The organism is Sphingomonas sp. (assembly GCF_041661825.1).
GTDB lineage: Bacteria > Pseudomonadota > Alphaproteobacteria > Sphingomonadales > Sphingomonadaceae > Sphingomonas.
Genome location: NZ_JBAZTU010000001.1, coordinates 1416712 through 1473924, shown reverse-complemented (window position 1 = coordinate 1473924; position 57213 = coordinate 1416712). Strand labels below are relative to the sequence as shown.

Annotated in this window: 50 protein-coding genes (2 of these 50 cut by a window edge); 30 read left to right on the top strand and 20 right to left on the bottom strand. The window is 67.2% G+C overall.

Features of this window, described 5'->3' with window-relative positions:
• The 3 genes from WC729_RS06745 to WC729_RS06735 form a co-directional block, all read right to left on the bottom strand.
• Positions 1-1186, bottom strand: partial view of an efflux RND transporter periplasmic adaptor subunit gene (locus WC729_RS06745; protein WP_372850821.1) — the 5' portion only. Its footprint begins 83 nt before the window's first position; 1186 of the gene's 1269 nt are visible here — the first part of the coding sequence; its start codon is at positions 1184-1186; the stop codon falls past the left edge of the window.
• A complete protein-coding gene (locus WC729_RS06740) occupies positions 1183-1599 on the bottom strand; it encodes a hypothetical protein (RefSeq protein WP_372850819.1) in 417 nt (138 codons plus the stop codon). The genes WC729_RS06745 and WC729_RS06740 overlap by 4 nt, the downstream gene beginning before the upstream one ends.
• A 312-nt stretch (positions 1600-1911) precedes the next feature.
• A complete protein-coding gene (locus tag WC729_RS06735; protein ID WP_372850817.1) occupies positions 1912-2526 on the bottom strand; it encodes a TetR/AcrR family transcriptional regulator in 615 nt (204 codons plus the stop codon).
• A gap of 286 nt (positions 2527-2812) precedes the next feature.
• Between WC729_RS06735 and WC729_RS06730 the strand changes: the two genes are divergently transcribed.
• Both WC729_RS06730 and WC729_RS06725 read left to right on the top strand, forming a co-directional pair.
• The gene (locus WC729_RS06730) at positions 2813-5074 is read left to right on the top strand and encodes a TonB-dependent hemoglobin/transferrin/lactoferrin family receptor (RefSeq protein WP_372850815.1); all 2262 of its coding nucleotides are present in this window, start codon (positions 2813-2815) and stop codon (positions 5072-5074) included.
• 122 nt (positions 5075-5196) lie between these two features.
• Entirely contained in the window at positions 5197-6177 is a 981-nt protein-coding gene (locus WC729_RS06725; protein ID WP_372850813.1) for a DUF6607 family protein, read from the top strand.
• Positions 6178-6317: 140 nt separating this feature from the next.
• Here the strand turns inward: WC729_RS06725 and WC729_RS06720 are convergent, their stop codons facing one another.
• Genes WC729_RS06720 through epsC form a run of 3 tightly spaced genes read right to left on the bottom strand, consistent with a single transcriptional unit; the run spans position 6318 to position 8503 of the window.
• Entirely contained in the window at positions 6318-6626 is a 309-nt protein-coding gene (locus WC729_RS06720) for a ribosomal protein L7/L12 (RefSeq protein WP_372850811.1), read from the bottom strand.
• A gap of 1 nt (position 6627) precedes the next feature.
• A complete protein-coding gene (locus WC729_RS06715) occupies positions 6628-7524 on the bottom strand; it encodes a TauD/TfdA dioxygenase family protein (RefSeq protein WP_372850809.1) in 897 nt (298 codons plus the stop codon).
• Between the two features lie 58 nt (positions 7525-7582).
• On the bottom strand, positions 7583-8503 hold the full coding sequence (gene epsC / locus WC729_RS06710) for a serine O-acetyltransferase EpsC (RefSeq protein WP_372850807.1): 921 nt from the start codon (positions 8501-8503) through the stop codon (positions 7583-7585).
• Between the two features lie 252 nt (positions 8504-8755).
• On the opposite strand from epsC, the gene WC729_RS06705 reads away from it, so the two are divergent.
• The 6 genes from WC729_RS06705 to WC729_RS06680 all read left to right on the top strand — a co-directional run bounded on the left by WC729_RS06705 (position 8756) and on the right by WC729_RS06680 (position 14829).
• Positions 8756-9520, top strand: coding sequence for an AcvB/VirJ family lysyl-phosphatidylglycerol hydrolase (locus WC729_RS06705; protein WP_372850805.1), 765 nt, complete (start codon positions 8756-8758; stop codon positions 9518-9520).
• Positions 9517-9918 carry a DUF2147 domain-containing protein gene (locus WC729_RS06700; RefSeq protein WP_372850803.1) on the top strand — a complete coding sequence of 134 codons (402 nt, stop codon included), beginning with the start codon at positions 9517-9519 and terminating at the stop codon, positions 9916-9918. Before WC729_RS06705 ends, WC729_RS06700 begins: the two co-directional genes overlap by 4 nt.
• Positions 9888-12476, top strand: coding sequence for a bifunctional lysylphosphatidylglycerol flippase/synthetase MprF (gene mprF, locus WC729_RS06695; protein ID WP_372850801.1), 2589 nt, complete (start codon positions 9888-9890; stop codon positions 12474-12476). Before WC729_RS06700 ends, mprF begins: the two co-directional genes overlap by 31 nt.
• Positions 12477-12644: 168 nt before the next feature.
• Complete coding sequence (gene groES, locus WC729_RS06690; protein ID WP_372850799.1) at positions 12645-12932, top strand: co-chaperone GroES; 288 nt, start codon at positions 12645-12647, stop codon at positions 12930-12932.
• Between the two features lie 64 nt (positions 12933-12996).
• Positions 12997-14589 carry a chaperonin GroEL gene (gene groL / locus WC729_RS06685; RefSeq protein ID WP_372850797.1) on the top strand — a complete coding sequence of 531 codons (1593 nt, stop codon included), beginning with the start codon at positions 12997-12999 and terminating at the stop codon, positions 14587-14589.
• 30 nt (positions 14590-14619) lie between these two features.
• Positions 14620-14829, top strand: a complete 210-nt coding sequence (locus tag WC729_RS06680; RefSeq protein ID WP_372850795.1) for a hypothetical protein — start codon at positions 14620-14622, stop codon at positions 14827-14829.
• Positions 14830-14864: 35 nt separating this feature from the next.
• On the opposite strand, the gene WC729_RS06675 is transcribed toward WC729_RS06680, so the two are convergent.
• From WC729_RS06675 to WC729_RS06660, 4 genes are read right to left on the bottom strand one after another with little or no spacing between them, the layout of a single operon-like run.
• Entirely contained in the window at positions 14865-15788 is a 924-nt protein-coding gene (locus WC729_RS06675; RefSeq protein ID WP_372850793.1) for an alpha/beta hydrolase family protein, read from the bottom strand.
• Positions 15785-16612: a sterol desaturase family protein gene (locus WC729_RS06670; RefSeq protein ID WP_372850791.1), complete on the bottom strand. Its 828-nt coding sequence runs from the start codon at positions 16610-16612 to the stop codon at positions 15785-15787. Before WC729_RS06670 ends, WC729_RS06675 begins: the two co-directional genes overlap by 4 nt.
• Entirely contained in the window at positions 16612-17055 is a 444-nt protein-coding gene (locus WC729_RS06665; protein WP_372850789.1) for an EF-hand domain-containing protein, read from the bottom strand. Before WC729_RS06665 ends, WC729_RS06670 begins: the two co-directional genes overlap by 1 nt.
• A gap of 57 nt (positions 17056-17112) precedes the next feature.
• On the bottom strand, positions 17113-17595 hold the full coding sequence (locus tag WC729_RS06660; RefSeq protein ID WP_372850787.1) for a hypothetical protein: 483 nt from the start codon (positions 17593-17595) through the stop codon (positions 17113-17115).
• A gap of 161 nt (positions 17596-17756) precedes the next feature.
• Here WC729_RS06660 and WC729_RS06655 point away from each other — a divergent pair, with 161 nt between their 5' ends.
• Positions 17757-18473, top strand: a complete 717-nt coding sequence (locus WC729_RS06655; protein WP_372850785.1) for a response regulator — start codon at positions 17757-17759, stop codon at positions 18471-18473.
• The gene (locus WC729_RS06650; protein WP_372850783.1) at positions 18470-19807 is read left to right on the top strand and encodes an ATP-binding protein; all 1338 of its coding nucleotides are present in this window, start codon (positions 18470-18472) and stop codon (positions 19805-19807) included. The genes WC729_RS06655 and WC729_RS06650 overlap by 4 nt, the downstream gene beginning before the upstream one ends.
• On the opposite strand, the gene WC729_RS06645 is transcribed toward WC729_RS06650, so the two are convergent.
• The 4 genes from WC729_RS06645 to WC729_RS06630 form a co-directional block, all read right to left on the bottom strand.
• Positions 19792-21564 carry a CHASE2 domain-containing protein gene (locus WC729_RS06645; RefSeq protein ID WP_372850781.1) on the bottom strand — a complete coding sequence of 591 codons (1773 nt, stop codon included), beginning with the start codon at positions 21562-21564 and terminating at the stop codon, positions 19792-19794. The two genes, WC729_RS06650 and WC729_RS06645, sit on opposite strands and share 16 nt — an antisense overlap.
• Entirely contained in the window at positions 21564-24914 is a 3351-nt protein-coding gene (locus tag WC729_RS06640; RefSeq protein ID WP_372850779.1) for a FecR domain-containing protein, read from the bottom strand. Before WC729_RS06640 ends, WC729_RS06645 begins: the two co-directional genes overlap by 1 nt.
• Before the next feature lie 136 nt (positions 24915-25050).
• Positions 25051-25272: a hypothetical protein gene (locus WC729_RS06635; RefSeq protein WP_372850777.1), complete on the bottom strand. Its 222-nt coding sequence runs from the start codon at positions 25270-25272 to the stop codon at positions 25051-25053.
• A gap of 11 nt (positions 25273-25283) precedes the next feature.
• Positions 25284-25739, bottom strand: a complete 456-nt coding sequence (locus WC729_RS06630) for a hypothetical protein (protein WP_372850775.1) — start codon at positions 25737-25739, stop codon at positions 25284-25286.
• 143 nt (positions 25740-25882) lie between these two features.
• On the opposite strand from WC729_RS06630, the gene WC729_RS06625 reads away from it, so the two are divergent.
• Together WC729_RS06625 and WC729_RS06620 are read left to right on the top strand one after the other, a co-directional pair.
• Complete coding sequence (locus tag WC729_RS06625; protein ID WP_372850773.1) at positions 25883-26977, top strand: sensor histidine kinase; 1095 nt, start codon at positions 25883-25885, stop codon at positions 26975-26977.
• A gap of 5 nt (positions 26978-26982) precedes the next feature.
• Positions 26983-27780, top strand: coding sequence for a LytR/AlgR family response regulator transcription factor (locus WC729_RS06620; protein WP_372850771.1), 798 nt, complete (start codon positions 26983-26985; stop codon positions 27778-27780).
• Between the two features lie 163 nt (positions 27781-27943).
• Here WC729_RS06620 and WC729_RS06615 read toward each other — a convergent pair whose 3' ends face one another.
• The gene (locus WC729_RS06615; protein WP_372850769.1) at positions 27944-28495 is read right to left on the bottom strand and encodes a hypothetical protein; all 552 of its coding nucleotides are present in this window, start codon (positions 28493-28495) and stop codon (positions 27944-27946) included.
• A 69-nt stretch (positions 28496-28564) separates the two neighbouring features.
• On the opposite strand from WC729_RS06615, the gene WC729_RS06610 reads away from it, so the two are divergent.
• The 9 genes from WC729_RS06610 to WC729_RS06570 all read left to right on the top strand — a co-directional run bounded on the left by WC729_RS06610 (position 28565) and on the right by WC729_RS06570 (position 45035).
• Positions 28565-29854 carry an SMP-30/gluconolactonase/LRE family protein gene (locus WC729_RS06610; RefSeq protein ID WP_372850767.1) on the top strand — a complete coding sequence of 430 codons (1290 nt, stop codon included), beginning with the start codon at positions 28565-28567 and terminating at the stop codon, positions 29852-29854.
• A 537-nt stretch (positions 29855-30391) separates the two neighbouring features.
• Positions 30392-33499 (top strand): TonB-dependent receptor domain-containing protein, encoded by a 3108-nt coding sequence (locus WC729_RS06605; protein ID WP_372850765.1) that lies wholly within the window; start codon positions 30392-30394, stop codon positions 33497-33499.
• Between the two features lie 246 nt (positions 33500-33745).
• The gene (locus tag WC729_RS06600) at positions 33746-35134 is read left to right on the top strand and encodes an SWIM zinc finger family protein (RefSeq protein WP_372850763.1); all 1389 of its coding nucleotides are present in this window, start codon (positions 33746-33748) and stop codon (positions 35132-35134) included.
• A complete protein-coding gene (locus WC729_RS06595) occupies positions 35127-36536 on the top strand; it encodes a DUF5691 domain-containing protein (protein WP_372850761.1) in 1410 nt (469 codons plus the stop codon). The genes WC729_RS06600 and WC729_RS06595 overlap by 8 nt, the downstream gene beginning before the upstream one ends.
• The gene (locus tag WC729_RS06590; RefSeq protein ID WP_372850759.1) at positions 36536-37615 is read left to right on the top strand and encodes an AAA family ATPase; all 1080 of its coding nucleotides are present in this window, start codon (positions 36536-36538) and stop codon (positions 37613-37615) included. Before WC729_RS06595 ends, WC729_RS06590 begins: the two co-directional genes overlap by 1 nt.
• 61 nt (positions 37616-37676) lie before the next feature.
• Positions 37677-39902, top strand: a complete 2226-nt coding sequence (locus tag WC729_RS06585; RefSeq protein WP_372850757.1) for a DUF5682 family protein — start codon at positions 37677-37679, stop codon at positions 39900-39902.
• Positions 39899-41065 carry a VWA domain-containing protein gene (locus tag WC729_RS06580; protein WP_372850755.1) on the top strand — a complete coding sequence of 389 codons (1167 nt, stop codon included), beginning with the start codon at positions 39899-39901 and terminating at the stop codon, positions 41063-41065. Before WC729_RS06585 ends, WC729_RS06580 begins: the two co-directional genes overlap by 4 nt.
• 457 nt (positions 41066-41522) lie before the next feature.
• Positions 41523-44495, top strand: coding sequence for a TonB-dependent receptor domain-containing protein (locus tag WC729_RS06575; protein WP_372850753.1), 2973 nt, complete (start codon positions 41523-41525; stop codon positions 44493-44495).
• 90 nt (positions 44496-44585) lie between these two features.
• Positions 44586-45035 (top strand): VOC family protein, encoded by a 450-nt coding sequence (locus WC729_RS06570; RefSeq protein ID WP_372850751.1) that lies wholly within the window; start codon positions 44586-44588, stop codon positions 45033-45035.
• Between the two features lie 142 nt (positions 45036-45177).
• Here the strand turns inward: WC729_RS06570 and WC729_RS06565 are convergent, their stop codons facing one another.
• The 5 genes from WC729_RS06565 to WC729_RS06545 all read right to left on the bottom strand — a co-directional run bounded on the left by WC729_RS06565 (position 45178) and on the right by WC729_RS06545 (position 48193).
• Positions 45178-45786, bottom strand: a complete 609-nt coding sequence (locus WC729_RS06565; RefSeq protein WP_372850749.1) for a class I SAM-dependent methyltransferase — start codon at positions 45784-45786, stop codon at positions 45178-45180.
• The gene (locus tag WC729_RS06560) at positions 45767-46576 is read right to left on the bottom strand and encodes a hypothetical protein (protein ID WP_372850747.1); all 810 of its coding nucleotides are present in this window, start codon (positions 46574-46576) and stop codon (positions 45767-45769) included. The genes WC729_RS06565 and WC729_RS06560 overlap by 20 nt, the downstream gene beginning before the upstream one ends.
• Before the next feature lie 9 nt (positions 46577-46585).
• Positions 46586-47254, bottom strand: coding sequence for an HIT family protein (locus tag WC729_RS06555; RefSeq protein WP_372850745.1), 669 nt, complete (start codon positions 47252-47254; stop codon positions 46586-46588).
• A gap of 20 nt (positions 47255-47274) precedes the next feature.
• On the bottom strand, positions 47275-47577 hold the full coding sequence (locus WC729_RS06550; RefSeq protein WP_372850743.1) for a nucleoside triphosphate pyrophosphohydrolase: 303 nt from the start codon (positions 47575-47577) through the stop codon (positions 47275-47277).
• A gap of 211 nt (positions 47578-47788) precedes the next feature.
• Positions 47789-48193 (bottom strand): winged helix-turn-helix transcriptional regulator, encoded by a 405-nt coding sequence (locus WC729_RS06545; RefSeq protein WP_372850741.1) that lies wholly within the window; start codon positions 48191-48193, stop codon positions 47789-47791.
• Positions 48194-48268: 75 nt separating this feature from the next.
• On the opposite strand from WC729_RS06545, the gene WC729_RS06540 reads away from it, so the two are divergent.
• From WC729_RS06540 to WC729_RS06500, 9 genes are all read left to right on the top strand, one after another.
• Positions 48269-48862 (top strand): NADPH-dependent FMN reductase, encoded by a 594-nt coding sequence (locus tag WC729_RS06540; protein ID WP_372850739.1) that lies wholly within the window; start codon positions 48269-48271, stop codon positions 48860-48862.
• A gap of 224 nt (positions 48863-49086) precedes the next feature.
• Positions 49087-49881, top strand: a complete 795-nt coding sequence (locus WC729_RS06535) for a class I SAM-dependent methyltransferase (protein WP_372850737.1) — start codon at positions 49087-49089, stop codon at positions 49879-49881.
• Positions 49882-50028: 147 nt separating this feature from the next.
• Complete coding sequence (locus tag WC729_RS06530) at positions 50029-50700, top strand: hypothetical protein (protein WP_372850735.1); 672 nt, start codon at positions 50029-50031, stop codon at positions 50698-50700.
• 72 nt (positions 50701-50772) lie between these two features.
• The gene (locus tag WC729_RS06525; RefSeq protein WP_372850733.1) at positions 50773-51159 is read left to right on the top strand and encodes a BlaI/MecI/CopY family transcriptional regulator; all 387 of its coding nucleotides are present in this window, start codon (positions 50773-50775) and stop codon (positions 51157-51159) included.
• Positions 51156-52835 (top strand): M56 family metallopeptidase, encoded by a 1680-nt coding sequence (locus WC729_RS06520; protein WP_372850731.1) that lies wholly within the window; start codon positions 51156-51158, stop codon positions 52833-52835. Before WC729_RS06525 ends, WC729_RS06520 begins: the two co-directional genes overlap by 4 nt.
• Before the next feature lie 119 nt (positions 52836-52954).
• Positions 52955-53389 carry an excisionase family DNA-binding protein gene (locus WC729_RS06515; RefSeq protein WP_372850729.1) on the top strand — a complete coding sequence of 145 codons (435 nt, stop codon included), beginning with the start codon at positions 52955-52957 and terminating at the stop codon, positions 53387-53389.
• Positions 53389-54792, top strand: coding sequence for a serine hydrolase (locus WC729_RS06510; protein WP_372850727.1), 1404 nt, complete (start codon positions 53389-53391; stop codon positions 54790-54792). The genes WC729_RS06515 and WC729_RS06510 overlap by 1 nt, the downstream gene beginning before the upstream one ends.
• Positions 54793-54911: 119 nt before the next feature.
• Positions 54912-56249: a glycerate kinase gene (locus WC729_RS06505; protein ID WP_372850725.1), complete on the top strand. Its 1338-nt coding sequence runs from the start codon at positions 54912-54914 to the stop codon at positions 56247-56249.
• Between the two features lie 15 nt (positions 56250-56264).
• Positions 56265-57213, top strand: partial view of an L-lactate permease gene (locus WC729_RS06500; protein ID WP_372850723.1) — the 5' portion only. The gene runs 743 nt beyond the window's last position; 949 of the gene's 1692 nt are visible here — the first part of the coding sequence; its start codon is at positions 56265-56267; its stop codon lies off the right edge, out of view.

Below are 57213 nucleotides of genomic sequence, written 5' to 3'. Positions count from 1 at the left end.
CCGCCTTGGGTGCGACCTTCGCGCCGGGCATCGCCATCTGGTTACCGGCGATGATCACCCGGTCGGTCGACTTCAGGCCCGACCGCACGATGCGCAGGCCGTCGACTACCGGACCCAGCTCGACCGGCTTGGCCGAGACCTGGTTCTGCGCGTCGACCGTCAGCACGATTTTCCGCGCCTGGTCGGTCTGGATCGCCGTGTCGGGCACGAGCAGGGCCTGGGCCTTGCCGCCGGCGGCGAGGCGCATATTGCCGAACATGCCGGGCGTCAGGAAATAGCCCGGGTTGGACAGTACCGCGCGGCCGCGGATCGTGCCGCTGCGCTGGTCCAGGCCATTGTCGGTGAAGTCCAGGCGGCCCTTCCAGCGATGCTCGGTCTCGTCCTGCAGCTGGATCTCGACTGCGGCCGGCTCGGCGCCGGGCTGACGGGCGCGCTGGGTCTTCAGGTACAGCGCCTCCGATCCGTCGAAGGTGAAGTAGATCGGGTCGAGCGCGTTGATCGTGGTCAGCACCGAGCCGTTGGTGCCTTCGCCGCCCGCGACCTGGTTGCCGGCATCGACCTTGCGGTCGGAGATGCGCCCGGCGATCGGCGCGCGGACCTGCGTGAACTCGACGTCGAGCGCACGAGCCCGGAGCCGGGCATCGGCCGCGGCGACGGCCGCCGACGCCGCCTGGACACGCGCGCGGAGCGAGTCGACTTCGCCCGCCGACACTGCCTCATCGGCGATCAGCCGTTGAGCGCGGCCGAGATCGGCCTGCGCCAGCGCCAGCGCGCTGCGGGCACTCGCTGCATTCGCGCGGGCCTCGGCCAGCGCTGCGTTGAACGGGCGGGGATCGATGGTGAAGAGCAACTGGCCCTTGCGCACGATCTCACCGTCGCGGAAGTGGATGCCGGTCACTTCGCCCGCCACGCGCGGACGGATCTCGACCGTGCGGCTCGGGGCGAAGCGGCCGACATAATCGTCCCATTCGCTGACGTCGCGCACCAGAGGTGCCGCGACCGTTACCGCCGGAGGGGGAGGGGCGGCGGCAACGGCCGGGGACTCACCGGCCAGCTTGGTGCCGGCCGCGGCGACGAGCGCCAGGGGGATAAGGACGATCGCCGCACGCCGCGTTCGCGACATGCGGTTGAAGCCGTCGACCAGCGGTCGCGCGGTCGTGCTTTCGATAGGGGTGATCATGTTCATGCGGCGATCCTTGGATTGGCGTAGATCTGGACGAGGCCGACACGGTCACCGGTGACGCTCGCCACCAGGGTCTCGGCCTGGGAAAGGGTGAAGCCGGCGTCGAGGAACCGGTCGATCTCGGCCTGGGCGATGGCATAGCCACGGCGCCAGGCATGGACGGCGAGCCGCCGCAGCGCTTCGAGCTTGCTGTCGGCCAGCCGCGAGCGGGTGCCGATGCCGAACAGGCCGCCGAGCGCGCGGGACACCCGGCCGGGCTCCTCCAGGCTGGACAGGCTGTCGCGGCGCGACACCGCGATCACGCTCCATTCGAGCGCCGAGAAGCGAGCGGTCTCGCCGTCCGGCGCGACCGACACCTCCATGGCGCGGCTGCGGACGGGGGCGGCGAACATATTGTCGATGTCGAGATAGGCCATGGCGATTCCCTTTGAATGATTGGCCACGGGACCCCGATCGCGAAGACGGCATGTCTTGCGGGCGGATGCGCTCGGGGCGTGAAAGGTCGGCAAAGGACAGCCTCACGCCGTCCGTTCGTCGATCCTCGAAAATGATGATGCGCGATTGGCCTCAGGCCGCTCGCAGGTGGTTCAGCAGTCCGACTTGGTCATGGGCGTTTCCCTCCGCCATGGCGAGCCGGTGAAGGACCCGCATTCAATACCAATCGGTATATAACGTTATGCTGCGGCGCGTCAAGCGCCTTTCATACCGGTGGGTACAATTAATTTCAATCAGCGAGTGGGCCAGACCGACAGGCTGGTTTCGACCAGCTGGCTCAGCTCCTGGCAGGTCGCGCCGGAACCCGCCTGGACCGAGAGTCCCTGCAGCAGCGCGGTGAGATAACGCACCAGCGCGACCGGCTCGATCGTCTCGGGCAGGTCGCCCTCTTCCTTAGCCCGCTCGAACCGCGCGATCATCGCGGCCTCGGACGAGGCACGGCGCTTGACCACCTCGGCCTTGATCGATTCGGCTTCGACGCCGCAGGCACTCATGCTGATCACGCCAAGGCACCCCTTGGGATCGCATGTGCTCATCTGGATTTCGAGCGCGCCGCGCAGCAGCTTCTCCGCCACCCCGCGCGCCGTCGGCGCGTCGAGCGCGTAGCGCATATAAGCAAGCTTTTCGCGCTCGTAGAGGTCGAGCGCCTTGTGGAACAGGGCTTCCTTGTTGCCGAACGCAGCGTAGAGACTCGGCTTGGTGATGCCCATCTCGGCCGTGAGTTCGGACATGGACGCGCCCTCATACCCGCGGCTCCAGAAGACCCGGAGAGCGGAGGCGAGCGCGCTTTCCACGCAGAATTCCCGGGGCCGTCCTTTGACTGCTGCCGGGGCGAGAATCTGTTCCATACCGATCGGTATATAGCGCGCTTTCCGTAAACGTCCAGTACCTCAAAAATCCTCCCCGGCACGAGGAGGGGGACCATTCGCTTCTTCCAGCGAATGGTGGAGGGGGATTTCCGCAGACGGTACGCTTGGGGATGTCCCCCTCCACCACCCGCCTGAAGAAGGCGGGCGGTCCCCCTCCCCGTGCCGGGGAGGAATTGCAGTGAATTGACACCCGCCTCTGTCGCTCCTAGCAGATGCAAACGCGAATCACTCGCATTAGCATCTAGCACGACATCTCGGGGGTACCATGATCGACCATATCACCACGCCGCGCGGGGCTATCCGCGGGGGCTCGGCCGCGCTCGCGATCGCCTGGGTGCTGGCCGCCGGCACGGCGCACGCTGCCGACGAGGCTCGCCCGGCCGATGAGGACAAGGATCTCGTCACTGTCACAGCGACGCGCATCCCGCAGCCGGTCGCGGACGTGCCTGCCACCGTCACCGTGATCACAGCCGACACGATTGCCGATCAGCTCGCCTCCGACGTCAAGGATCTGGTCCGCTTCGAACCCGGCGTCAGCGTCCGCCGCGCGCCCGCCCGCTTCGGTGCGGCGCAGGGTGTCACCGGGCGTGACGGCAATGCCGGTTTCAACATTCGCGGGCTCGAGGGCAACCGCGTGCTGATCCAGGTCGATGGCGTGCGCGTGCCCGACGGCTTCGAATTCGGCGCGCAGAGCGCCGGGCGCGGCGACTATGTCGATCTCGGCGTGATCAAGTCGGTCGAGATCCTGCGCGGCCCGGCCTCGGCGCTCTATGGCAGCGACGGCTTGGCCGGCGCGGTCAGCTTCGTGACCAGCGACCCGCAGGATTTCCTCACCGGCGGCAAGAGCTTCGGCGGCATCGCCCGTGCCGGCTTCGATTCGGCCGACGACCAATTCTCCGAAACCGGCATCGTCGCCGGCGCGATCGGCAACTGGTCGGCGATGCTGGCCTATACCGGCCGCGACGGACAGGAGCTCGACAACAAGGGCACGAACACATCACCCAACGCGAACCGCACCGCACCGAACCCGCAGGACACCAACTCCAATGCGGTGCTGGCCAAGCTCGTCTGGACGCCCGACGGCCATAACCGCCTTCGCCTCACCTATGATCATCTCGACGGCCATGTGCGCACCAATGTGCTGAGTGGTATCTCGAACGCGCCAACGATCCCGGCGACCGGCGTGATCGGTCTGACGGCGAGCGACCACACCAGGCGCAACCGCGTCAGCGTCGACTGGCGCTATACCGGCACTGGCGCGATCGCCTCGGCGCAGCTCACCGCCTGGTATCAGGATGGCGAGAACCGCCAGTTCACTGCGGAAGACCGCAACACCGCCGCCGACCGCACGCGGCTCAACACCTTCGAGAACCGGGTCTATGGCGCGAGCGTCGAGGTGCGCAGCGACTTTTCGACTGGGTCGCTGACGCACAAGCTGGTTTACGGCGGCGATGCCAGCTTTACCCGGCAAAAGGGATTGCGCGACGGCACCGTGCCGACGCCGCCCGACGTCTTCCCTACCCGGGCCTTCCCGGTGACCGATTATACGCTGGCCGGTGCGTGGCTGGCCGACGAGATCGGCATTGGCGGTGGGGTGGTGACGCTGCATCCTGCGCTACGCTTCGACCACTACAGTCTCGATCCGCAGAACGACCCGTTGCTGCCCGCATTCGCCGCAGCGGAGCAGAGCGATTCCCGCATCTCGCCCAAGCTCGGACTGGTGGTGCGGCCGGTGGAGGGTGTGCGGCTGTTCGCCAATTATGCGCGCGGCTTCAAGGCACCCTCGCCGACTCAGGTAAACCAGTTCTTCCAGAACCTGTCGCAAGGCTACACGTCGATCCCCAACCCCAATCTGCGCCCGGAAACGAGCGAGACCTGGGAAGGCGGGGTCAAGCTCGGTACCGGGCCGATCAACGCGGACGTCACAGGCTTCACCGGCCGGTACAAGGATTTCATCAGCCAGGAAGTGGTGAGCGGCGGCTTCACGCCCGCCAATCCGGCGGTGTTCCAGTTCATCAACCTCAACCGGGTGAAGATCGAAGGCGTCGAAGGCAAGCTCGAGGCACGCAGCGGCGGCTTCAGCGGCCGGCTCGCGGCCAGCTACGCCAAGGGGACGGTCACCGGTACGGGCGGCGCGAAGTCGCCGCTGTCGACGATCGATCCGGTCAAGCTGGTCGGCGGGATCGGCTATGATGCGTCCGACCGCCGCTTCGGTGGGCAGATCGTCGCCACGCATTCCGCACAGAAGCCGAAGTCCGCGACGACCTATGTCGGCACGAGCGGCCCGGCGAGCATCTGCACCGGCGTCGGCGGCTGCTTCCGCCCGGGTGGGTTCACGATCGTCGACGCGACGGCCTATGTCCGCGTCGCCAAGGTGCTGACTCTGAGGGCCGGCATCTTCAACATCTTCGACAGGAAATATGCCTGGTGGAGCGACGTCCGCGGCCTCGCCGCCAGCTCGGCGGTCACTGACGCCTATACCCAGCCCGGCCGCAACGCGAGCGTGTCCCTGACGGCAAAATTCTAACCCGGTTTCCCCCTCCCTTCCTCTCCGGGAGGGGCTGGGGAGAGAAGCAGTCGCACCCCCCGGATTTGCCCCCCGGGACTGTTTCTCTCCCCCTCTTGTCCAGACATCGAGGAGCCATGCTCATGAAGACATTCTCGTTTCGCCTGGTGCTCGCCGCCAGCCTGCTCGCTCTCCCGCTCGCGCCAGCGCTTGCCGACGGCCCGGTCGTGCCGCGCAGCGCTGCCGAGGAAAAAGCGGCGTTCGAGGCGGATCGCGCTGCGATCCTCGCCATGGCTGGCAATTACAAGGTGACCTTCGACATGAAGGAAACCACGCCTTGGCGCGCCGATTACACCCCGATTCCCGCCAAGATCTCGGGTGGGCATGAAAGCGTCCGCGTGATCGAGGACAGCGGTCGCCACATCGTGCTGCAGCACATGCTGGTCGTCACCAGTGAGGGCAAAACCATGGTGATCAAGCATTGGCGCCAGGACTGGAGCTTCGAGCCCGCCTCGTTCCTCGCTTATGCCGGCAATGGCCGCTGGAATGTCGAAGCGATCCCGGACCGCATGCGCAAGAGCCGCTGGTCGCAGACCGTGTGGCAGACCGACGATTCCCCGCGTTACGGCGGTTGGGGCGAATGGACCGACGACGGCGGCGTGCGGCGTTGGCGCAGCAGCTGGACCTGGCGCCCGCTCGCCCGCCGCGACGCGGTGCGCCACCCGCGCTACGATCGTTATCTCGCCATCAACCGCCACTCGCCCTCGCCGGCGGGCTGGATCCACTGGCAGGACAATATCAAGATGGGCCCGGTCGACGGGAAGATCGTGCCCTTCGTGCAGGAAACGGTGCTCAACACCTATGCGAAGGACGATAAGTACGACGTGAAGGCGGCCGACGATTACTGGGCCGCCACGAAGGATTATTGGGCGGCGATCCGCGGGGCGTGGGACGCGGCCATCGCGAAGGATAAGGGGGTCTCGGTCGCCGAAGTCGCCGAGACCGGGTCAGCCTCGGGCGAGCGGCTGATGGACTATGCGGATCAGATCCAGACGGGCAAGCTGACCACTGCGGCGGCGATCGACCAGGGCAAGGCGGTTATTGCCGAGGTGACGAAGCGGTAGAGCGGCCCCCACTTCCCACCGTCATGCCGGACTTGTTCCGGGATCCATGCTTCCGCGCGCGCAACAGGCGTTGTGTTTGCGGAACGATGGACCCCGGAACAAGTCCGGGGTGACGGGAGTGATTGAGCCGGGCGACTCGCCTATTCGAGCGACTCCACCAGGTCCTTGGTTTCCTTCAACCCCAGATGCGTCGCATCGCGAGCAAGCTTGATCGCATCGATCTTGCGCCCCGCGGAAAGCAGCGCGCGAACCTGTTCCTCCACCTCGGGCGGCAAAGAGGTAGTCGGCGCGTCGATCGGAGTGCCTCGCGCAACCGGCGGCGCGCGATAGGCCGGCGCCCGTGCGCCGCCCATCAGCGGATCGCGCCCGCGCCCCGATCGCAGGGCCAGGGCAAGCACCACCAGGAAGACGACCCCGATCGCGATCAGCACGGGAACGGGTATGAACATCTTACCGCGTCACCACATCGCCGGAGACCGTCACCCGCTCCAGCACGCGATCGGCCGGCCAGTAATCGCCGACGGCATAATGCTGAGTCGAGCGATTGTCCCAGATGCCGATCGCGTTCGGCGTCCAGCGGAAGCGGACCTGATATTCGGGCACCTTGATCCGCTCATAGAGCAGGCGCAGCAGCTCCTTGCTCTCCTCCTCGGGGATGCCGAGGATCCGCGTCGTGAAGGTGTAGTTGACGTAGAGGATCTTCTCGCCGGTCTCGGGATGCGTGCGCACCACCGGATGCGCCACCGCCGGGAAATCGCGGGCGAGCTGCGCCCGTTTCTCTTCGCTCACCCGCCCGCCGAAGCTCGCGACGATGTCGTGCTCCGCGTCGAGGGTCGCGATGCGATCCTTCACCGGCTGGGGCAGGCCCTCATAGGCGGCCGCCGTATCCGACCAGATCGTGTCGCCGCCCAGCGCCGGCAGCAACCGGGCGCGTAACACCGAGGCGATCGACGGCCGTTCGCGGAAGGTCACGTCGGTATGCCATTTGTTATAGGCCTTGAACGGCGTGAACGTGTCGGACGTGAGCTGCACGCCCTCGACGCCCCGGATCACCAGTACTTCGGGATAGCCCTCGACATGCGGGATGACCGGATGGCCCTCCAGCTCGCCGAATAGCCGGCCCACGCGGAGATGGCTTTCATAGTCGATATCCTGATCGCGGAAAAAGATCACCTTGTGGGTGAGCCACGCCTCGCGGACGATCTCGGCCACGCTGTCGTCGAGCCGCTGGTTCAGCCCGACGCCCGATATCTCCGCCCCGATCGTCGGGGTCGAGGGCATGATGACGATCCCGCGCGACGCCGCGCGTTCCTGCAGGTCGGTCCGGATGTTCAAAGCGGTCGCCATGGCGATCTCCTCTCGATGCTCAATGTCTGCCCTTGCACAAGGTTGCGCAATGGGGGTCTCACCCTTCCGGAAACAGCGCTGGCCCCTCTCCTTCAGCGAACGACAGGGCCGGCGGCTGCATCACCAGCGCGCCTGGCGCGACATCCTCGGTCACCCACACATTGCCGCCGATCGTCGCGCCGCGGCCGATCCTGACCCGGCCGAGGATCGTCGCGCCGGCATAGACCACCACATCGTCCTCGACGATCGGGTGGCGGGCGAAGCGTTCGCGCACGCTGTGCCCGTCCTCGGGCGGCAGGCGCCGCGCGCCGAGCGTGACATGCTGGTAGAGCCGCACGCGTGCGCCGATGATCGCGGTCTCGCCGATCACCACGCCGGTGCCGTGATCGATGAAGAAGCTCGGCCCGATCGTCGCGCCCGGATGGATGTCGATGCCGGTGCGCGCGTTGGCGATCTCCGAGATGACGCGCGCCACCAGCGGCGCGCCCAGCTCGAACAGCTGGTGCGCCAGCCGGTGGTACATCACGGCGACCGCGCAAGGGTAGCAGATCAGGATTTCGTCGACGCTGCGCGCGGCGGGGTCGCCCTGAAAGGCCGCGGCGACGTCGCTGTCGATCAGCCGGCGGATCTCGGGCAGCGCGGCGGCGAACAGGCGGACGATGGTGTCGCCGTGATCGCATTCGAACCGGTCGCCGGTCTCCGCCTCCCAATAGCGCAGCTCGCGCGCGATCTCCGCTTCGAGCAGGCCGAACGCCTGTTCGAGCCGCAGCCGGACGAAGACATCCTCGGTCGTCCCCTCGAAATGGCCGAGCCGCTGCGGGAACAACGCCGCCTCGAGATGCTCGAGCATGAACTCCAGCGCCACGCGCGAGGGAAAGCGCGCCGTGCCGGCACTGGCGTGGCGCTGGTGCGCGGCGCGCCAGTCCCGCCGCGCCGAGGCGAGGCCCAGCACGACGCTGTCGATCGAATCATCGGCCATCAACATATCGCACCTTCGCCTTGCTCAACGCGCCATATTCCTATCAGTTAGGTAGGATATAAAAAGCCAAGTTCGCCTTGTCGCTCCGAAAGCGCGACTAACCGGGGCGCGGATTTGCCCCCAAACCTAAGTCTGCATTCTCCCTGCCGCGGACTGCTCCCATTTCCGCAGGATGAGCAGCACCGCTTCAGATGACGGGTTTTTCATGTTCCATCCATCACGGCGTCAGACGGGTGGGCATAGGGGCATGCGATGAAAACCATCCTCCCCGGCTCCGCGTCCCGCCGCGGTTCCTCGCCCAGGGCGCTCCGCTGGATCGGCGGAATCGCGCTGGTCGCTTCCGCTGCGCTGCTGGTCGTGGCGGCAATCGCCGGCTTCTTCGATCGCGATCCGATCCGCCTGTTCGGTGATTTCGGGCGCGGGCGCGTGCCGGTCGTCGCCTTGTTCTTCTCGGGCGACCTGGGCCTGCGTTTCGGCATGGGGCCGCATGTCACGCAGGGGCTGGCCGTGCGCGGCATCCCGGTGATGGGGGTGAATTCCCCGACGGTCTTCGGCCGGCACCGCAGCCGGGCTGAGGTTGACGGGCTGGTCGCCGACGCCGTGCGCGGGGCGCTTGCGCGGGCGCATGCCGATCGGGTCGTGCTGATCGGCCAGTCCTTCGGGTCGGACGTGCTTGGCACTGGCGCCGCGCGCCTGCCGGCCGACCTGAAATCGAAGGTCGCGGCGATCGTGCTCGTGGTGCCGGGCCAGACTGTGTTCTTCCGCGCCGACCCCACCAGCCTCGCCTATCGCGGTACACCCGACGCGCAAGCGCTGGATGCGGCGCGAACCCTGTCCTGGGCGCCGCTGACCTGCATCTATGGCGCGCGCGAGACCGACAGCCTGTGCCCGTTGCTCACGGCACCGGTGAAACGGATCGCGTTGCCGGGCGGGCATTTCCTGGACAATGATCCGCGCCGGCTGATCGCGACGATCCTCGGCGCGCTGCGCCCCGTGCTGTCGGGGGTTCACGCATGATCGCCGCGCTCCTGCTGATGCTCGCCGGCGCGCCGGCCGGCGGCGGTGGCATGACCGCGACGCGCGATTTGCCGATCGGCCTGTGGCAGAATCCCAAGGCTACGCTCCGGGTGCGGACCGCGCCGTGCGGCGATGCCTTGTGCGGCGCCATCGCCGCCGCGACCCCGACGGCCGAAGCCGATGCGCGCGATGCCGGAGTCGACAAGCTGATCGGCATCCAGTTGCTCAAGGACTATCGCAGGATCGGGCCCGATCGCTGGGCCGGCACCGTCTATGTGCCCGACATGGGCCACAGCTTCTCCTCGCGGATCGAGCGGCTCTCGCCCGATACGCTGAAGATCTCCGGCTGCCTGATCGGAGGATTCCTGTGCAAGTCGCAGATCTGGAAACGCGTCTGATCCGCGCTCCGGCGCGGTCGGGCGCGGCGCAGTGGATGCTGCGGCACCGTCGCTGGCTGGTCGCGCTGGCAGTGCTGGTCGTCGCCTCGCTGGGTTTCGCGGCGCTCCATGCGCTGCTCGCCGAGGTGCGGCTGAAGGAAGTGCGCGCCGCGCTGCACGACATTCCGGATGAAAGGATCGGGCTGGCGCTGGCACTGACGATCGGCAGCTATCTTTGCCTGACGCTGTATGACCTGCTGGCGCTCCGGGCGATCGGCCGGCCGGTGCCGTGGCGCACCGCGGCGCTGGCGTCGTTCACCAGCTATACGGTCAGCCACAATCTCGGACTGTCGCTGCTGACTGGCGGATCGGCGCGCTACCGCGTCTATGCCAATGCCGGGCTCGAACTCGGCGATGTGGCGCGGGTGACCCTGCTTGCCTCGGCCACCTTCTGGGGTGGCGTGGCCGTTGTCGGCGCGGCGGCCCTGTTTTTCGCAGGCGGGCCGATCGACCTCGGCGTCGTCGCCATCGCGCCGCTTGCCGGGCATGTCGTGGGCGCGGCGCTGCTGCTGATCGTTGCGCTGCTGTTCGTCGCACGCGCTTTCGGGCGCGAGCGCATCGGCCGGGGCGATTTCATGCTGCCGGTACCGGCGCTGCCGATCATGTCGGCGCAGGTCGGCGTGGCGGCGCTCGATCTGCTGCTCGCTGCCGCCACGCTTTATGTCCTGATCCCTACGGCCTCCGCGCCGCCGCTCGACCTGTTCCTGGTCGCCTATGCGGTCGGGCTCGTCGCCGTGCTGGTCACGCATGTGCCTGGCGGCATCGGCGTGTTCGAGGCGGTCATGCTGGCGATAGTCCCGGGCGACCGGCCCGGCCTGTTCGCAGCGCTGCTGCTCTACCGCGTCATCTATTATCTCCTGCCGCTCGCCGCCGCCGCCGGCCTGCTCGGGGTCCTTGAAGGACGGCGCCTGCGCCGGCCGATCGCGGTCGGCGTGTCGATGGTCGAGCAAGCCAGCCGCGCATTGGCGCCGCCGCTGCTCGCCGCCCTGGTCTTCACCGGCGGGCTGGTGCTGCTCGTGTCGGGCGCGCTGCCTGCGGTGCATGATCGCATCTTCTGGCTGGCCGATATCTTGCCGCTGCCCTTTATCGAGGCCTCGCATTTCTCGGCGAGCCTCGCCGGCACCGCGCTGATCCTGGTCTCGCCCGCGATCAACGCCCGGCTGCGCAGCGGCTTCATCGCAGCGCGGCTGCTGCTGGTCGGCGGCGCCGTCTTCTCGATCCTGAAGGGCGTGGACTATGAGGAAGCGGCGATCCTGACGGTGATCGCCGGCATATTGCAATATTGCCGCCCGGCCTTTTACCGCCGCGCCGGCGTGTTCGACGCGCCGTTCCAGCGGTTGTGGCTCGCCGCCGCGATGGTCGCGCTCGCGCTCAGCCTCTGGGCGGGCTTCTTCGCCTACAAGCATGTGCCCTATTCGACCGATCTATGGTGGGAGTTCGCCTGGAAGGGCAATGCCCCGCGCTTCCTGCGCGCGAGCGTCGGCGCGATGGTCATCCTGGTCGCGGTGGCGGCGTGGCGGCTGCTCGCTGCGCCGGTGCGGGCGCATGGCGAAAGCGTGCTGTCACGCGAAGTGGCCGATCGCGCGCTGGCCGTCGCGCCGCGCGCGGATTCGGCGTTGGCCTTCACTGGCGACAAGCATTTCATCGTCTCGGCCTCGGCCGACGCGTTCCTGATGTACCGCGTCCAGGGAAGGACATGGGTCGTGATGGGCGATCCCGTTGGCCCGGTCGCCGCCTGGTCGGAACTGGTGTGGCGGATCCGGACCGAATGCGATGCGGCGCATGGCCGGCTCTGCTTCTACCAGGCGAGCACCGAGATGCTGCCCTTGCTGGTCGAGCTCGGCCTGCAGACGATGAAATATGGCGAGGAAGCGCATGTCCCGCTCGATCGCTTCACGCTTGACGGCCCGGCGGCCAAGTCGCTGCGCCATTCGGTGCGCCGCGCCGATGCGGCAGGCCTGCGCTTCGAGATTCTGCCCGCCGCCGATATCGCCGCTTATGGCCCGGCGCTGAAGCAGGTGTCCGATGCCTGGCTGCGCGGCAAGGCAGGCGGCGAGAAGCGCTTCAGCATCGGCCGGTTCGACCCCGATTACGTCACTCGCTTCGATTGCGCCGTATTGTGGCAGGAGGGCCGCATCGTCGCCTTCGCCAATATCTGGGCGACGCGGAACAAGGGCGAACTGTCGGTCGACCTGATGCGGCATCTGCCCGACACGCCTTACGGCACGATGGATTCCTTGCTCGTCCGGCTGATGCAATGGGGTGCCGTACAGGGCTATCGCCGCTTCAACCTGGGCATGGCGCCTTTGTCCGGATTGGGCGGCGGGCGGCTCGCCCCCGGCTGGTCGCGGATCGGCCACGCGATCTACGGCCATGCCGAGGCACTGTACGGCTTTGCTGGCCTGCGGTCGTTCAAGGCGAAGTTCCATCCCGACTGGCAGCCGCGCTATGTCGCGACTCCACCCGGCCTGCCCGCCGCGCGCGCGATGATCGACCTGATCGCGTTGATCGGCGGTTGAGCGGGGCCGTTTCGGGCGGGCCGCCCTTGCCACCAGCGGCAATAGCGCCCACATGGGGGTGGCTGGCACTCTCCCTCGGGGAGCGCCAAATCGCAAATCGGCAGCGCTGGCTTCCCGCTTGTGAAAGCGACGATTTCGTCGCGACCCAGCGACGAATCGGCTCCCTGCATGACTTTCAGACCGCTCCACGACCGAGTCCTTGTCCGCCGTATCGAGGCAGCCGAGAAGACCGCTGGCGGCATCATCATTCCCGAGACCGCCAAGGAAAAGCCGCAGGAAGGCGAGATCGTCTCCGTCGGCACCGGCGTGCGCGCCGAGGACGGCTCGATCACGCCGCTGGACGTCAAGGCCGGCGACAAGATCCTGTTCGGCAAATGGTCGGGCACCGAGGTCAAGATCGACGGCGAGGACCTGCTGATCATGAAGGAAAGCGACGTTTTGGGCGTCGTCGGCTGATCAGGCTGCTCCCGTAATTCCGGCGGTCCGCACGGATCGCACCCCCATTTCAAGGAACAGCATCATGGCAGCCAAAGACGTCAAATTCTCGCGCGACGCCCGCGAATCGATCATGCGCGGCGTCGATATCCTCGCCGACACGGTGAAGGTCACGCTTGGCCCCAAGGGCCGCAACGTCGTGCTCGACAAGGGTTATGGCGCCCCGCGCATCACCAAGGACGGCGTCAGCGTCGCCAAGGAGATCGAGCTCAAGGACAAGTTCGAGAATATGGGCGCGCAGATGCTGCGCGCGGTCGCGTCCAAGACGCACGACCATGCCGGTGACGGCACCACCACCGCCACCGTGCTCGCCCAGGCGATCGTGCGCGAGGGCATGAAGTCGGTCTCCGCCGGGGTCAGCCCGATGGATCTGAAGCGCGGCATCGACATCGCCGTGCTGCGCGTCGTCGAGGATCTTGCGGCACGCTCCAAGCCCGTCGCCAATAACGAAGAGATCGCCCAGGTCGGCATCATCTCCGCCAATGGCGACGAAGAGATCGGCCGCCGCATCGCCGAGGCGATGGACAAGGTCGGCAAGGAAGGCGTGATCTCGGTCGAGGACGCGCAGGGCGTCGATTTCGAGCTCGAAGTCGTCGACGGCATGCAGTTCGACCGCGGCTATCTCAGCCCCTATTTCATCACCAACCCGGAGAAGATGTCGATCGAACTGATCGATCCCTACATCCTGATCCACGAGAAGAAGCTGTCGAGCCTCCAGGCATTGCTGCCGATCCTCGAAGCCGTGATCCAGACCAGCCGCCCGCTGCTCATCATCGCGGAGGACATCGAGGGCGAGGCTCTGGCCACGCTCGTCGTGAACAAGCTGCGCGGCGGCCTCAAGGTCGCGGCGGTCAAGGCGCCCGGCTTCGGCGATCGCCGCAAGGCGATGCTCGAGGATGTCGCGATCCTCACCAAGGCGCAGACCGTGTCGGAAGATCTCGGCATCAAGCTGGAAAGCGTCACGCTCGAGATGCTCGGCACCGCCAAGCGCGTGACGATCGACAAGGACACCACGACCATCGTCGATGGCGCCGGCGCGCCTGAAGCGATTGCCGCCCGGGTCGAGGCGATCAAGCAGCAGATCGAGAACACCGACAGCGAGTATGACCAGGAGAAGCTCCAGGAGCGTCTCGCCAAGCTGGCCGGCGGCGTCGCGATCATCAAGGTCGGCGCGTCCACCGAAGTCGAGCTGCGGGAGCGCAAGGACCGGGTCGACGACGCGCTCAGCGCGACCCGCGCGGCGGTCGAGGAAGGCATCGTCCCCGGCGGCGGCACTGCCCTGCTCTATGCATCGAGGGCGCTCGACAATCTCAAGGGCGAAAATGACGACCAGACCCGCGGCATCGATATCGTCCGTGTCGCGCTCCAGGCGCCGCTCCGCCAGATCGCCGAGAATGCGGGCCATGACGGCGGCGTCGTCGCGGGCAAGCTGATCGACGGCAACGACCAGAATATGGGCTTCAATGCCCAGACCGAGCAATATGAGAATCTCGTCCAGTCGGGCGTGATCGATCCCACCAAGGTCGTCCGCTCGGCGTTGCAGGACGCGGCATCGGTCGCCGGCCTGCTGCTCACCACCGAAGCGGCGATCGCGGACGCCGTCACCGACCCGGCCTGACCGGCCCCGCGCCTTCCTGAGGAGTAATCTATGTCGAGAATCCCCGTTCGCCCGTTCCTAGTCGCCAAGGACGAGGACGGCGTGTTCCGCGTCACCGTGCGGACCACGCGCTACAATTCGCAAGGCTATCCGCTCGTGTCGGCCGAACTGCTCGAAGACACGTTCCGCACCCAGACGGCCGCCCGCACCTTCGTGCGCGAGACCTACAAGGCGGAAACCGGCGACATCGCCACCAAATAACGCCACGACCGGCCGCCTGAGGGCGGCCGGCGGGCTTAGCGTTTTTCGAAACGATCACCCGGCGGGAGAGTCGCGCCCAGCCGGTCGAGCTCTGCCTTCGCCGCCATGTCGCCGCGGAGGGTCCAGCGCCAGAACAGCGTCGTGGCACGCGCCACCACCTCCCGCACATGCGGCAACGGCGTGCTGCCGGGCAGCGGGATATTGTCCTGCCCGCTGAACATGCGGTGGTTCGCGCCCTCCATCACCAGCAGATATTTGCCGCCCGGCGCCATGGCGCGGAACGGCCGCTCGCGATCTTTCGGCGTGACCTTGTTGAGCCAGGCGACCTCGTCCCTGGTGCCGGTGATCGAGAAGAAGGGCATGGTGATGCCGCCGAACGCGCTCGCATCGCTCGCGGTGACAGGCGGCTGCGGGCTGAACGCGATGGCCGCCTTCACCCGGCTGTCGGCGAAGTTCAGACCCGCCATCGGATAATGCTGCCCCGCGATCGATAGCGTCGTTTGCGCACCGAAACTGTGGCCGGACATGCCGATCCAGCTCAGGTCAAGGCGTGTCAGGTCGCACCCGCCCTCGCGCCTGCGCTTCGCCAGCTCGTCGATCGTGAAATGCACATCGTCGGCCCGCGCGCGCATTTGCTCGATCGACATGGCGGCGCGGATTCCGCCCGTGCCGATGATGCCGCTGTCGCTGCCCGCATGCTGGAGATGGATCACGGCATCGCCATCGCGTACCCAGGCCTCGGCCCAAAACGTCCCGGCATCGAGCGAGCCGCCCAACCCATGGCTGAACAGGATGACGGGCACCTTGCCGGTGCCGGCGGGCATGCGGATGCGCACCGGCACGATGCGGTTGCGCGCGGCATCGCGCCACTGCGCCTCGCATATCGTGCCGGCGGACTGCGGCGGCGGGGCTGCCGCGATCGACGTTGCCGCAACGGCGGCCAGGAACAGGGTCTTCATGATTTCTCCACGGCACCCGGCGGCGCGAACAGGGCCCGGCCCAGCGCGCGCAGGCTGTGGGCGCGCCGGGCATCGGCCAGCATCGCGCCCCATTCGCGAAAGGCGATCCGGATCGGGTTGGCGGTCGGCGCGCGGTGCGCGAGGCCGTATCGGATCGGTTCGTCGGCTCGCTCCGTCGCCAAGGTGCCGAACATCCGGTCGAACACGATCAGCACGCCGCCGTAGTTCCGGTCGATATATGCGTCGTTGGATGCATGGTGCAGCCGGTGATGTGCGGGCGTGTTGAACACCCACTCGATCGGCCCGAGCCGCCCGACTGCCTCGGTATGCAGGAAGAACTGGTAACGCAGGTCGAAGGCGAGCAGCACGATCACCACCAGCGGCGGGAAGCCGAGCAGGATCAGCGGCACATAAAATGCCCAGCCCGCCGAGAAGAGATTGGTCCAGCCGAGCCGGAGCGAGGCGAGCAACGTCATCTGCTCGGCCGAATGATGCACCGAATGCGAAGCCCAGAGCCAGCGCACCCGGTGGCTGGCGCGGTGGAACCAGTAATAGGCGAACTCCACCGCGACGAAGCCCGCCGCCCAGGTCCGCCAGTCGCGAATCGGCCAGTGCACGGGCGCGATCTGCGTCGCCAGGCCGAACACCGCACTGATGGCCAGCGCATTGAGCGCGGCAAAGGGAATGTTGCCCGCCGCGAGGCCGATACTGGTCAGCGCGGCGCGGCCGTCATAGCCATGACCGCGCGCGAGGCGCCACCCGGCCTCGGCGAGGACGAGCGTCAGCATCGCCGCCAGCCAGGCCGGGGAGCGTTCGATCGTCATCAGCCTTTCCGCTGCGCCTTGAGCGTCTCGAGGCGCTGTTTCGCCGCCGCCAGTTCGGTCTGGTCGATCTTGCCGTCGCCATTGGCATCGGCGCGGTCGAACAGGATGGGCGGCGTATTGGTGAATTCCTCGCGGCTCACCCGGCGATCGCCATTCTTGTCCATCTGCTCGATCAGCGTGTCCAGGCGCTCGCCGGCCTTGGGGCGGAGCTTGAGCAGCCGGCCGAAATCGTCGCGCGCGACTGCGCCGTCGCCATTGCGGTCCAGTTTGGCGAAACGTGCGCTGCGTGCGGTCAGGAATTCGGCGCGGGTAATCGCGCCGTCGCCATTGGCGTCGGCATCGGCGAACGGGTCCATCGCATCGCCGCCGCCGAACATCTGCGCCCCGGCAGGCGCGGCGAGGGTCGTGGCGAGCAGGGCGGCAATCAGGAAAGTCTTGGTCATCTCGGGTCCTTCGAAAAGGGCGGCCGTGCCGGAGGGGACGGCACGGCCGCCGGGGCGTCAGGGGCGGGGGACGGTGCCGCTGACGGTTCGGGTGTTGCCGTTGAGGCGAGTCACGGTGCTGTTGTAGCTCGCCGTGCCGTCGCCATTGTTGGTCGCGCTGGTCGAGCGGCCGGCGGTGCGGCCGTCGCCGGTCGTGGTGGTGCGGCCGCCGCTATAGCTGCCATTGCCCCAGTTCGCGTCGCGCGAGGTATCGTAACCGCGCCCGTTGTTGGCGTGGATGCTGCGGTCGCTCGAATAATGGCCAGGACCGTATTCCCGGCTGCGTGACGCCTCATAGCCGCGACCGCCATTGGTCTGCAGGCTGCGATTGACCGACGTCGCGCCGCGCTGGCGGCTGACCGATCGGCTCTGGACCAGCCCGCGGCCATGCGCGCCCTGGATGCTGAGGACATGCCCGCGCTGGCGGGCCTCGGCGGGCGTCGCCGAAGCCGCGCCCAGGACGGCGGCGAGGGCGGCGAAACCCAGCATATGCTTGTACATGATCTACTCCTTTGCACTGGCGGCGATCCGGCCGCCGCGCATCGGCTTATGCAGCCATAGCGTAAGCCGTTGGCGTCGATCAGGTGTCACTTGGTTACAGAGTGTAACAGCGGGGCCGCCGCCTCTTTCGCGCACGGGCCGGGCAGGGCAATCTGGCGGCCATGGAGAATAGCTGCATCGCCGTGGTCGAGGATGACCGCGAGATTCGGTCGATGGTGGTCGACCTGCTCGCGCGCGAGGGATTCCGGGCGATCGGCTGCCGCACCGCCGCCGAGTTCGACCAGCTGCATGAGCGGCAACGGGTCGATCTCGCGGTGCTTGACGTGATGCTGCCGGGCGAGGACGGCTTTTCGCTGTGCCGTCGGCTGCGGGCGGCGGGCGACGTCTCGATCCTGATGGTCACCGCGCGCGGCGACGATATCGACCGGATCGTCGGGCTGGAGATCGGCGCCGACGATTATCTGCCCAAACCGTTCAACCCGCGCGAGCTGGTTGCACGCGTCCGCGCCGTGCTGCGCCGGACGCGCGAGCAGCACCGGGTGACGGCGGCCCTGCCGGTCGAGCGCTACCGCTTTGCCGGCTGGGCGATCGATGTCGGCGCGCGGCGCGTGACCTGCCCGACGGAAGAAGAGGTCGATCTGACCGCGGGCGAGTTCGACCTGCTGCTGTGCTTCGTCACCCATCCGCAGCGCGTGCTCAACCGCGACCAGCTGCTCGACTGGACCCGGGGGCGCAATGCGGCCGCGTTCGACCGCGCCGTCGATGTCCAGCTCAGCCGCTTGCGGCGCAAGCTCGCCGACAGGCCGGGCGGCGCTGTGCTGATCAAGACGGTGCGCGGTGGCGGCTATCAATTCACGGTCGGCGTCGAACGGGCATGACGATCGCGTCGAATCTGTCGCTGCGCATCACCGCCATCCTGCTCGCCGGGTTCGTCGCGCTGCAATTGCTGATTGTCGCCGCGACCACCCTGCCGTCGCGCGGCGACGATCGTCGCCCCTACAATCTGCCGCTCCCCGCCCAGGCGCGGGCAATGGTCGATGCGCTCGATCGCGCCCCGGCCGGCCAGCGCCCGTCACTGCTCGATGCCTTCAACGGTGGGCTCTACACCGTATCGCTCGCCCCGGGTCTGCCCGCGGCGGCCGCCACGCCAACGCCCGACCTTGAGCTGCTGTCGCTTTATTATGCCCGCGCGCTGCCCGGGCGGGACATCGCGGTGGATGGCCGGCGGCCCCGGCTCGGCCGGCTGATCGGATCGCGTCCGCGCCCCGCGCGCTTCTTCGCGCCCGTCACCGTCGCGATCGGTTTGCGCAATGGCGGTGCCGTGGTGCTGACCAGCCAGCCATCGCCCTCGATGCGCCGCTATTTCCGCTCGCGCTCCTGGCTCGGCGCGCTGGGCGGCCTGATCGTGCTGGCGGCGCTCGCGCTCGCGGTACGGCAGACAACGCGCCCGCTGGTCCGGCTGTCGCGTGAGGTGCGGCGGTTCGGTGCCAGCCTCGACGCACCCGACCTGCCCGTCGCCGGCCCGCGCGAGGTGCGCGAGCTATCCTCGGCGTTCAACGAGATGAAGGGCCGCATCCGCGACCTGATGGCGGAGCGCACCCGCGTGCTCGCCGCCATCGCGCATGACATGCGCACCTATCTGACCCGGCTCAGGCTGCGCGCCGAGTTCATCGACGATCCGCGCCACCGCGATGGCGCGGTGCGCGATCTGGACGAAATGGCAGCACTGCTCGACGACACTTTGTTTCTTGCCGAGGGCGAGGCGGATCGCACGCCCACGGTCGAAGTCGATCTGGCGGCGGCAGCGGAGGCGCTGGTGGCGGTCCGGCGGGAGCTTGGTGATGCGGTCACGCTCGACGCGGCCGGCCCGCTCCCGGTCCGCGCGACGCCGCAATCGGTCAGGCGCATCCTCGGCAATCTGATCGACAATGGCCTGCGTTACGGCACCGTCGTGAGGGTGCATCTCGTGTCCGCCGAGGACCGCGCCGACCTGATCGTCGAGGATGATGGCCCCGGCGTTCCGCCCGAAGTGCTGGCGCGGTTGGGCGAGCCGTTCAATCGCCTCGACGCCTCGCGCAATCGCGAGACCGGGGGTGCCGGGCTCGGGCTGGCGATCGTGCGCGCACTGGCAGGCCGCGACGGGGCCGAGGTGATCTTCGCCAACCGCACCGACGGCGGGCTGCGCGTGATTATCCGCTATCCGGCCGCCTGATTCGGCTCCAGCGTGAAGATCGCCTCGGTCCCGATGCGCCCGCGCACTGCAATCCGGTCGATCTCGCATAGTGCGGTGTCCTCCGGCAGCATTGCTCTTGTGCTCGCCCCGATCACCAGTGGCACTTCATAGGTCTTGCACAGCGTTTCCAGCCGCGCGGCGATGTTCACGGCGTCGCCCAGCACTGAATAATCGAAGCGCGCGGCCGACCCCATGTTGCCGACCACGCACTGCCCCGAATTCAACCCGATGCCGATCCGCACTTCGGGTAGGTCGCGCCCCGCGTTGCGCAGGTTCGCATTGATGGCCTCCATCGCCCCGAGCATCGACCGCGCCGCCTCAAACCCGTGCAGCGCATGGTCGGCATCGTCGAGCGGCGCGTTCCAGAACGCCATGATGCAATCGCCGATATATTTGTCGATCGTCCCGCGATGCTCGAGCACGATCTCGGACAGTGGCGTCAGGATCGCGTTGATCGTCCGCGTCAGCCCCTGCGGATCGTCCTTCATTGCCTCGGCGATCGCCGTGAAGCCGCGGATATCGGCGAACAGGATCGTCATCTCGCGGGTCTCGCCGCCGAGGTTGAGCAAGGCCGGATCGGCGATCAGCCGCTCGACCACGGCTGGCGCGACATAGTGGCCGAACGCCGCCTGGATCGCGCGGCGGCGGCGCTGCTCGACTGACAGGTCGAGCGCGGCAAGCGCCATTACCACCGCCGCCAGCGCCGCCGCCGGCGCGACCGGCGACGCCCAGACCCGCCCGAAGCGCAGGGTCAGCCAGGACAGCAGCACCAGCCCCGCCAGCCCGGCGAGCGCGAGCAACGCCTTGCGCAGCGGCGCCTTGGGGATCGACGCGAACCACCCGCCCAGCCCGCCGAGCAGCATCAGCAGATACAGCGCGAAGCCCGGCGCCGGCGCGATGGCGAGGCCCGACAGCAGATTGTCGAGGATCGTCGCCTGCACCTCGACCCCGGCGCTGAGCGTGCCGGTCGCCGCAGTCCACGGCGTCTCGAACGCATCGCTGCCGCCCGTCCCGGCGTTGGGGCTTGCCTGCAGCGCCTGACCGACCAGCACGACTCGGCCCTTCAGCATGTCCGGCGGCAGATATTTTTCCGGCTCCAGCGCCTGGTAATAGGAGATACGGGGATAGCTGCCGGCCGGCCCGAAATACTGGATCAGCCGCCCGCCCTGGCGTGTCATGTCGGGCCTGGCGCCGGTCATTGCGGCAAGTCGGGCCATGAACCCGTCGGGATAGCGGGGCATGCGGCGCATCACCCCGTCGCCGTCCATCGACAGGCTGGCGATGCCGGATAGTGCGCCCGTGGCAAGCAGGGCGGGCACGGGCTCGGTGCGCACCAGGCTGGTGCCGTAGGAGGCTTCGACGATCGTCTCGTCGGCGGCGAACAGGATATCCTTGCCCGCCGCCGCGGCGAGCGCCGCATCCTGCTGGGTCGGTTCGGCAAAGACGATGTCGAGCGCCACCACTTTTGCGCCCGCGCGGCGCAGCGACGTCAGAAGTCGCGCATGCAGGCCGCGCGGCCAGGGCCATTGCTGGCCGATCGCCGAGAAGCTCGGTTCGTCGATCGCGACGATCAGTGCGCCGGGCGCTGCCGGTGTCGCCGCGGCCAGGGTCGAAAGCCGGTCGAAAGCCTGCCCGTCCACCGGCTCGAACAGCTTCAGCGCGCCGGCAGCGCAGACCAAAGCCACCATGATCGCAGCAAGCAGGGCGCGCAGGCGGAGGCTGCGCCGCGCGCCCATCAGAAACGATACGCCAGCGAAGCGGAGATCACCCGCCCGATGCTGAACCGCGGCGTATTCTCGCTGCCGAAGATATTCTCGACCGACAGCGCGATCTGGATCCTCTTGTCCCACGGCTCCCAGGTCAGCTCGGCATCGGTCAGGAAGGATGCCGGCCGGATGACATGGAAGAAATCGCGCTGATTGGCTGACCAGCTTTCCTTCACCGCGATCTTCACGCGCGCGGGCGAAGTCCAGCTGACCGATCCTTGGGCGAAATGGCCGGGCAGATAGGGCAGGGTGTCGCGCACCAGCCCGGCCGACGCCAGCTCATCGCCGCGCCCTCGCGTGAAGGCATAGGTGCCGGCCAGCCCGACATTGCCGCCCGGCCAGACATTCACCGTGCCGCGCACCCGGTCGATCCGCACGTTGCGAAAGCCGAGATAGGCCTGGTCGTCGGAGGTCGGGATGATCAGCGCGCCGAACGCCTGGTGTTGATACTCCATGCTGGTGAAGACATGTGCGTCCCATTCCGCGTCCCAACGCAGGATCGCGCTGTCCGCCTGGCCGGCGAAATTGACCGGCGCGATATTGCCGCGCAGCCCGATCGCGCCGGTCGGGGCGAAGGTGAAGGGCACCTCCGACGATGTCTCGCGCAGGAAGGCGCTGCGCAGCCAATGCCCCCGTCGCGGCTCGAACGCGGCGCCGATCCGGAAATCCAGCTTTGCGGTATCGGTCGGGGTCAGCGCGTCGACCTGGAAGAAATTGGCGCCCTCGCTCCGTAGCCGTGAATCGACCCAGGCGATCTGCCCTTCGACGATCAGGCTCCCGCGCGGCGACCAGCGCGCATCGGCATAATAACGCTGCTGGCGGAACCGCGACGTCGACGGGTCGTCGATCTGCACGATGCCGAACTGGTCGAAGTCGTACCGGTCGAACAGATTGTTGCTTGTGCGGGACCAGATCGCCTCGGCCCCAACTTCCAAGTCGAGCCGCCCGGCCGACCGCGCATAGCTCGCGGTGGCGAAGATGAAGCGGCTGCGCTGCGCGAAGCCGCGCGCCACCAGCGACGGGCTTGGCTGCGGATCGAGCTCGCGGTCCAGCCCGTCGGTCGTCTTGTCGCCATAGCCGCCCCCGATCGTCAGCGTGTTGCGCGCGCCGAATTCATGGCTGGCAAAGCCGAAGGCGAGCAGGTTGCGCCGGTTCGTGCTGATGTTGACCGGCGTGATGCCGCTTCGTTCGTCATAGTCGTTGTCGCTACGCTCGTAATTCACGAAGCCGACCAGCTTCTCGTACGGCCCGGGTTCGAGCCCGATCCAGCCGCGCGCCGAATCCAGGTTGAGTTCGCCCAGCCCGCCATCCTCGCCGCGGAACCGCGCCAGGCTGTGTCCTGCAGTCACGCTATAGGCGAGCGGGAAGGGTGTGTGCGTCAGCCCATCGGCCGTCGCGACGGCTGCGGGATAATTGAAGAACCGGTCCTGCCGAAAGCTGCCGCCGATCGATTCTTCGGCAAAAGCCTCGTGCGCGAAGGCGACGTGCCGGCGCGGCGCGGTGACCGCAAGCGGATCGATCGCCAGTCCCTGCAGGAAACTGGAAAGCTGGCCCAGGTCCTTGCCGTTATCGGCATCGAATCCGACCGACACCACGTCCACGCCGACGAAGGGATCGGGGGTGCGGTTGAGCGCCTGGTCGAAATAGGAGGAGGCCGTGAAGCTGTCGAACACGCGGTCGCCATAATAGCGACCCCAATCGTCCATGCCGCCGAAGCGGAAGGCGCGCGAGACCTGGCTGCCGGTGGTGCGGTCCTCCGACAGGCTCGAATAGACGCCGCCGCGCGCCTGGAAGCGCCGCATCGCCTCGCGCGCTGAAGCGATTGCCGCGCCGGCTGAATATTGGTCGACCGCGATCGCGGTTCGGGCGAGCGGCACGCGCGCATCGTCCGGGTCGAGCCGGTCGGCGGCATCGAGTTGCTGCGCGGCGCCCTTGTCGTCATCGAGCCGGTCGTCGATCTCGGCCAGTTGGACAAGCGCCCGGGCATAGCCCGGATTGTCGGCCGAGGCAGCGAGCACCGCCGCTTCGGCCTGGGCGGCATGGCCGGTCTGGACGAGATATTGCCCCCGCGCGGTGCCGACGATTGCCAGCGACGGATCCAGCTCGGTCGCCCTGTCGATCTCGCGCTTCGCCGCGCGCACCCGGTTCTGCTGGAGCAATGCCGACGCAAGCCTGGCATGGAGCGCGGCATTGTCGGGCTCGATCGCGATCGCGGCACGCAGCGCGGCATTCGCTTCCCGCCCGGCGCCGCGTTCGGCGCGAATGTCGCTCAGGATCGCATGGGAAGCGGCGCGCCCCGGATCGGCGGCGACCGCTGCCTTTGCGCTGGCGAGCGCAGCATAGGGTTCGCCAGCGTAACCCGCTTCTATCTCGGCGCGGATCGCCAGTGCTGCCGGGTCTCTCGGATTGCGTTCGAGTGCTGACTCGACCGCTTGGGCAGCGAGCGCTCCGTCGCCGCGCAGCAAGGCCGTGCGCGCTTGAAGCTCGTACAGCCCGGGCTCGTCCGGAAAGCGCTGAAGGCCGTCGACCGCGATCCGCTGCGCATCGGCCAGGTCGCCGCGATAGGCCGCGAGGAATCCGGCCCCGACCCAGGACAAGGGATCGGCCGGATCGAATGGTGGGTCGGTCGGGCTTTCACCCGCCCGCAGGGCGCGGACATAGGCGGCAAAGGCCGGGCTCCGCCCGCGCATCATCGACACGCCGTCCTCCGGGCGGAGGAAATAGAGCATCTGCTCGCGCCCGACCGGATCGGCCAGGATCGTGCGGGTCGGTGCCTGGCCCACCCGCGCGCTCGCCGCCTGGCCCTGCGCCACGTCGAGTGTGCCGGCCTCGTTGAAGAAACGCACCTCGCCCGAAAACACCTGCAGCGCGGTCGCATCGCCCTCGATCGCCAGCGACCATTCGGTCCCCCGGATCGCGGCGGTCGCCGAGGGCGTCTCGACCGACAAATTGGTCCGTCCGCTCGGGCTCCGCGCCCAGACGCGCCCCTGCTGAAGCTGGAGCGAGGAGGGCACGCCGGCGCTCACTGCCTTCACCGCCAGCACTGAATTGCGACCGAGCCTGATCTGGGTGCGGTCGGCGAACACGATCGCCAGCGTTCCTGCTCCGTTGGTGCGCAGCACGTCGCCGGCCTTGAGCTGCTGGCGCGTGACTGCCGGCCGCCAATGCCGTTCCGGTACCAGCGTCGCCTGCTCGCCGCCCTTTGCTGCGACGATCGCGCCGGAGATGGGGGCGACCCGCGGCACCGCCTGCGCAAGCGCCTGGCCCTGGCTGCCCGTTGTCAGGGCGATCACGCTGATGCCGAACAACCCCCGTCGCATCGATCCCCCCGGGCCGGTGACGTCGTGTCACTGGCCTAGGCGATTGGTTGCACGCTCGCAACGACCCGGTTCGGGCCCGAGCGGTCAGTCGGCTTGGATCGGGATGGCGCGCCCGAGGGCGGCGCACGACGAGGATCTAGGTCAGTACCTGCAGCTGGTCGGTCTTGCCCGGCATCCATTTCTGCAGGATCGTGCAGGGTGGCTTGCGATCTTCCTTGGCGCGGGGTGCGGCAGGTGCCGGGCGGCGTGCGTCCGCCTGCACGGAGGCAAGACGCGTCATCGGATAGGTGCACGGCTTGGCCAGCGCCGGCTGCGCCGCGCAGGTGGCGATCAGGGCAAAGGTGAACGCGTACCGCATGGTGCCATTATTCACAGTCCGGCCGACCAGTCCATAACTTCTGTTGCACCGATCCACAGCGAGCGCGATCCGCGGGCGTCGCGTTCGACATGCAGGCGCAGGCCCCAGCCGCGGATCGTCTCGATCGGGTTGCTCGCGCCCATCGCGGCGAACTTGCGGCGGATGCGGAACACCAGCACCTCGCAGGTATCGGGCCGGGCATTGCTCTCGGCGAGCAGCCCGCGCAGGTCCGACCACGCGGCACGCTCGCGCTTGATCAGCCGGGCCATGATCGCGGCCTCGAGCGGCGACAGCGGCACACGGCTGCCGTTCCAGCAGATTTCGAGCGGGTCGAAGGTCGCGGTCAGCGCGCCGCGTTTGATCAGCGGACGGCGCCCTTCCGCACCCGTCATCGGTGGCGCGACGGGGCTGCGCGATGCGATATCGGAACGGGATGCGGTGCCGTGCATGAGGTGTATGATAGCCATGCGACACGGCGTCTCATCCGGGATGCCGCGAATGGCGCTTAGGCCAAGGCGAACGGCATAAATGGTGCGAACGGCACGCTGAGGCCGATCAACGTCACGGTGGTGCTGTTTACCCCTTAAGGTGTCGCTCGCTACGATGGCTGATGCACGTGAAGATCGAAAACCTGCCGGAAGAGACTGAAAGCATCCGCGCGATCCGTCGCACGATGACCTGGTTCATCCTGCTGTTCTGGACGACTCAATTCTCCATGCTGACGCTGATGCGCCGGCTGAACATGGGTGAAGAGGAGAAGCTGTCCTATCTGCTGCCGCGCTTCTGCGTGACGGTGGTGGCGATCGGCCTGTCCTTCGTCATCGCGCAGCAATTGCGGCGGCTGGCCAGCCGGTCGATGCGGGTCAAGCTGAGCGCGGCGGTGGCGATGGCGATCATCGGCTGCTTCATCCACGGCGCCGCGAACCTCGCCATCTTCGAGCTGCTCGTGCCCGAATCGAACATGGATTCCTTCTCGATCGGGCTGTACCTCGCGGCCTTGCTGCAATGGTTCTGGTCCTATGCGGCGCTCTGCGCGCTGCTGCTCGCCGTCACCTCCAGCCTCGAGCTGAGCGACCGGGAGCGGCGGATCGCGCATCTGCAGCGCGTCGCTCATGCCGCCCAGCTCCGTGCGCTGCGCTATCAGCTCAACCCGCATTTCATGTTCAACACGCTCAATTCGATCGCGGCGCTGATCTCCCGGCGCGAGGCGGAGCGGGCCGAGGCAATGGTCGAGAACCTCGCCGACTTCCTGCGCGCGGGCCTGTCGCTCGATCCGCACGAGGATATTCCGCTGGAAAAGGAGATCGAGCTCCAATCGCTCTATCTGTCGATCGAAGAGCTGCGCTTTCCCGACCGGCTGAAGGTCGAGATCGACGTGCCCGAGCATGTCCGCGGCGCGCTGGTGCCGAGCCTGGTCACCCAGCCTCTGGTCGAGAATGTCGTGCGCCACGCGGTCGCGACCAGCCTCGAGCCGATCCTGCTGTCGATCGTTGCGCGGCACGAGGGTTCGAGGCTGCGCATCACCGTGCGCAACAGCGCGCCGATCGGCGGCCTGCCGTGCAGCAAGGGCACCGGGGTCGGCCTGGCCAATGTCGCTGACCGGTTGCGCGCGCGCTTTCCGCAGGACAGCCTGTTCCTGGCCGAGCGCCAGGGCGATGGCGGTTTCCTGGTGGTGATCGAACTTCCCTGGTCGACGGCGGGTTGAGGGCGATGATCAGACTTCTTCTGTGCGATGACGAATTGCTCGCGATCCAGCGGCTGCAGGACCTGCTTGGCCGGATCGAGGGTGTGGACGTGGTCGGCACTGCCGCCAACGGCACGGCGGCGCTGGCCGAGATCGCGGCGCTGGCGCCCGATGCGGTGCTGCTCGATGTGGAAATGCCCGCGCTCGACGGATTCGACGTGGTCGAGGAACTGGCGCGCGCCGGCGAATCCGCGCCGCTGATCGTGTTCGTCACGGCCTATCCGCATTTCGCCGCGACCGCGTTCGAGACGGGCGCGATCGATTTCCTGACCAAGCCGATCCGGCTCGGCCGGCTGCAGATCGCGGTCGACCGGATCCGCCGCTCGATCGAGGATCGCAGCGCGCGTGCACGGCTCAACGAACTGGCCGGCCAGCTCGATGCGTTGCGCCTCGAACGGACCGGCGGCGATGTCGTGGAGGCCCGCCATATCTGGGTCCAGCGGCGCGGCGAGACGGTGCGGGTCGATCTCGACCGGGTCGACTGGGTCGCGGCGGAGGGCGAATATGTCCGGCTCTATGTCGGCGATGCGAACTATCTCCACCGCGAATCGCTGACCGCGCTGCTCGAACAGCTCGATCCGCAGCGCTTCACCCGCATCCACCGCTCCTACATCGTCAACCGCGACCGCATCGCCTCGGTCAGGCGGATGGCGACGGGCAGCTATCAGCTCGGTACCGATGCGGGGAACAAGCTGCCGGTCGGGCGCAGCTATCGTCGCATCGTCCGCGACATGATCGCCAACGACCGGATTCCGTCGGATTGATCGGCTCTTGTTCCCCACCTCTTCCTTCCCCGGCGAAGGCCGGGGCCCAGTTGGGGGACAGGAATTGGTGGGCGTCGCGGGAAGTTGCCTCCACCATCCCGACTGGACCCCGGCCTCCGCCGGGGAAGGAAGAAGGAGCGGCCCTAAGAAGAAGGAACAGCCCTTAATCCGCCCCCATATCCCCGCGCAGCAAATGGCTGAGCATCGAATCGAGCCACGCGATCCGCGCCCGAATCGATCGCACCGCATTGTCGTGGACGAACGCCTTGAACGGCACCGAGACGCCTTCCTCATAGCGTTCGAGACCCTCGATCTGCGCGGCGAGCTGGTCCTTGGCGCTGAGGATCCATTCGATCCGCTCTGCCTCGCTGAGCAGGCCGAAGGACTGGACCTTGGTGCGCAGCGGATCCTCGAGCAGCAAATGGCTCGGCCTGATCTCCCTGACCCAGGCCCGCACCGCTTCCTCGCCGTCGGCGGTGCAGCTCAGTTGCTCCGTACCGCGCGCGTCGCCTTCGACGACATGCTTGTCGAGCAGCCCACGCTCCGCCAGCCGGCGGATCAGCGGATAGATCTTGCCCTTGCTGGTGTTGAAGTTGCTGACGGGCGATCCGTGATAGATCTTGGAGACGAGATAGGCGGTGACCGGCTGGATCCGCAGCACCAGCGCCAAGAAAGTGCCTTCGTGATCGGTAAGGCTCAGGTCGCGATCAACCAACGGCATTCCCCATGCTGTGAACGCGGCTTAGCAGCACCGCGACGCCGCCAGCAAGCCGCTCGCCGATCCATGCTTGCTGCGCTGCCGGCGATCGGGTTCAACCGCAGCATGGGGATACGGGCGCTGATCGCGATAGCCGCGCCGCTGCTGCTTGCGGCAGGCAGTGGCGAAGATGGTTTCTTCGGCGTGCGGGCCTTGTGGCAAAGCGCGCGATCGGCCGCGGCGGAGCATCCCGTCGACAGCGCCGCGGCGTTCGATCGGGCGATAGCTGCCTCTCCGGGCAACAACGGTCTGCTCCTGTCGGCGACCGGAGCCGCGCTCCGCGCGCAGGATCGCGAGCGCGCCCGGACCCTGCTGACGCGCTTTGCGGCGCAGGGCGGCACGCTGCCTGGCGAGGAAGTGAAAGAGATCGGGAATGCGCTGGGCGCGCTGGCGGGCGATCCGTTGTTGGCCATGCTCGCCGCCAATGGCGCGCCGCTCGACACCGGTAGCGTTGCGGCGACACTGCCCGCGACGATCCGCCTGATCGAGGGCGTCGCCCATGACGATCGCGGCGGCTCGACCTATGTTTCGAGCGTCGTCGACCGGACCATCTATCGCGTGACCGGCGCCGCACCCGCCGCCGTTTTGCGCCTGACGTCCGATCTCGGATCGCCCATGGCGCTTGCGATCGACGTGCGGCACCGCACGCTCTGGGCCGGGCTCGATCCGAACGCGCCCGGCGCGCCGGCATCGGGGAAAGGCGGGTTGCTCAAGCTTTCGCTCGACGGGCGGACGCACAGCCTCATCACCCTCCGCGGTACGGACGTTGCGATCGGCGATGTCATGATCGCGCCCGACGGGACTGCTTATGCCGGCGATGGCAGGAGCGGCGCGGTCTATCGCTGCCGGCCCGGTTGTACCGCGCTGGAAACGGTGGTCGTCCCGGGCGTATTGCGCAGCGCCCAGGGCATGCTGCTCTCGTCCGACGGCAACAGGCTCTATGTCGCCGACTATGCATACGGCGTCGCGATCGTCGATCCAGCGACGGGTACTGCCCGGCCGCTGCGCACTGCACCGGGCGTGGCGATCGACGGGCTGGATGGCCTCGCCTGGCGGGACGGCCGCATCGTGGCGGTCCAGAATGGTTGGCAGCCGGCGCGGCTGATCGCGATCGAGCTTGATGCCTCAGGCCAGCGGGCCGTCGCGGCGCGGGTGCTGGCGCGCGCGGGCAGGTTTTCCAATCCCACCCAGGTCGCGGCAACCGTGGACGGCGTGCTCCTCGTCGTCGCCAATGCGCAATGGGATCTGTACGAAAAGGCGCCCGCGCCAGGCGCAGTGGCGCAGCAGCCGACGATCCTGCTGCGCATCCCGCGCTAGCCTTTCCTCAATAAAGTCCCGGCGGCAACCCGACCCAGGCAGGATGGCGCGCCGGCTGTGGCGCGCGCGGTGCCCGCGCCGCGTCACGACGCGGGTTGTCCGAGACGGGCGCGGATTTCGCGCCCGACGGGGTCTTGGGGCATCCGGCTTCCATGCGATCAGGCCTATCGCGAAGGCAGGACCGCTCCGGCCGGAATGCGCCGAGCGTCCGGCCTCGTGTCGCCACCGTCGCCCGGGGCCGCCCAATGGCACGATTCTACGGACGAACGGCACCCAAAGCCGCGTTTTTGCCGCTCAATGTGCGCAAAAATGGACCGTAAAGCACCAATAGCCACGAAATCCCGCTGATTGAATTCGCTAGTGGAGCATCTTGTTGCACGCGTGCATCACTTGTTCATTTTAGTACGAAACGTACTAGAATTTGCTTGTCGCTCGTCCGTTCGACGTTGCACTGACCGCCCATTGGCTCGCCAGCCGGGGTGCGGCGAGCCGGGCCCGTCCCTTCGAGGACCGGCTCCAGCAAACGGGAGCGACACCATGAAGAAGACCAACTATCTCACCACGACGATCCTGCGATCGGTCGCCATCGCCGCGATTGGCTGCGCGGTCGCGCCGGCCGCCTATGCGCAGGACGCGGTCGCGCCGGCCGCCGACGCGCCCGATGACAGCGGCGGCGACATCGTCGTCACCGGATCGCGTATCGCTCGGCCCAATCTCCAGTCCGCCGTGCCGATCGTCTCGCTCAGCGCCGACGAGCTGAGCCAGACCGGTCGCGTCTCGACCGGCGACACGCTCAACGACCTGCCGGCGCTGCACAACACCTTCAGCCAGCAGAATTCGACCCGCTTCCTCGGTACCGCTGGCCTCAACCTGCTCGATCTGCGTGGTCTCGGCACGCAGCGTACCCTGGTGCTGGTCAATGGCCGCCGCCATGTCGGCGCCGACATCCTGGGCAATGCCGTCTCGCCCGACATCAACACCATCCCGACCGATCTGATCGACCGGGTCGACGTCGTCACCGGCGGCAGCTCGGCGGTCTATGGCTCGGACGCGATCGCCGGCGTGGTCAACTTCGTGCTCAAGGACCATTATGACGGCATTGCCGCGCGGGCGCAGAGCGGCATCAGCCAGCGCGGCGACGCCGGCGCCTATTTCGGGAGCATCGTCGCGGGCAAGAATTTCGCTGAAGGTCGCGGCAATATCGCGGTGAATCTCGAATATGCCCATCAGAGCGATTTCTACGCGTCGCAGCGCGACGATCTGCGCACCAACACCGCCTTCGTCGTGGTCGATACCGATCCCGCCGGCACGCCGAACGGCAGCGACGGCAATCCCGATCGCCTGTTGTTCGGCGATGTCCGCCCGGCCACGCTCGCCAATGGCGGCCTGATCAACATCGCCAGCCCGTCCGGCGCCTGCGGCCGCGACGCGACCGGCGCGCCGTTCAACTGCACCTGGGTGTTCCAGCCCGACGGCAGCCTGGTCCCGCAGACCGGCACGCGCGTCGGCATCGCGCCCAACGGCAATTTCCTCGGCGGCAACGGCTCGACCGGGCGCGAGGGCCGTATCCTCGGCATCCTGCCGAAGCTCGACCGCTACAGCGCGAATGTGCTCGGCCATTACGAGATCTCGCCGGCGCTGGTGCCCTTCTTCGAGGCGAAATATGTCCGCACCGATACGCTGCGCAGCGTCAGCGGCCCGGCCTTCATCCAGGGCACGACGCTCGGCGGCGACGTGCGTGAGCGCATCCGCTTCGACAACCCCTTCCTCAGCGCCCAGGCGCGCGCGGTCATCACCGCGGCGACGCTCGCCAACAACCCGGCCGCCAATGTCAGCGATTCAGGCCGCTTCTCGCTGCGCGAGAATCTGACCGGGCTCGGCTTCCGCCAGGAAGAGGCACGGCGCGAGACCTGGCGCATCGTCGCCGGGCTGAAGGGCGAATTCAACGACGACTGGCGGTACGAGCTGTCGGCGAATTACGGCCAGTTCGACGAGAAGACCAAGGTACTGGGCAACCTCAATCTCCAGCGCTTCTTCATGGCCAATGACGCGACCCGCAACGCCCAGGGCCAGATCGTCTGCCGCGCGACGATCGATCCCACCGCGCGTATCGCGCTCGATCCGGGCAATCCGATTTCCGCCGGCAACCTGGCCAACGACGTCGCCCAGTGCGTGCCGATCAACCTGTTCGGCGAAGGCAATATCTCGGACGCCGCCCGCAACTATGTCGTGCAGGACACGGTCTCGACCGGCCGGATCACCCAGTTCGTCGCGAGCGGCTTCGTCTCGGGCGACAGCAGCGGCTTCCTCACCCTGCCGGGCGGCCCGGTCGGCTTCGCGGTCGGCGCCGAATATCGCCGCGAGACGGCCTTCTTCAAGGAAGATCCACTGATCGAGGCTGGCCTCACCTTCTACAATTCGATCCCCACCTTCGCGCCCCCGGCCTTCGTCGTGAAGGAAGCGTTCGGCGAGCTTCGCGTGCCGCTCCTGAAGGATCTGCCGCTGATCAAGGATCTGACGATCAACGCCGCGGGCCGCGTCGCCGGCTATCAGGGCAAGACCGGCACGGTGTTCGCGTACAATGTCGGCGGCGACTGGCGGCCGATCGACGACCTTCGTTTCCGCGCCAATTATGCGCGCGCAGTCAGGGCGCCGAACCAGGTGGATCTCTACACGCCGCAGGGGCAGAATTTCAGCCCGGCCGGCTTCACCGATCCGTGCTCGGCGCGCAACATCGGCGCCGGCTCTTCCACCCGCGCGGCCAATTGCGCCGCGGCGGGCCGGCCGACCGGCTATGATTTCGTGCACGTCCAGTCGCTCGAGATCGTCAGCGGCGGCAACCCGAACCTGCGCGAGGAGACGTCCGACTCCTGGACGATCGGCGGCGTCTATACGCCGAGCTTCGTGCCGGGCCTGTCGCTGTCGGTCGATTATTACAACATCAAGGTCAAGGACGTGATCACGGCGCCGTCGGCGCAGGAGATCGTCGATGCCTGTTATGACGCGGCAAGCCTGACCAACCCGTTCTGCGGCTTGTTCCAGCGCGCCGGGGCAGCCGGCGGGCCGGCCGGGGAAATCCCGTTCGAGATCCTCGAAGGCAGCCTGCAGCAGACTCAGCTCAATTACGCTTCGCTTCAGGTGCGCGGCATCGATGTCGATCTGTCCTACAGCCATGATATCGGCATCGGGCGGCTCGGCACCCACTTCGTGTGGACGCATGTGCTGCAGAACGACACCTTCCTCAACCCCGCCGACCCGACCCAGGCCGACCGGATCCTCGGCGAAGTCGGCGACCAGAAGGACCAGTTCAACTGGAATGTCGATCTGAAGACCGGCCCGGTCCAGATCGCCTATCAGATGCGCTATCTCGGCCCGGCCGTGGTGAACTTCTACGAGGATCTGTACGGCTTCCAGGGCAATCCGCCGGAGAATGCGGATTATTCGCTGCCGGCCAAATATCCGGCGGTCTTCTACCACAATGTGAAGCTCGGCCTCGATGTGGGCAAGGATTACACCTTCTATCTCGGCGTCGAGAATCTGACCGACCAGCGCCCGCCGCTGGGCGCGACGGGCGTGGGCCAGTTCACCGGCATCTATGAGCCGCGTGGCCGTTATTTCTACGCCGGCGCGACGGCGAAGTTCTGATCGGAGAGGGGCCGGTGGTTGTTGCTGCCGGTCCCCAACCACCACAACGTCACCCCGGACTTGTTCCGGGGTCCACCGTTCCGCAAATTCAGCAAGCGTGATGCATGCGGTGCGGTGGATGCCGGAACAAGTCCGGCATGACGGCGGTGATTGGGGCGGCCCTTTCCCCTCGCAAACCATGACGTTGAGTTTTCACATCCACCGGTTATCCTCCCGAGCAGGCTTGCTTCGGGGTGACGACGGACAGTGGCGATCGATCTCCAGGCAATCGAGCGGCTCGCCACCGATCAACCTTCGCTGAAGGCAGCGGCCGGGCTCGCCAAGCCGGGCAAATGGTCGGGTATCGGCGCCAGCCATGACGGTCATCTGATCTGGGGTGAATGCGCCGGATCGGGCGCCAACCCGTACCGCGTGATGGCCGACCTGCGCGACCTCGGCAACAAATGCACCTGCCCGTCGCGCAAATTCCCGTGCAAGCACGTGCTCGCGCTGTTGTGGCTGAGGGCCGAGGCGGTCGTGCCGTTCGGTGCGGCCGACACGCCTGACTGGGTGAGCGACTGGCTCGGCCGGCGGCGGACGGGTGCGGTCGCGGCGAAACCCGCAACACCGGGCGCGCTGGCGGCGGCCAAGGACGTCCGCGCGGCGCTGGCCGTGGAACCGGAAGCGCCCGAAGATCCCAAGGCAGCGGCGCGGCGCGAAGCGGCGAGCGCCAAGCGCGCTGAGGATACCGAACGCGCGATCCTCGATGCTCTCGACGCGCTGGAACAATGGATCGGGGATCAGTTGCGGCTCGGCCTCGGCGCGTTCGTGGACGATGCGACCGTGCGGTGCCGGCGGATCGGCGCGCGGCTGGTCGACGGCAAGGCAGCGATGCTAGCCGGAAGGGTCGACGAGCTGCCGGCGCGCCTGCTGGCGCTGCCTTCGGGTGACCGCGCGCGGGGCGCCGTGGTCGAGCTGGGCAAGCTGGTGCTGCTGGCCCGCGCCTTCCGCGCTTCGCCGCGCGATACCGATATCCGCCGCGCGGTGGCATCGGCCGAGAGCCGTGAAGCAGTGCTCGTCGACCCCGAGGCCCTACGCCTGACCGCAACCTGGGAAGTGCTGGCCGAACAGGTGCAGACCCGGCGCGACGGGCTTGTCTCGCAGACGACCTGGCTGCTCAACCTTGGTGCGACAGGCCCGCGCTTCGCGATGCTGCTCGATTTCTTCCCCGCAAGCGCGGGCAAGCGCGGATCGGTGTTCACGCCGGGCGAGCAGTTCAGCGGCGAACTCGTCTTCTATCCCGGGCGCCTGCCGCTCCGCGCGCTGCTGATCAACCGCTCGGCGGTCGAGGCGCCGGCGCCCGAATGGCCTGTGCCCGAAGCGGCATTGGCGTACACGCTGAGCGCGCCTTTGCTCGCCGAACCCTGGACGATCGATGTGCCGGTGCTGCTGCCCGGCGGGCGCGTCGCGGTCGACGGCACGGGTCGGGCCTGGTGGCGCGCGACCGAGGGCGACATCGTGCTGCCCATGGCAGGCGAAGCGGAGGGGCTGATCCGCGGCACTGACCTGACGCGCGCGGCGGCGATCTGGTCGGGCGGGCGGCTCGAGATCCTCGCGGCGCAGACGCCCTGGGGCCGGATCGGCGCGCATGGCTGAGGCGATCTATGATGCGCTCGGGGCCGCGCTGACGCGCTGGACCATGGGCGGGGCGGCGGCCCCAGTCGCGCCGCCGGGCTGGGCGGCGCATCTCGGGAATGAGGTGGGCGAGGCGGAGCTGCGGCTGCTCGCGCTGTCGGGCCAGTTCCTCGGCGTGCTGGTGACGCCCGCACCACCCGAGGGGTTAAAGCCGCTGCCCGATGTGCCGGTGCTGGCGATGCCGGCCTTGCCCGAGACGCAACGCCCGCTCGCGCGCCGCCTCCTTCGCAGCATCCGCGATGCGGGTGCGCGCCGCGATCTGTTGCGCTTCCTCGCCGGGCGCGGCTGGACCTTGCATCCCGGCGACTGGATGCCGGCGGCAAGCGAGGACGACATCCCCGATGTCTATGCGCCGTGGCGCGACTGGGCCGAAGGCTCGGTAGTCGCGCGGCCCGCGGCGGGCGAGGGGCTGACCGCGGAAAATTGGGACGATTACTGGCCTGCCGCGCGCGGCGTGGCACTGGCCGCGCTGCGGCGGCGCGATCCGGATGCGGCGACGGCGTTGCTCGCGGCGAAGCTGGCGGGCGAGGGTGCCGAAGTGCGGCTGCGGCTGGTCGGGCTGCTCGCGACGCGGCTGTCGGATGCCGACCGGTCGTTCCTCGAAAGCCTGGCGGCGGACCGCGCGCCCAAGGTCAAGGCGCTGGCGGCGGCACTGCTTGCGCGGCTCGGCTACGGCTCGGCGGTGGGCGAAGAGGCGAGCGAACTGGCCGGGTTCTTCGAGCTCCAGACCAAGGGGCTGATCCGCCGTACCCGCGTGGTGGCGGCCCGGCCGATCAAGACGCCGGCGCAGCGTAACCGGCGGCATGTCCTGTTCGAGGCTGTCGATCTTGCGGGCTTCGCGCGGGCGCTCGATCTGGCGCCGGAAGAGCTGATCGCGATGTGGCCGTGGAACGACGATCGCCAGGCCGATCAGGCGCTGGTCGGCATGGCGGAGCGCTCGGGTTCGGACACGCTGGTCGCCGGCTTGCACGATCTGCTGCTGGCGCTGGGCACGGTCGACGTACCGGCGATGCTCACCCTGATGCCGCGGCTCGATATGGCGCAGAGGCGCGGCTTCGCGCAGAAGATGCTGCGGGCAAATGGCGGCACCTTCCAGATGGCACTGGCGATGACCGGCGGCGATTGCCCGATCGACGGCGCGATCGACACGACGGCCGGCACTGCCCTGCTCGGCGCGCTGAAGGCGGAGGATGCGGCGAAGCGCGCCGACGTCACCGCCGAGCTGCACGCGCTTGGGCTGATTGCATCGCGGGGCGCCGCGCAAGGGGCGCTCGAACGGCTGGCGCGCGCCGGCCTGCTCGCCGCCGATCCGAGACTCGACATGCTGCGGCTGAACGCCGCGCTGGAAAACAGGGGACATTGATGACCGAGAAACTGCGCATGCCCGCCGAGGAAAGCCATGCCGGCGAGCTCAAGGCGCTGATCGCCGGCGACAGCGGACATCGCCCGGCCGGCTGGGCGATGTCGCCGAAGCTGGTCGTCACCTATCTGATGGGCGGCAAGGCGGCCGACGGCACGGTCATCTCGCCCAAATATGTCGGCGACAAAAGGCTGATCGAGACCTGCGTCTCGACGCTTGCGACGGACCGCGCGCTGCTGCTGCTCGGCGTGCCGGGCACGGCGAAATCCTGGGTGTCGGAGCATCTCGCCGCCGCCATCACCGGGGATTCGACCATGGTCATCCAGTGCACCGCCGGCACGGACGAGAACCAGATCCGCTATGGCTGGAACTATGCGCAATTGCTCGCGCACGGCCCGAGCCGCGAGGCGCTGGTGCCGACCCCGCTGATGCGCGCGATGGAGGGCGGCAAGCTCTGCCGGTTCGAGGAGCTGACCCGCATGGGCAGCGACGTGCAGGACACGCTGATCACCGTGCTATCCGAAAAGATGATGCCGATCCCGGAGCTCAACAGCGCGGTCTACGCGTCGCGCGGCTTCAACATCATCGCCACCGCCAACAACCGCGACAAGGGCGTGAACGAGCTGTCCTCGGCGCTCAAGCGACGCTTCAACGTGGTCGTCCTGCCGCTGCCCGACACCGCGGCGGAGGAGATCGCGATCATCGTCAAGCGCGTCGGCGAAATGGCGCACAGCCTCGACCTGCCGGCGCCCAAGAACGTCGCCGAGGAAGTGGCGCGCGTCGTCGCGATCTTCCGCGAACTGCGCTCGGGCTCGACCGAGGACGGCAAGGTCGCGCTCAAGACCCCGTCGGGCGGGTTGTCGACCGCCGAGGCGATCGCGGTGATGGTCGGCGGGATCAGCCAGGCGACCTTCTTCAATGGAGGCACGCTGACGCCCGAGACCCTGGCGAGCAACATGATCGGCGCCGTGGTGAAGGATCCGGTACAGGACCGCGCGGTGCTGGGGGAATATCTCGAGACGGTGCTGAAGAAACGGCGGGGGTTCGAGGGGTATTACGCGTCGCTGACGGATTTGATTTGATGTTGCCCTTCTTCTTTCTTCAAACCCCTCCCCTTCAGGGGAGGGGTTTGAGAGGTAGGTGATGGCAGGCGAGGTCTCCCTCTTCGGCATCCGCCACCACGGCCCAGGCTCGGCGCGTCGCCTCGTCGAGGCACTGGACGCGCTCGCGCCCGCCACCGTGCTGATCGAAGGCCCCGCCGACGCGTCGGACCTGCTGCCGATGCTGGTGGACCCGGAGATGACTCTGCCGGTCGCCCTGCTCACCTATGCCGAGGACGATCCCTCCGACGCCAGCTTCTACCTGTTCGCCGAATATTCCCCCGAATATCAGGCAGCGATCTGGGCGGTGCGTCACGGCGCCACGCTCCGCTTCATCGATCTCCCCGCCTCGGATCGCCTCGCCGGGCCGGGCGGCGAGACCGAAGACGAGGGCGGCTTTCTCGCCTCGATGGACCCGATCAGCCGCGACCCGATCGGCGTGCTGGCCGATGCCGCCGGCTATGACGACGGCGAATCCTGGTGGTCCGACGTGATCGAGCAGAACCCCGCCTCGGGCCCGGTCTTCGCCGCGGTCGCCGATGCGATGACGTCGCTCCGCGCCGAGACCGAGCATCTCTCCATGCGCGAGGCGGCGCGCGAAGCGCATATGCGGATCGAGATCGCGCGCGCCGCGAAGGAAACCGACGGCCCGGTCGCGGTGGTATGCGGCGCCTGGCACGTGCCCGCGCTCGCTGCGAAGCACAGCCTATCCGCGGACCGCGATCTACTGAAGGGCCGGCACAAGGTGAAGATCAAGGCGACCTGGGCGCCCTGGACCGCGCCGCGCCTCGCCCGGGCAAGCGGCTATGGCGCCGGTGTGGCGGCGCCCGGCTGGTTCGGCCATTTGTGGGAAACGCGTGGCGACGTCGACCGCGACAGTATCTGGCTGGCGAAGGTCGCCCGCGTGATGCGCGACCGCGGGCATTTCGTCTCGACTGCCTCAGTGATCGAGGCGCAGCGGCTCGGGACGGCGCTTGCGGCCTTGCGCGGCCGCCCGGCGCCCGGCTTCGAGGAACTGCGCGAAGCAACAATCGCCTGTCTCTGCTTCGGCGAGCGCGCGGTGTGGGACGATGTCGCGGCCGAATTGCTGATCGGATCGGGCGTCGGATCGATCCCCGCCGCGACGCCGCTCGCGCCGTTGCTTGAGGATCTGCAGCGCCAGCAAAAGGCGACCCGCCTGAAACCCGAAGCGCTGGAACGCGAACTGACGCTCGATCTGCGCAGCGAGTCCGGGCTGATGCGATCGACGCTGCTGCACCGGCTGACCGCGCTCGATGTGCCCTGGGGCCGGCTCGCCGATGCCGGGCGCAGCCGCGGCACTTTCCGCGAGAATTGGCGGCTCTGTTGGGAGCCTGAGTTCGCGGTCAGGCTGGTCGAGCATCTCGTCTATGGCTCGACCATCGCCGAGGCCGCCGCCGGCCGAGTGATCGAGGCGATGCAGGCCGAGCCCGATCTCGGCGCGCTGGCCAAGCTGGCGCGCGACGCGATGGTCGCCGATCTGGCGAAAGCGATCGAGTTCGGCATCGCCGCGCTGGAGAAGAAGGCAGCGCTGACCAGCGATTGCCAGGCCCTGCTCGCCGCGCTCCCGCCGATGGCCGACATGCTGCGGTATGGCGAGGCGCGGGCAGGGGCGGCCGAGCATCTCGCCGCGCTGATGCCGCGCATCGTGGTCGAGGCAGCCCTCGCGCTGCCCTATGCCGCGCGCAACCTCGATAATGATGCGGCGACGGCGCTGCGCAACACGCTGCTCGCCGCCGACAAGGCGATCCAGCTCGCCGAGCTCGACGAGGATGTCGACGAACAATGGCACCGCGCGCTGCGGCGCTTGCTGGAGGACGACCAGGCGACGCGGCTGATCGCGGGCGTTGCGGCGCGGCTGCTGTACGAGGCGGACCTGCTGACCGCGGAGGATGCCGCCGGGCTGCTCTCGCGCATGCTGTCGCCCGGCACGCCGGTCGCCGAAGCGGCGGGCTTCTTCGAAGGTTTCTTCGCCGGCGCGGGCCAGCGGCTGATCCATGACGCGCCGCTGCGCGAGGCAGTCGATGCCTGGCTGATGACTTTGGCCGAGGAGGATTTCACTGCCAACCTGCCGCTGTTCCGCCGCGTTTTCTCGATCCTCGACAAGAATGAGCGGCGGCGGCTGATGGACGCGCTGTTCGCGCGGCGCAGCGGGGCGGCCGATGGCTATCGGCTGATGCCCGGCGCGGCGGAGATTTGGCCAGCGCATGAGGCGCGTATTCTCGACCTGCTGGTCGGAGGACCGCGATGAGCGAGGCCGACGAACGCAACCGCCGCTGGACGCTCGCGCTCGGTGTCGAGGATGGGGAAGAGGCGCTGTCCGACGGCGATCGCCGCATGTCGGCGGCGCTGACCGCGCTCTATGGCGATGGCGAGGACGACAAGAAGGGGCGCGGCGGCCTGGGCGGTTCAGCGCCGCGCGTCGCGAAATGGCTCGGCGACATCCGCGAATTCTTCCCCGCGCCCGTGGTGCAGGTCGTCCAGAAGGACGCGTTCGAGCGCAAGGGCCTGCGCCAGATGCTGCTCGAGCCCGAATTCCTGGCGACTGTCGAGGCGGACGTGAACCTCGTCGCCGACCTTGTCTCGTTGCGCGGCGTGATGCCCGAAAAGACCCGCGAGACGGCGCGCGCGGTGATCGGCAAGGTCGTGGCCGAGCTGATGGAGCGACTCGAACGCCGCACCGCGGATGCGATCCGCGGCGCGCTCGACCGGTCGAAACGGACCAGCCGGCCGCGCTTCGCCGATATCGACTGGCCGCGCACCATCCACGCCAATCTGCGCCATTACCAGGCCGCGCACCGCACCGTGGTGCCCGAGCGGCTGGTCGGCTTCCGCCGCCACCAGCGCCGCATCGTCGACCTGGACGAAGTCGTGCTGTGCGTCGACCAGTCCGGATCGATGGCGAGCTCGGTCGTCTATGCCTCGATCTTCGCGGCAGTGATGGCCTCGCTGCCCGTGGTCGCGACCAAGCTGGTCTGCTTCGACACCGCCGTGGTCGACCTGACCGACGATCTCGCCGATCCGGTCGAAGTGCTGTTCGGCATCCAGCTCGGCGGCGGCACCGATATCGACCGGGCGATCGCCTATTGCGAGGGCCGGATCGAACGCCCGTCCAAGGCGCATCTCATCCTGATCTCCGACATGTATGAGGGCGGCAACGCCAACTCCCTGGTCGACCGGCTGGCGCGGCTGACAGTGATGGGGGTCAACGTCATCGTCCTGCTCGCCCTCACCGACAGCGGCCGGCCCTCCTATGACCCGCAGCTCTCGGCCCGGGTCGCGGCGCTCGGCGTGCCGGTGTTCGCCTGCACGCCGGATCAGTTCCCCGACATGATGGCGACCGCGCTTCGCCGTGAGGACATGCATGCCTGGGCGGCGGATCGCGATATCAAGCTGATCCGATCGGACGGCTGATCGGCTCGGACGTTAACGCAAACATCGCTGCCTTCGCGGCGGGAGAGCGGTAAACCCGTCCGATCGCGCCGATTGACGAAAATCCGCACTTTTGGCGCCTCGACCGTTCGCGGCGCGGGGCGATGTGTCCGGTAACATTGCTGCGCAACGTCCGAGAATAGCCGAATTTTGTTGCGGTTTTTCGAGTGTGTATGCAAGTTTTCGCTATCCTATATCCTATCTGTCATCCTATCTAATCCCCGAACGCCCGATTCGGTCCTTCGAACCGAACGGCGGAAAAAGGGAGAGGAGACGCGCGGGACAGGCAGGCCGCCGCCCATATTTCCGTGAAAAACGACGAGCTTCGAAAACGACAAAGCTTCAGCGCCCGCAAGAAGGCGTGGGGTCCGGGAGGCGTGCGTGCGGTGGTGCTTTGCCGATCCGCAATGCGCGCGATGCACCATCAGGGGAGACTGAAATGATCCAACCGATGCGATGGCTGATCCGCAGGATATCAGCCCTTTTGCTGATCATGGGGGCCATGATCGCCTTGCCCGCCTGGGCACAATCCACACCGGCGCCCGCCGCGCCGGTTCAGGTCACCGAACAACTGCCGCAGGACGACGCCGAACCCACCGCCGACATCGTCGTCACCGGCACCAGCATCCGCGGCGTCGCGCCGGTCGGCGCGAACCTCGTCTCGGTCGGCCGGGAATCGATCGAGCAGACCGGCTCGGTCAATGTCCAGCAGATCCTGAAGACCGTCCCCTCGATCACGGGCCTGGGCGGCGCGGGCGTCGGGCAGACCGCGGGCAACAGCTATTATGCCCCTACCATCCACAGCCTCGGCTCGTCGGCGTCCAATTCGACCCTGACCCTGATCGACGGCCATCGCCTCCCGCTCGGCGGCACCAACCATGCGCTGGCCGATCCCTCGATGCTGCCGACCATCGCAATCGAGCGCGTCGAAGTCCTCGCCGAGGGCGCCTCCTCGACCTACGGGTCGGATGCGGTCGCCGGCGTGGTCAATTTCATCACGCGCAAGAACTACAAGGGCTTCCAGGCCAATGGCCAGATCGGCTTCGCCGATGGCGGTTACCGCACCTATAGCGCGGGCCTGCTCTACGGGAATCGCTGGGACACCGGATCGGTGCTGGTCGCCTATGGCTTCTCGCAGGCCGGCCCGCTGGTCAACGATTACGCCGCACGGCCCTTCCTCCAACCCAACCATATCGATGAGGGCGGCACCAGCTTCCAGAGCTTCAACTGCTCGCCCGCCACGATCCAGATGGGCACGTCCGGCTCGGCGCCGGTGTTCCTGTCGCCCACCGCGACGGCATCGGTTCCGAACACCGGCGCCAACGCGCCGTGCGACACCACCATCTTCTCCGACCGTCTCGGCAAGGAGACTCGCCACACCGCCTATGTGAAGATCACCCAGGATGTCGGCGACAATCTGAGCTTCACGGGCGACTTCAACTATTCGAAGCGCAAGAACCTGTCGCGCGTCGCGCGCGGCGGCATCTCCGCCCGCGTGTTCCAGACTGACGGCGCCAACAGTGCCGGCGATCCGGCCAATGCGATCGACCAGGCCAATCCCTTCTTCATCAACCCGCCGGGGCAGGCGGGCACGACCCAGACGATCCGCTGGAACGCCGATCAGCTGCTCGGCCCGGGCGCGACCAGCGAGAATTCGGCGCAGACCTGGTTCGCCACGCTCAACGCCGAATATCGCCTGGGCGAGAATTTCCGCATCACCGCGCTCGGCATGATCGGCCAGGACGAGACGCTCGCGCTCACCCAGGGCACGCTCTGCACCGCCTGCGCCTTGCTCGCGCTCAACGGCACGACCAACGCGAACGGTGTCGCCAACCAGTCCAACCCCGGCCGCACCGATGTCGTCCAGCAAAGCCTGACCGGCGCCAATGCGCTCGATGTGTGGAACGGCCCCGCCGGCAACCGCACCTCGGCGGCAGTGCTGGCGCGCCTCGTCGACAGCCGTTCGGCGCAGCGCGGCAAGAACGTCATCAAGCAGGGCCGCATCGGCATCGACGGGTCGGTCTTCGATCTGCCCGCCGGCAAGGTGCGCATCGCGCTCGGCGGCGAATTGCTCAGCTACACGCTCGACACGGCGGTCGATCGCCCCAACGGCACCGGCCCGTCGAGCCTCGCCAACCAGAGCTTCTTCTTCCCGACTCACCGGTCGGTGCAGTCGGCTTATGGCGAAATCCTGGTGCCCGTCATCGGGGCGGACATGGGCGTGCCGCTGATCCGCCAGTTCGATATCAGCGTGTCCGGCCGCTACGATCATTATAATGACTTCGGCAGCACCTCGAACCCGAAGATCGCCGCCAATTGGGAAGTGTTCGACGGCTTCAAGATCCGCGGCAACTGGTCCAAATCGTTCGTCGCGCCGTCGCTGCGCTCACTCGGCGATCCCAATGCCAATGGCCTCTACAATGAATCGGCCGTCGTCCAGCTGACCGACACGCAACAGGTGCCGGTCTCGTCCTTTCCCGACGTCGCGCTGATCCCGGGCATCCCCTGCGCCAATGGCTTCTGCCAGATCAGCGGCCTCACCCCGGGCATCCGCATCCAGACGGGCAACCCGGCGCTCAACCCGCAAAAGGGCACGACCTGGTCGATCGGCTTCGATTTCGCACCCCGGAATTTCCTCACGGGGCTGCGCATCTCGACGACCCTGTTCAACAACAAGCTGCGCGGCGGCATCACCTCGCCCCCGCTCTCGGCGATCATCAACTCGGCGTCGATCAACAACCTGCTGGTCTTTTATCCCGCCGGCTTGTCGCCGACCGATCCGATCGTCGCGGCGGCGATCGGCAACGTCCCGATCACCACTGCGCTGCCGACGCGCATCTACTACATCTACGACTTCCGTCAGCGGAACACGTTGAACCTGACGATCCAGGGCCTCGACATCGCCGCAAGCTGGCGCATCCCGACCGGCATCGGCACCTTCACGCCGGGCGGTTCGGTCACCCAGTTCCTGAAGTACGACCAGAATTTCTCCGGTGGCCGTACCTTCAGCGTGCTCGGCACGACGGGTTTCAACACCACCTTCCCGTCGATCCGTACCCAGGGCCGCGCCTATCTGATGTGGGAATATCAGGGCATTTCGGCGAGCATCTTCGCCAATCACGTCAGCGGCTATCGCAACTGGTCGGGCTCGACGGTCAGCCCGGTGGTGGTGGCCGGTGGCGCGCCCACCGGTGCCGGCGGCGACCGGGTTCGCCCGAACACGACGATCGACACGCATCTCGCCTGGAATTTCTCGAAGGGCGGTTTGCTCGGCGACAGCGAAATCTATGTCGATGTCGAGAATCTGTTCGATCGCGACCCGCCTTTCTACAACGGGTCGCCCGGCTATGACTCCTACGGCGCCAGCCCGCTGGGCCGAGTGGTCAGTATGGGCCTCCGCGCGAAGTTCTGAGGCATCTGCGCCGTCTCCGCCTCAGGGCGGGGGCGGCGCTTCTTTTCCATCTCATGCTAAGAAGGGCCGAGTCGAAGCAGGGAGAGTGCGATGCGGTGGGCGATCGGCGTAGGGGCGATGCTGATGACGTTGGGCGCGCCCGGTGCGGCGCAGGCTCAACAGGCCGGACGGATCACCGGCGTCGGCGGCATCTTCGTCAAGAGCAAGGATCCGAAGGCGCTCGCTGCCTGGTACCGCGACGTGCTCGGTATCAAGGTGGAGGCGTATGGCGTTGCGATGCTGCGCTACGACGCGCCGGGCCATCCGCCGCTTCTTGCCTGGAATGCGCTCAAACAGGGCAGCACCTATCTGGCGCCGTCCACCCGCGAGTTCATGCTCGACTTCGCCGTCGACGACATGGACGCCTTCCTCGCGCGTCTGAAGGCAAAAGGCGTCGAGATCCTCAAACGCGACGATAGCGACCCGAGCGGCCGCTTCGCCTGGATTCTCGACCCGGACGGCACCAAGATCGAGCTGTGGCAGCCGAAGGAAAAACAATAGACGGCATCGCCGGCGACCGCCTGCCGGCCCCGGCATCATGGTCGAATGACGTTCCCACGGTCGGCCCCCATTCGTACCTTCGGGATCGCGCAGAATCGAGGCGGGGCATCTTTCCCACCGCGACGGAGCTCGCCCGGCGAGCTCAGCCTTTGCTCAGAAGGACAAACAACCACGCTTTGCGGCTGGTCTTTTGCTCTTCCTGAAATGTAACCGAACACCCGATATTTTCCGCCAGAGCTGCCAGCTCATCGGCGCTGTATCCAAAATAGAGGCGCGGATGGCCTGGATATTCATCATCGAAGCCATGCTTGATATCGGTTCGAACGGTGATCGCGATCGAGCAGGCGTCACTCGAGCATTTGGAAAAAACATCGAAGCACCGTTGCAGCTCGTCCGGATTCAGGTGATGGAGAATGGCGTTCGCCCAGATGAAGTCGAAAGGCCCATCATCAAGGTCGAGAATATCCAGTCTTCTGAATTCGATGTTCGGGCTGAACGCCGCTTGCCGAGCGAGCGAAACCATATTTTCGGATACGTCCAGGCCCAGGACGCGATCGAAATGCTTCGCGAGCTGAAGCGTGTCGCGGCCGGGGCCGCAGCCAACATCAAGTGCGTAGCGCCCCGCTGAGGGAACAAAGCGCTCCAACTTGCGATACGGATTGGAGATACCGGAATGCCGATCGCCATAATGCTCGGCGATCGCATCATATACCTCCCGCGTGGACTGGGAATCACTCCTCTCCGAGGCCATTGTATCGCTCCGTGATGGCGGATTTGTCCAGGAACGCGTCGAACCAGTCCTTGATGGGAAACTGAATCGCCGGGTCATGCGTCAGTTCAAGCTGGAACGATTTCAACGCATCCACGCCGCGTTGATAGAATGAGACATATGTCAAATCTCCGTCGATCGAGATTATTCGAAATGTAGGCATCTGATTATGCCATACGACATTCACTTTGGCATTGAGGTCCTTCTCCACCCGACGGATGAGCTTTTCGCTCTCCATGATCAGCTCTTTGGCGTTCAGTTTTCCTCGAACGTCGCCAAAGTAACGATCCACCTCGCGGTGCAATCCAGTATTGCTCTTGGATAAAATGGAAAATTCAAAACGGACGTCGCGCTTTTGTTCGAATATGTCGTAGTTATTATGGAGAACGTTGAAGGCGCTTAGTCCAAACCAGCGAAGCGAACGCTGTGCCTTTTGCAGGCTCGGGCGAATAGTGTCTTCGGAATGCGTGACGATTCGCGATACACCAAGGGGGCAGGCTGGCGTTTTTTGGTCCATGACGCAGCAATAGCTTTTCCGTGCTTCGGCAGATTGAAGCGCGCTTTCCATGCGGACAACCTCTTCCGCTAGAGTGGAAATACGTCGGACCAGGATCGAAAAGATCGAAACCAGCGCAGCCAGCCCAGCCGTAATCAAGGCGGTCTTTGCGCCGGGCGGCACGCCCAGCGAGTCGGCAAAAGTCCACAGGACGCCGAATGTAGAGAGGCTGGCGGCGCCCGGAATGGCGACATATCGCTTCAGAAACTCTTTCATCCGCCCCCCTCAATCACACCCGCCATGATCCGGATCGCCCAGCGCTCGCCGCAGGATGGCCACTGTCTCGGCATACCGTGTCTTGGCACCCAACGCGTCCCGAAAATCGATGAAATCCTTCCAGTCCCAAAAGGCTGATCCGGCGTGTCGGGCAAGGACGAAGCGAAAAAATTGACTCTCGAAATGCTCTGTGGCGAGGGCGTATTCGCCGCCGTCGGTGTCGTTCAGCAGGTAGCATTGCGCTTCTGGCCCCTGGTGGCGCGCGTCCGGCCAGTCGGTCAGCCACGCACCGGCCTCACGGGCTTGCGGCAACAATGTACCGTTGATGGGCGCCAGGTGGACGTGCGCATGATCAATGCATGCGCCCCTCTCCTCCCGCAGCGACCCGGCTACTCCATGCTCGAACGCGACTACGGCCTTGCCCAAATGGCTGGCGCTGAAGCGACGGTAGAGCGCTATGATCTTGTGGAGTTCCGAGCCGGTGGTCCGCCAATCGTCCCAGAAATTTGTCCGGTGATGTTTCGATACGATCAGGATGTGCCCGGCAACGATTGGAGCAATGTCGGCAACGACAAATACGTCGTCGCCTTCCCAGAAAAAATAAGGGCTGGACTCCGCTGAGGTGACGCGGCTCCGGCCGACTTCAATTTCGAGGCAGAACGTACAGCCGGCTTCCACGCACCCTCCTCTCGCGGTCGCTATATTTCAAGCACGTATCCTTCGAGAAATCCACCGCGCTCGGCGAGCTTATCGTGCCGTATTTGATGTAATTCTTCCGATGTCGCGCCCAGGCAGGCTGCAAGTGCGTAAACAACCTCCAAAATGTCAGCCAGCTCCGCTACCGAACGGTCCTGTTCGAATTCACGACATTCTTCGTATAGCTTTGCGAGCAGGAGAGGATGTCGTTCAGCGGACGCGGCGACGCGAAAGCGCGGTACCTTGTTGGCGGCGCGCATGATATCCGGAATGCGATCTCGAACAATTTTTTCCATCATCCCCATCCGCCTACTACGGTGACAATATTACAATTACGGTGCAATTACGGTGCAATTACGGTGACAGTTTACTAAATGAGATCTTGAGGGCGCTATACTGAATTACCTGCAACGCTCCATGGCCAGCTCTTCCGCGAACGAGGTGCCCAGTCAGGGATAGTGCCCCCAAATCCCTAAACGGTCGCCGTGCTGCCAGCGGAAGACCGCGCCGACCACGCTACGGGCCCGCGCGCCGCGCTGCATAGGCGGCGCGCGCCCGGTCCATCCGGGGGGCGTTCGTCATCACCCATTCGGCAAGTGCCCGCACCGGTTCCAGAAACTCGCGGCCCAGGTCGGTCAGCGCATATTCGACCTGAGGCGGCGTCACCGGCGTCACGGTCCGCGAGACGAATCCATGCTCTTCCAGATCGCGAAGCGTCGACGCGAGCATCTTCTGGCTGATCTCGCCGATTTCGCGCCTGAGGGCGTTGAATCGGCAAGGACCTTTTCCGAGCACCCGCACGACAAGCATCGACCATTTGTCGCTGATCCGCGCGAGCGTGCGGCTGATGTGCTCGCACGCCGACGCGTTTTCCGCCTCGCAATGCGGGCCGGTTTCCCTGCGGTTATCTAGTGTCGCCAAGGTGCCTCCTTGTCCCGTCCCGGTAACGATACGTAATTAGGTTACCTCAAGAAACCACCGAATGCGAGATTGCCAATGACTGCCAAGCCCCGGATCGCCCTCATCATCGGGTCCACCCGCCCGACCCGCTTCGCTGACACGCCCGCCCAGTGGATGCTGAAGCAGGTCAGGGCGCGCGACGACATGGATGTCGAGCTTGTCGACCTGCGGGATCATCCCATGCCCTTCTTCGACGAGGCAATGTCGAACCTCTGGGCGCCGAGCGAAAGCCCGGAAGCGGTCCGCTGGCAGCAGACGATCGGTCAATATGACGGTTATATCTTCGTCGTTGCCGAATATAATCATTCGATCACCGGCGTGCTGAAGAACGCACTCGACCAGGCCTATAAGGAATGGAACCGCAAGCCGTTCACCGCGATCGGCTATGGCGGCACGGGCGCCACGCGCGCTGTCGAGCATTTGCGCGGCATCGGGGTCGAGCTGCAGATGGTCTCGACCAAATCCGCCGTCCATATCGGCGGTGGCGACTTCATGGCGATCCACCCGTATTTCGGCAATCGGCCGATCGAGACGATCGAGGCCAATCTGATCCAGTCCGCCACCGCCGCGCTCGACGAGCTGAGCTGGTGGACCAAAGCGACCAGGGCGGCCCGCATGACTGGGGTCTGATGGCAGCGTCATCCCCGCCCGCCACTGGCCCGGGCGGGGATGACGAACCTCGTTCGACCGAGCCGGAAGGCGCCGGGAATTTCGGAGACACTATCCACCGATCCGCAGGTGCGGTTCGCGCATTGGGCACGGTAGCTGCGGACTCCCGATGCCCTGCCGATATGACGCCATCGACCGCAATCCCGCTCTTGCCCGCAACGGGCCCTCCGTGCTTTTGCCGCACTATGCCCGGGTCTTTGGATGCATCGCCTTTTGCCGGAACGGCGGCATATTATGATCGCTTCCGGGCGCCTTACGCGCCGGCGGCGTTCGACTTCATTGCCGCAGCCTATGACCTCAGCCCTGCGGTACGTGCTCTGGACCTCGGATGCGGACCGGGCACGATAGCGATCCCCCTGTCGCATCGGGTCGCCGAAGTCCTTGCGGTGGACCCGGACGCGGACATGATCGCCGAAGGGCGCCGCCTGGCCGCGTTGAGAGGGGGCCGGAATATCGATTGGTGCCACTCCAGGGCTGAGCACATCTCTTTGGAAGCCGGTCCGTTCCGGGTGGCGACGCTTGGTCAATCCTTTCACTGGATGGATCGCGATCAGGTGCTTCGGAAACTTGCGCTCCTCCAATCGGACGGTGGAGGGCTGGCGCTGGTGAATGGAGGCAGGCGCCGTCCCCAGGAGAGCTGGGAACCGCTGGCTCAAAAGATCGTCGAGAAGTTCCTGGGGCCGCGACTTCGTCACCCGAAAGCCAATCCCCAGGAACCGCGGCACGAGCCCGCGCTTCTTCGATCGCACCACTTCTCGGAATTCACCTGTCACGAATTCCCGGGCACGATCACGAGGGATATCGGCTCGATAATCGGCTGCATCTACTCGATATCGAGCTCCTCTCGACCGCTCTTCGGCAACGACGCCGGGGCCTTCGAAACAGCGCTGACTCAGGCATTGCTGAGCGTAAATCCGACCGGGCTCTTCAACGAGCATGTCGAGACCGAGGTGCTTCTCGCACCTCGGAGAGCGGCCTGAAAGGCTAGTCAAATTTTCATTAGGATATTGATTAATATAAATAATATGCATTTTCTCTCGCCATCGAAAATGTCAGCAAACTCCCTGACATTTTGACCGCCCACCCCATCGATTCAAACCTCACCCCACCACCGCTATCCCGGCACCATGAGGTACAAACCAGAATTCGCCGACGATGCCCGTGACTTTTGCCGCCGCGGCGCCACCGACGAGGAACTCGCCGACTATTTCGCGGTTTGCGTCCGCACCATCTATCGCTGGCGCAACATGCATGAGGAATTCGCCGAGGCAGTCGTCGTCGGCAAGGACCATGCCGACGCCCGCGTCGAGCGCGCGCTCTATTCCCGCGCGGTCGGTTGCACGGTCAAGCGCACCAGGGTGTTCAAGCACGCCGGCGAGGACCCGGTCTATGCGAGCTATCTGCATCACCTCCCGCCCGATCCGGTCGCCGCGCTGCAATGGCTCCGTGTGCGCCAGCCGAAGAAATGGGGCGCGCAGCAGCCGGAGGACCAAGACGGTTTCAGCGCCGCCCGGATGGTCGAAAAGGCGCTCGCCCGCGCGGAGGAGCATAAGCGCGCCACCCCGATGCCCCCGCGAGAGCCGCCGTCGAAGGAGGTGGCGCCGGACGCCGGCCTGGAGTCGGAACCCCGCTCATGCCCGGATGAAGGCACAGCCCCTGATACAGATTCGGCACCAACGCCGGTCGCCCCGATCCCAAAGTCGAAGCCAAAGCCGAAATCGCCACAGCCACCGGCCGCTGACTCGAAACCGGCCCCGCCATTCCCGGTCCTTGATTTCAGCCCTCGCGGCTATGGCTGAGGCGCCGCCCCAAAACCAACCTACGAAAGTCTTCGTTGACACCTACGAAGTTCTTCGTATAGAGAGTCGGGCATGACGAAGCCCGATCTTCCCAAACCCACCGAGGCCGAGCTGGAGCTGCTCGCGGCGCTGTGGGCCAAGGGCGAGGCGACGGTGCGCGAGCTGTTCGACGGCCTCGGCCAGGATCGCCCGCGCGGCTACACCTCAGTGCTCAAGACGCTGCAGATCATGACCGAGAAGGGCCTGGTCGAGCGGACCGAGCAGGGCAAGGCGCATCTCTACCGCGCCGCCGCCAGCCAGAGCGACACCCAGAGCCAGTTGCTGCGCGATCTGACCACGCGGCTGTTCGCCGGATCGGCCGCGCAGCTCGCCATGCATGCGCTGTCGATGGAGGCGGTCGACGCCGACGAGCTCAGCGAGATCCGCAAGCTGATCGACGCGAAGAGGCCGAAACCGTGACCTTGCACGCCGACGCACTGGCCTGGACCCTGATCCATTTCTGCTGGCAGGCGGCGGCGATCGCCTTTGTCTATGGCGGCATCGATCGGGCGCTTTCCGGCATGAGCAGCCGGGCGCGGTACGGGCTGGCGCTGGCGGCGCTGCTGGCGATGGTCGCCACGGCGATTGCCACCCTGATCCATCAGGAGGCGCTGGCTCGGGTCGTCGGGCTGCCCCTTACCATCCCGATCTCCGAGGAGGACGTGCCCCTGGCGCTCGCCGCGATGAAGGCCGGGGCGACGTTCCGGCCGGCCTGGTCGCCGGAGCACGGCGCGCTGCTGTTCTGGCTCGACATGGCCTGGCTTGCCGGCGTGTCGTTCCTGTCGGCCCGGGCGATCGGCGGGTGGGTCGTGCTGCGCCGCTTCGTCCGCGCGGCCGACCTGGCGGTGCCCGCGCCCCTGGCGGCGATGGTTTCGCGGCTTTGCACCCGGATGAAGCTGCGGCCGGTCGGGCTGCGGCTGTCCCTGCAGGCGTCCGGCCCCTTCGTCATGGGGCTGTTCCGCTCGGTCGTGGTCGTGCCGGTCTCGGCGCTCGCCGCGCTGACGCCCGATCAGCTCGAGGCAGTGCTGGCGCATGAGCTCGCCCATGTCCGCCGCGCCGATTATCTCTGGAACCTGCTGCAAACGCTGGTCGAGACCCTGTTCTTCTTCCATCCGGCGGTGTGGTGGATCGGCCGGCGGCTGCGCGAGGAGCGCGAGCATTGCTGCGACGATCTCGCGCTGGCGGCGTGCGGCGACCCGCTCGCCTTCGCCACTGCCTTGTGCGCGCTCGAGGCAGCACGCGGCCCCGCGCTCGCCCCCGCACTCGCCCCCGCGCTCGCCCTTGCGATCGACGGCCACCGGCCCGCCTCGGCGCTGCGCCTCCGGGTCGCGCATATCCTGGGCGAGACCGTGCCGGCGCCCCGCCGCGCGGCGCCGCTGATGCTGGCCGGCATCGCTGCGCTGGGCCTGTGCACCGTCTCGTTCCTCCCCCGGGCGCGAGCGTCCGTCGTGCCGCCGGTCCGGGCAAAGCCGGCGCCGATCGTGCGGGTCGCGATCGACGGCACCGCGCGTTTCACGGCCAGCACGCGCGTGACGGAGGCAATCGCGCCGGCGGTGCCTCAGCCGCTGCCGGTCGTTGCTGCGGTGGGGGCGGTCAGCATCGATCCGACCCCGCCCGCGCCCGCGCCGGTCGCCGAATCCTATGAGTCGGCAATGCTCCGTGCGGGCTATGGCGGGGACCTGCGCGCGCTGCCGTTGCTGGAGAAGGACGGCATCACGCCCGACTATCTGCGCTCGATCGCGGCGCTCGGGCTTGGCCTGCCCAATGCGAAGCAGCTCCAGATCCTCTGGTCGCACGGCGCCCGCGCCAGCGACGTCGCGGCATTCCGTGCCGTGGGCGCGGCACCGCCCAACCTTTATGATTTCGTCGGCTACCATCTCTACGGCGTCACGCCGGCGCTGGTCACCGGCATGCGCGAGGCCGGGTTCGACGGCATCCCGTCGAGGAAGCTCGTCCAGCTCGCCAGGCTGGGCGTCACCCCGGCCTATGCCGCCGCGGCGCGGCGGGCGCGGCCGGACATCGATCTGTGGCACCTGATCGGCCAGCGCATGGACGAGGTCGACAAACGGCACGGCGCCGGCGACGGGGCGGGCTAACAACCCCCTCGCATTACCCGAAAATTGACCAACCGTGCGACGGCGGACGCCCCCGGCTTGTCCGCGATCCCAGGAGCAGCGATGCGACGCGAGACCCCCTCTCCGCAAGGTGCCCGCCAATGACGTCGGGCAGGAGCGCAATGGCCGAATGGGCGCTGAACATGGCCGATGTCCGCCCGCCCAGCGGCGCCGAGATCGATGCCGCGCGCGCCGCGGCCGACCAATTGTCCCGGCTCGATCGCGGCGACGACTCGGTCAGCCTGCGCGCCGGGTCCGGCCGGGAGGCGATCATGCTGCCCGCGACGGTGTTCCGCGCGCTGCTGCGGATGGTGGCGGAGACGGGCAAGGGCAATGCCGTCGCGGTCGTCCCGGTCGAGGCCGAGCTGACCACGCAACAGGCGGCCGACCTGCTCAACATGTCGCGCCCGCACCTCGTCAAGCTGTTGACCCGGGGCGAGCTGCCCTACCGCATGGTCGGCACGCACCGGAAGCTGCCGGTGCGCGAGGTGCTCGATTACCGCGCGGCGCGCGCTGCCGCGCAGGCAGGCGCCTGATGCGGATCAGGGCATTGTTCTGCTACGCGTTCGCGCTGCTGGCGTTCGCCGCTGCACCGGCACGGGCAGCGCCGGACCCGGGCGTCCAGGTCGATGCGATCATGCGCCGCGCGATGGCGGAGCGGCAGATTCCGGGCGCCCAGCTCGCGGTGGTCCGGAACGGCCGGGTGGTGCTGCTCCGTCATTATGGCGTCGCCAATTTGCAGACGCCGGTGCCGGTCACTGACGGCACGATCTTCTCGATCAACTCGATCACCAAGGCTTTTACCGGCGTCGCCGCGATGCGCGCGGTCGAGGCGGGCCGGCTCGACCTGTCGAAGCGCGTCGGCGACTATCTGGGCGGCCTGCCCGAGGCGTGGCGCGGCGTGACCGTGCGGCAATTGCTCAGCCACAGTTCGGGTCTGCCCAACTTCGCGGGGAGCGCGGGCAGCCGGCAGGGCGACGAAGCGGCGGCCTGGGCCTGGGCGCTCGCCCAGCCGGTCCGGTTCCCGCCCGGCGAACGCTTCGATTACAGCCAGACCAATTACGCGCTAGTCCAGAACATCCTCAACAAGCTCGACGGCCGCCCGCTCGACGATCCGGTGGTGCTCGCCCAGACCACGCTGGTCGGCATGCCCGCGACCGGGCTTCACGACGGCCGCGACGTGGTGCCCGGCAAGGCCGCCGTCTACGGCCTGGACCACGGCGTGCGGCGCGGCCTGTTCGAGACCTTCTCGCCCAGGCATCGCGCTGCCTCGGGCATGGACAGCACCGCCGCCGACATGGCGCGCTGGATGAACGCGATCCTCGACGGTCGCCTGCTCGGCCCGGCGGCGCGGCAGGCGATGTGGACGCGCGTGCCCTTCACCAGCGGAGCGCCCGGCCAATGGGGCATGGGCTGGCTGGTGATGGGCCGGGCGCAGCATCGCAGCGTCGGCATGACCGGCGGGTCGCGCTCGGCGATGTTCCTCTATCCCGATGACCATGTCGGCGTGGTCGTCCTCACCAACCTCGCCGGCGCCGCGCCGGAGGACATGGTCGACGAGATCGCCGCGCTCTTCATCCCCGGCATGCGGCTGGAGGGCGTGGCCGCGCTCCGGGCGGCGCTCGACCGGCAGGGTTATGACAAGGCGGCGGACGTCCTGGCCGGATTGCGGCGCGACCCCGGCTTCAGGGTCGACGAGCAGGAGCTCAACGACTGGGGCTATCGCCTGCTCGGCTTCGGCAAGCCGCAGCAGGCGCTGGCCGTGCTGAAGATCGGCGCCGAGCTGTTCCCGCAAAGCGGCAACGCCCATGACAGCCTGGCAGACGCCTATGCGCTCAACGGCGACAAGGTAGCGGCGATCGCCAGCTACAAGCGGTCGCTCGACCTCGACCCGAACAACGCCCATGCCGTGCAGCGCCTGAAACAATTGTCGGAATAATGCCCGCCCGCCAACACTGACATTGCAGTCGCCCGCCCTTTCACGGAAAGTGCCGCTGGTCCGCCCCCGAGAGGTGCGGCGGAAAAGGGACAGGAGATGCGTTTGCCGCCATCGGGGCCATGCCTGAATCCCGCGCGGACACGCCGCCGGTGACGGCTGTGCCCGACGCGGCGATGCCGCCGCGCCAGTTGCTCCGGGCCCTGTTCGATACGGCGGTCGATGCGGTCACCGCCGAACGCTGCATCCCAGCCGACAGTGTTGGAGAACCCGTTGCCGGCCGCACCCTGATCGTCGCGGTCGGCAAGGCGGCCGCGGCGATGGCCTCGGTCGCGGCCGGCATGGTGCCCGGGTCGCTGTCCGGCCTGGTCATCACGCGCCATGGCCATTCCGGACCGCCCCACCATCTCCCGTCCGATTTCGAGGTGATCGAGGCAGGGCATCCCGTGCCCGACGCCGACAGCCTCGCCGCGGCGACCCGCGCGCTCGCGCTGGTGCGGCGGCTCGGGCCGGAGGATCGGCTGCTCGCTTTGGTCTCCGGCGGCGGCTCGGCCCTGCTGACCCTGCCGGTCCCTGGCGTCTCGCTCGCCGACAAGCAGGCGGTGACTCGCGCGCTGCTCCGCTCCGGCGCGACCATCGCCGAGATCAACAGCGTGCGCAAACACCTCTCGACGGTGAAGGGCGGCCGCCTCGCCGTCGCCGCCGCGCCGGCGCGGGTCACCACCCTGATCATCTCCGACGTGCCCGGCGACGACCCGAGCTTCGTCGCCAGCGGGCCCACGGTGGCCGACCACACGACCCTGGAAACGGCCCGCGAAATCCTCGCCCACCACCGTATCGCCTTGCCCGAAAACGTTGCAGCCGCGCTGGACGACCCCGCCAACGAGACCCCCGCGCCCGCCATGGTGCGCGGGGAGGTCCTGGTCGTCGCTCGTGCCCGCGATGCGCTGGTGGCGGCAACGCGCCTTGCCGAGGATCAGGGCTATGCGGTCACCGATCTCGGCGATCATCTCGAAGGCGAGGCCAGGCAGCTCGGCGCAGAGCACGCCGCCCTTGCCCTCCAGCTCGCGGCTGACGGTCGGGCTCACGCCATCCTGTCGGGCGGCGAAACCACGGTGCGCGTGACCAATCCCGACGGCCGCGGCGGCCGCAACCTGGAATATCTGCTTGGCCTCGCCATCGCGCTCGACGGCGCCCCGCGCATCCATGCCATCGCCTGCGACACCGACGGCATCGACGGCACGGAGGACAATGCCGGCGCGATCGTCGCGCCCGACACGCTCGCCCGCGCCCGCACGCTCGGCCTCGACGCGCAGGCGATGCTCGACGCGAACCAGGCCTATCCCTTTTTCGAGGCGCTCGGCGACCTGATCGTCACCGGGCCGACCCGCACCAACGTCAACGATCTGCGCGCGATCCTGATCGCGCCGGAGGGAGCCGACCAACACTGCACGCTATAGCGAGGGGACGCATCGATGACCTGGTCACAAGACTATCATCCATTGGGGAGCTGGCTGTCGGTCGTGCTCGCCGCCGCACCCCTGGTGGTGCTGCTCGGCTGTATCGGGTTCTTCCATGTCCGCGCGCATATCGCAGCACTGCTCGGCCTCGCCGCTGCCCTGCTGATCGCGGTGCTCGCTTTCGGCATGCCGGCCGATCTCGCTGCCCGCGCGGCGGGCTATGGCGCTGCCTATGGCCTGTTGCCGATCGGCTGGATCGTGCTCAACATCATCTTCCTCTACCAGCTCACCAACGAGCAGGGGCAGTTCCAGGTCCTGCGCGATTCGATCGCGACGGTGACCGAGGACAGCCGGCTCCAGCTCCTGCTGATCGCCTTCTGCCTCGGGGCGTTCTTCGAAGGGGCGGCGGGCTTCGGCACGCCGGTCGCGGTGACCGGCGCGATGCTGATCGGGCTCGGCTTCACCCGGCTCCAGGCATCGGGCCTGTCGCTGATCGCCAACACCGCGCCGGTCGCGTTCGGCGCGCTCGGCACCCCGCTCGTCACGCTCGCGACGGTCACCGGGCTGCCGCTCGAGGATCTGTCGGCCATGGTCGGGCGGCAGATGCTGCCCTTCTGCCTGATGGTGCCGTTCTGGCTGCTGGTCGCGTATTGCGGCTGGCGTCGGACGCTGGCGATCTGGCCCGCGGTGCTGCTGGTCGGCGTCGTGTTCGGCGGCACGCAGTTCCTGATCTCCAACCTGCACGGGCCGTGGCTCGCGGCGATCGGTTCGGCACTGGTAACCCTGGTCGTGCTGGTCGGTTTCCTGCGGGTGTGGAAGCCGCGCGACATCATGCACGTCAACGAAGCCCCGCTTGCCAAGGGCGACGAGCGCGTCCCGACAACCGACGCGGCGCATGTGACGGAACATGAGGATGCGGTGGTCACGGACACCGGCCCGGTCAGCGCGGCGGCGATGCGCAAGG

What these genes read in the sequence shown, in the direction of transcription:
- WC729_RS06740 (WP_372850819.1), bottom strand. Translation starts at nt 1,599, where the DNA reads ATGGCCTATCTCGACATCGACAATATGTTCGCCGCCCCCGTCCGCAGC.
- WC729_RS06735 (WP_372850817.1), bottom strand. Translation starts at nt 2,526, where the DNA reads ATGGAACAGATTCTCGCCCCGGCAGCAGTCAAAGGACGGCCCCGGGAA.
- WC729_RS06730 (WP_372850815.1), top strand. Translation starts at nt 2,813, where the DNA reads ATGATCGACCATATCACCACGCCGCGCGGGGCTATCCGCGGGGGCTCG.
- WC729_RS06725 (WP_372850813.1), top strand. Translation starts at nt 5,197, where the DNA reads ATGAAGACATTCTCGTTTCGCCTGGTGCTCGCCGCCAGCCTGCTCGCT.
- WC729_RS06720 (WP_372850811.1), bottom strand. Translation starts at nt 6,626, where the DNA reads ATGTTCATACCCGTTCCCGTGCTGATCGCGATCGGGGTCGTCTTCCTG.
- WC729_RS06715 (WP_372850809.1), bottom strand. Translation starts at nt 7,524, where the DNA reads ATGGCGACCGCTTTGAACATCCGGACCGACCTGCAGGAACGCGCGGCG.
- epsC (WP_372850807.1), bottom strand. Translation starts at nt 8,503, where the DNA reads ATGGCCGATGATTCGATCGACAGCGTCGTGCTGGGCCTCGCCTCGGCG.
- WC729_RS06705 (WP_372850805.1), top strand. Translation starts at nt 8,756, where the DNA reads ATGAAAACCATCCTCCCCGGCTCCGCGTCCCGCCGCGGTTCCTCGCCC.
- WC729_RS06700 (WP_372850803.1), top strand. Translation starts at nt 9,517, where the DNA reads ATGATCGCCGCGCTCCTGCTGATGCTCGCCGGCGCGCCGGCCGGCGGC.
- groES (WP_372850799.1), top strand. Translation starts at nt 12,645, where the DNA reads ATGACTTTCAGACCGCTCCACGACCGAGTCCTTGTCCGCCGTATCGAG.
- groL (WP_372850797.1), top strand. Translation starts at nt 12,997, where the DNA reads ATGGCAGCCAAAGACGTCAAATTCTCGCGCGACGCCCGCGAATCGATC.
- WC729_RS06680 (WP_372850795.1), top strand. Translation starts at nt 14,620, where the DNA reads ATGTCGAGAATCCCCGTTCGCCCGTTCCTAGTCGCCAAGGACGAGGAC.
- WC729_RS06675 (WP_372850793.1), bottom strand. Translation starts at nt 15,788, where the DNA reads ATGAAGACCCTGTTCCTGGCCGCCGTTGCGGCAACGTCGATCGCGGCA.
- WC729_RS06670 (WP_372850791.1), bottom strand. Translation starts at nt 16,612, where the DNA reads ATGACGATCGAACGCTCCCCGGCCTGGCTGGCGGCGATGCTGACGCTC.
- WC729_RS06665 (WP_372850789.1), bottom strand. Translation starts at nt 17,055, where the DNA reads ATGACCAAGACTTTCCTGATTGCCGCCCTGCTCGCCACGACCCTCGCC.
- WC729_RS06660 (WP_372850787.1), bottom strand. Translation starts at nt 17,595, where the DNA reads ATGTACAAGCATATGCTGGGTTTCGCCGCCCTCGCCGCCGTCCTGGGC.
- WC729_RS06655 (WP_372850785.1), top strand. Translation starts at nt 17,757, where the DNA reads ATGGAGAATAGCTGCATCGCCGTGGTCGAGGATGACCGCGAGATTCGG.
- WC729_RS06650 (WP_372850783.1), top strand. Translation starts at nt 18,470, where the DNA reads ATGACGATCGCGTCGAATCTGTCGCTGCGCATCACCGCCATCCTGCTC.
- WC729_RS06645 (WP_372850781.1), bottom strand. Translation starts at nt 21,564, where the DNA reads ATGGGCGCGCGGCGCAGCCTCCGCCTGCGCGCCCTGCTTGCTGCGATC.
- WC729_RS06640 (WP_372850779.1), bottom strand. Translation starts at nt 24,914, where the DNA reads ATGCGACGGGGGTTGTTCGGCATCAGCGTGATCGCCCTGACAACGGGC.
- WC729_RS06635 (WP_372850777.1), bottom strand. Translation starts at nt 25,272, where the DNA reads ATGCGGTACGCGTTCACCTTTGCCCTGATCGCCACCTGCGCGGCGCAG.
- WC729_RS06630 (WP_372850775.1), bottom strand. Translation starts at nt 25,739, where the DNA reads ATGGCTATCATACACCTCATGCACGGCACCGCATCCCGTTCCGATATC.
- WC729_RS06625 (WP_372850773.1), top strand. Translation starts at nt 25,883, where the DNA reads ATGCACGTGAAGATCGAAAACCTGCCGGAAGAGACTGAAAGCATCCGC.
- WC729_RS06620 (WP_372850771.1), top strand. Translation starts at nt 26,983, where the DNA reads ATGATCAGACTTCTTCTGTGCGATGACGAATTGCTCGCGATCCAGCGG.
- WC729_RS06610 (WP_372850767.1), top strand. Translation starts at nt 28,565, where the DNA reads ATGCTTGCTGCGCTGCCGGCGATCGGGTTCAACCGCAGCATGGGGATA.
- WC729_RS06605 (WP_372850765.1), top strand. Translation starts at nt 30,392, where the DNA reads ATGAAGAAGACCAACTATCTCACCACGACGATCCTGCGATCGGTCGCC.
- WC729_RS06595 (WP_372850761.1), top strand. Translation starts at nt 35,127, where the DNA reads ATGGCTGAGGCGATCTATGATGCGCTCGGGGCCGCGCTGACGCGCTGG.
- WC729_RS06590 (WP_372850759.1), top strand. Translation starts at nt 36,536, where the DNA reads ATGACCGAGAAACTGCGCATGCCCGCCGAGGAAAGCCATGCCGGCGAG.
- WC729_RS06585 (WP_372850757.1), top strand. Translation starts at nt 37,677, where the DNA reads ATGGCAGGCGAGGTCTCCCTCTTCGGCATCCGCCACCACGGCCCAGGC.
- WC729_RS06580 (WP_372850755.1), top strand. Translation starts at nt 39,899, where the DNA reads ATGAGCGAGGCCGACGAACGCAACCGCCGCTGGACGCTCGCGCTCGGT.
- WC729_RS06575 (WP_372850753.1), top strand. Translation starts at nt 41,523, where the DNA reads ATGATCCAACCGATGCGATGGCTGATCCGCAGGATATCAGCCCTTTTG.
- WC729_RS06570 (WP_372850751.1), top strand. Translation starts at nt 44,586, where the DNA reads ATGCGGTGGGCGATCGGCGTAGGGGCGATGCTGATGACGTTGGGCGCG.
- WC729_RS06565 (WP_372850749.1), bottom strand. Translation starts at nt 45,786, where the DNA reads ATGGCCTCGGAGAGGAGTGATTCCCAGTCCACGCGGGAGGTATATGAT.
- WC729_RS06560 (WP_372850747.1), bottom strand. Translation starts at nt 46,576, where the DNA reads ATGAAAGAGTTTCTGAAGCGATATGTCGCCATTCCGGGCGCCGCCAGC.
- WC729_RS06550 (WP_372850743.1), bottom strand. Translation starts at nt 47,577, where the DNA reads ATGGGGATGATGGAAAAAATTGTTCGAGATCGCATTCCGGATATCATG.
- WC729_RS06540 (WP_372850739.1), top strand. Translation starts at nt 48,269, where the DNA reads ATGACTGCCAAGCCCCGGATCGCCCTCATCATCGGGTCCACCCGCCCG.
- WC729_RS06535 (WP_372850737.1), top strand. Translation starts at nt 49,087, where the DNA reads ATGCCCGGGTCTTTGGATGCATCGCCTTTTGCCGGAACGGCGGCATAT.
- WC729_RS06530 (WP_372850735.1), top strand. Translation starts at nt 50,029, where the DNA reads ATGAGGTACAAACCAGAATTCGCCGACGATGCCCGTGACTTTTGCCGC.
- WC729_RS06525 (WP_372850733.1), top strand. Translation starts at nt 50,773, where the DNA reads ATGACGAAGCCCGATCTTCCCAAACCCACCGAGGCCGAGCTGGAGCTG.
- WC729_RS06515 (WP_372850729.1), top strand. Translation starts at nt 52,955, where the DNA reads ATGACGTCGGGCAGGAGCGCAATGGCCGAATGGGCGCTGAACATGGCC.
- WC729_RS06510 (WP_372850727.1), top strand. Translation starts at nt 53,389, where the DNA reads ATGCGGATCAGGGCATTGTTCTGCTACGCGTTCGCGCTGCTGGCGTTC.
- WC729_RS06505 (WP_372850725.1), top strand. Translation starts at nt 54,912, where the DNA reads ATGCCTGAATCCCGCGCGGACACGCCGCCGGTGACGGCTGTGCCCGAC.